The sequence below is a fragment of the Streptomyces sp. NPDC032721 genome (genome assembly GCF_055579625.1).
Map to the genome: position 1 here is coordinate 16076 of NZ_JBVIMX010000024.1, position 53707 is coordinate 69782.

General features: G+C 71.0%; 62 protein-coding genes. 37 read left to right on the top strand and 25 right to left on the bottom strand.

What is annotated here, in order from left to right; translation table 11 throughout:
- Positions 1-134 precede the first annotated feature (134 nt).
- Positions 135-1745 (bottom strand): ATP-binding cassette domain-containing protein, encoded by a 1611-nt coding sequence (locus ACZ5PB_RS36450; RefSeq protein WP_468697256.1) that lies wholly within the window; start codon positions 1743-1745, stop codon positions 135-137.
- Positions 1746-1973: 228 nt separating this feature from the next.
- On the opposite strand from ACZ5PB_RS36450, the gene ACZ5PB_RS36455 reads away from it, so the two are divergent.
- Positions 1974-2432: a hypothetical protein gene (locus ACZ5PB_RS36455; RefSeq protein ID WP_468697257.1), complete on the top strand. Its 459-nt coding sequence runs from the start codon at positions 1974-1976 to the stop codon at positions 2430-2432.
- Between the two features lie 21 nt (positions 2433-2453).
- Here ACZ5PB_RS36455 and ACZ5PB_RS36460 read toward each other — a convergent pair whose 3' ends face one another.
- Positions 2454-4274, bottom strand: a complete 1821-nt coding sequence (locus ACZ5PB_RS36460) for a helix-turn-helix domain-containing protein (RefSeq protein ID WP_468697258.1) — start codon at positions 4272-4274, stop codon at positions 2454-2456.
- A gap of 168 nt (positions 4275-4442) precedes the next feature.
- Between ACZ5PB_RS36460 and ACZ5PB_RS36465 the strand changes: the two genes are divergently transcribed.
- Positions 4443-5048, top strand: a complete 606-nt coding sequence (locus tag ACZ5PB_RS36465) for a hypothetical protein (protein WP_468697259.1) — start codon at positions 4443-4445, stop codon at positions 5046-5048.
- Between the two features lie 69 nt (positions 5049-5117).
- Here the strand turns inward: ACZ5PB_RS36465 and ACZ5PB_RS36470 are convergent, their stop codons facing one another.
- Together ACZ5PB_RS36470 and ACZ5PB_RS36475 are read right to left on the bottom strand one after the other, a co-directional pair.
- Positions 5118-5303: a DUF397 domain-containing protein gene (locus ACZ5PB_RS36470; protein WP_468697260.1), complete on the bottom strand. Its 186-nt coding sequence runs from the start codon at positions 5301-5303 to the stop codon at positions 5118-5120.
- On the bottom strand, positions 5300-6118 hold the full coding sequence (locus tag ACZ5PB_RS36475; protein WP_468697261.1) for a helix-turn-helix domain-containing protein: 819 nt from the start codon (positions 6116-6118) through the stop codon (positions 5300-5302). The genes ACZ5PB_RS36470 and ACZ5PB_RS36475 overlap by 4 nt, the downstream gene beginning before the upstream one ends.
- A gap of 113 nt (positions 6119-6231) precedes the next feature.
- On the opposite strand from ACZ5PB_RS36475, the gene ACZ5PB_RS36480 reads away from it, so the two are divergent.
- Together ACZ5PB_RS36480 and ACZ5PB_RS36485 are read left to right on the top strand one after the other, a co-directional pair.
- Positions 6232-6486, top strand: a complete 255-nt coding sequence (locus ACZ5PB_RS36480; RefSeq protein WP_468697262.1) for a hypothetical protein — start codon at positions 6232-6234, stop codon at positions 6484-6486.
- 245 nt (positions 6487-6731) lie between these two features.
- Positions 6732-8135 carry an erythromycin esterase family protein gene (locus tag ACZ5PB_RS36485; protein WP_468697263.1) on the top strand — a complete coding sequence of 468 codons (1404 nt, stop codon included), beginning with the start codon at positions 6732-6734 and terminating at the stop codon, positions 8133-8135.
- A 4-nt stretch (positions 8136-8139) separates the two neighbouring features.
- On the opposite strand, the gene ACZ5PB_RS36490 is transcribed toward ACZ5PB_RS36485, so the two are convergent.
- From ACZ5PB_RS36490 to ACZ5PB_RS36510, 5 genes are all read right to left on the bottom strand, one after another.
- Entirely contained in the window at positions 8140-9558 is a 1419-nt protein-coding gene (locus ACZ5PB_RS36490; protein ID WP_468697264.1) for a sensor histidine kinase, read from the bottom strand.
- Positions 9555-10379 carry a response regulator transcription factor gene (locus ACZ5PB_RS36495; protein ID WP_468697265.1) on the bottom strand — a complete coding sequence of 275 codons (825 nt, stop codon included), beginning with the start codon at positions 10377-10379 and terminating at the stop codon, positions 9555-9557. The genes ACZ5PB_RS36490 and ACZ5PB_RS36495 overlap by 4 nt, the downstream gene beginning before the upstream one ends.
- A gap of 50 nt (positions 10380-10429) precedes the next feature.
- Positions 10430-11554 (bottom strand): S1C family serine protease, encoded by a 1125-nt coding sequence (locus tag ACZ5PB_RS36500; RefSeq protein ID WP_468697266.1) that lies wholly within the window; start codon positions 11552-11554, stop codon positions 10430-10432.
- A 107-nt stretch (positions 11555-11661) separates the two neighbouring features.
- Complete coding sequence (locus ACZ5PB_RS36505) at positions 11662-12684, bottom strand: LacI family DNA-binding transcriptional regulator (RefSeq protein ID WP_468697267.1); 1023 nt, start codon at positions 12682-12684, stop codon at positions 11662-11664.
- A 364-nt stretch (positions 12685-13048) separates the two neighbouring features.
- Positions 13049-13843 (bottom strand): winged helix-turn-helix transcriptional regulator, encoded by a 795-nt coding sequence (locus ACZ5PB_RS36510; RefSeq protein WP_468697268.1) that lies wholly within the window; start codon positions 13841-13843, stop codon positions 13049-13051.
- Between the two features lie 552 nt (positions 13844-14395).
- Here ACZ5PB_RS36510 and ACZ5PB_RS36515 point away from each other — a divergent pair.
- The 7 genes from ACZ5PB_RS36515 to ACZ5PB_RS36545 all read left to right on the top strand — a co-directional run bounded on the left by ACZ5PB_RS36515 (position 14396) and on the right by ACZ5PB_RS36545 (position 18765).
- A complete protein-coding gene (locus ACZ5PB_RS36515) occupies positions 14396-14650 on the top strand; it encodes a MoaD/ThiS family protein (protein WP_468697269.1) in 255 nt (84 codons plus the stop codon).
- Between the two features lie 7 nt (positions 14651-14657).
- Positions 14658-15956 carry a hypothetical protein gene (locus ACZ5PB_RS36520; protein ID WP_468697270.1) on the top strand — a complete coding sequence of 433 codons (1299 nt, stop codon included), beginning with the start codon at positions 14658-14660 and terminating at the stop codon, positions 15954-15956.
- 109 nt (positions 15957-16065) lie between these two features.
- Positions 16066-16761 carry an LmeA family phospholipid-binding protein gene (locus tag ACZ5PB_RS36525; RefSeq protein ID WP_468697271.1) on the top strand — a complete coding sequence of 232 codons (696 nt, stop codon included), beginning with the start codon at positions 16066-16068 and terminating at the stop codon, positions 16759-16761.
- Positions 16762-16925: 164 nt separating this feature from the next.
- Positions 16926-17012: a putative leader peptide gene (locus ACZ5PB_RS36530; protein WP_468697460.1), complete on the top strand. Its 87-nt coding sequence runs from the start codon at positions 16926-16928 to the stop codon at positions 17010-17012.
- Between the two features lie 212 nt (positions 17013-17224).
- Positions 17225-18064, top strand: coding sequence for a sulfurtransferase (locus ACZ5PB_RS36535; RefSeq protein ID WP_468697272.1), 840 nt, complete (start codon positions 17225-17227; stop codon positions 18062-18064).
- A gap of 32 nt (positions 18065-18096) precedes the next feature.
- Positions 18097-18384, top strand: a complete 288-nt coding sequence (locus ACZ5PB_RS36540; protein WP_362423220.1) for a DUF1416 domain-containing protein — start codon at positions 18097-18099, stop codon at positions 18382-18384.
- A 117-nt stretch (positions 18385-18501) separates the two neighbouring features.
- Positions 18502-18765 carry a DUF3099 domain-containing protein gene (locus ACZ5PB_RS36545; protein ID WP_468697273.1) on the top strand — a complete coding sequence of 88 codons (264 nt, stop codon included), beginning with the start codon at positions 18502-18504 and terminating at the stop codon, positions 18763-18765.
- A gap of 24 nt (positions 18766-18789) precedes the next feature.
- Here the strand turns inward: ACZ5PB_RS36545 and ACZ5PB_RS36550 are convergent, their stop codons facing one another.
- Complete coding sequence (locus ACZ5PB_RS36550) at positions 18790-19152, bottom strand: DsrE family protein (protein ID WP_468697274.1); 363 nt, start codon at positions 19150-19152, stop codon at positions 18790-18792.
- Positions 19153-19449: 297 nt separating this feature from the next.
- On the opposite strand from ACZ5PB_RS36550, the gene ACZ5PB_RS36555 reads away from it, so the two are divergent.
- From ACZ5PB_RS36555 to ygfZ, 3 genes are read left to right on the top strand one after another with little or no spacing between them, the layout of a single operon-like run.
- Entirely contained in the window at positions 19450-20022 is a 573-nt protein-coding gene (locus ACZ5PB_RS36555) for a heme-binding beta-barrel domain-containing protein (RefSeq protein ID WP_468697275.1), read from the top strand.
- A 56-nt stretch (positions 20023-20078) separates the two neighbouring features.
- On the top strand, positions 20079-20516 hold the full coding sequence (locus ACZ5PB_RS36560) for a Fur family transcriptional regulator (RefSeq protein ID WP_468697276.1): 438 nt from the start codon (positions 20079-20081) through the stop codon (positions 20514-20516).
- Between the two features lie 23 nt (positions 20517-20539).
- On the top strand, positions 20540-21505 hold the full coding sequence (gene ygfZ / locus ACZ5PB_RS36565; RefSeq protein ID WP_468697277.1) for a CAF17-like 4Fe-4S cluster assembly/insertion protein YgfZ: 966 nt from the start codon (positions 20540-20542) through the stop codon (positions 21503-21505).
- Between the two features lie 23 nt (positions 21506-21528).
- Here ygfZ and ACZ5PB_RS36570 read toward each other — a convergent pair whose 3' ends face one another.
- Both ACZ5PB_RS36570 and dtd read right to left on the bottom strand, forming a co-directional pair.
- On the bottom strand, positions 21529-22242 hold the full coding sequence (locus ACZ5PB_RS36570; protein ID WP_468697279.1) for a hypothetical protein: 714 nt from the start codon (positions 22240-22242) through the stop codon (positions 21529-21531).
- Between the two features lie 42 nt (positions 22243-22284).
- Entirely contained in the window at positions 22285-22710 is a 426-nt protein-coding gene (gene dtd, locus ACZ5PB_RS36575) for a D-aminoacyl-tRNA deacylase (protein ID WP_468697280.1), read from the bottom strand.
- A 138-nt stretch (positions 22711-22848) separates the two neighbouring features.
- Here dtd and ACZ5PB_RS36580 point away from each other — a divergent pair, with 138 nt between their 5' ends.
- The 3 genes from ACZ5PB_RS36580 to ACZ5PB_RS36590 all read left to right on the top strand — a co-directional run bounded on the left by ACZ5PB_RS36580 (position 22849) and on the right by ACZ5PB_RS36590 (position 25903).
- On the top strand, positions 22849-23499 hold the full coding sequence (locus ACZ5PB_RS36580; RefSeq protein ID WP_468697282.1) for an RsiG family protein: 651 nt from the start codon (positions 22849-22851) through the stop codon (positions 23497-23499).
- Between the two features lie 79 nt (positions 23500-23578).
- A complete protein-coding gene (locus ACZ5PB_RS36585; protein WP_468697283.1) occupies positions 23579-24550 on the top strand; it encodes an asparaginase in 972 nt (323 codons plus the stop codon).
- Positions 24551-24574: 24 nt separating this feature from the next.
- Positions 24575-25903, top strand: coding sequence for a GNAT family N-acetyltransferase (locus ACZ5PB_RS36590; protein WP_468697285.1), 1329 nt, complete (start codon positions 24575-24577; stop codon positions 25901-25903).
- Between the two features lie 50 nt (positions 25904-25953).
- Here the strand turns inward: ACZ5PB_RS36590 and ACZ5PB_RS36595 are convergent, their stop codons facing one another.
- The gene (locus tag ACZ5PB_RS36595) at positions 25954-26139 is read right to left on the bottom strand and encodes a hypothetical protein (RefSeq protein WP_468697287.1); all 186 of its coding nucleotides are present in this window, start codon (positions 26137-26139) and stop codon (positions 25954-25956) included.
- 187 nt (positions 26140-26326) lie between these two features.
- Between ACZ5PB_RS36595 and ACZ5PB_RS36600 the strand changes: the two genes are divergently transcribed.
- A complete protein-coding gene (locus ACZ5PB_RS36600; RefSeq protein ID WP_468697289.1) occupies positions 26327-27223 on the top strand; it encodes a winged helix-turn-helix domain-containing protein in 897 nt (298 codons plus the stop codon).
- Between the two features lie 13 nt (positions 27224-27236).
- Here the strand turns inward: ACZ5PB_RS36600 and ACZ5PB_RS36605 are convergent, their stop codons facing one another.
- Positions 27237-27437: a hypothetical protein gene (locus tag ACZ5PB_RS36605; RefSeq protein WP_468697290.1), complete on the bottom strand. Its 201-nt coding sequence runs from the start codon at positions 27435-27437 to the stop codon at positions 27237-27239.
- 221 nt (positions 27438-27658) lie between these two features.
- Here ACZ5PB_RS36605 and ACZ5PB_RS36610 point away from each other — a divergent pair, with 221 nt between their 5' ends.
- The 6 genes from ACZ5PB_RS36610 (at position 27659) to ACZ5PB_RS36635 (ending at position 32700) form a co-directional block, all read left to right on the top strand.
- Positions 27659-28531, top strand: a complete 873-nt coding sequence (locus ACZ5PB_RS36610) for a winged helix-turn-helix domain-containing protein (RefSeq protein ID WP_468697291.1) — start codon at positions 27659-27661, stop codon at positions 28529-28531.
- A 38-nt stretch (positions 28532-28569) separates the two neighbouring features.
- Entirely contained in the window at positions 28570-29271 is a 702-nt protein-coding gene (locus tag ACZ5PB_RS36615; RefSeq protein ID WP_468697293.1) for an HAD family hydrolase, read from the top strand.
- 75 nt (positions 29272-29346) lie between these two features.
- Entirely contained in the window at positions 29347-29628 is a 282-nt protein-coding gene (locus tag ACZ5PB_RS36620) for a GntR family transcriptional regulator (RefSeq protein WP_468697295.1), read from the top strand.
- A 391-nt stretch (positions 29629-30019) separates the two neighbouring features.
- Positions 30020-31825 carry an aminoglycoside phosphotransferase family protein gene (locus ACZ5PB_RS36625; RefSeq protein ID WP_468697297.1) on the top strand — a complete coding sequence of 602 codons (1806 nt, stop codon included), beginning with the start codon at positions 30020-30022 and terminating at the stop codon, positions 31823-31825.
- An 18-nt stretch (positions 31826-31843) separates the two neighbouring features.
- The gene (locus ACZ5PB_RS36630) at positions 31844-32557 is read left to right on the top strand and encodes a TetR family transcriptional regulator (protein WP_468697299.1); all 714 of its coding nucleotides are present in this window, start codon (positions 31844-31846) and stop codon (positions 32555-32557) included.
- On the top strand, positions 32554-32700 hold the full coding sequence (locus ACZ5PB_RS36635; protein ID WP_468697301.1) for a hypothetical protein: 147 nt from the start codon (positions 32554-32556) through the stop codon (positions 32698-32700). The genes ACZ5PB_RS36630 and ACZ5PB_RS36635 overlap by 4 nt, the downstream gene beginning before the upstream one ends.
- On the opposite strand, the gene ACZ5PB_RS36640 is transcribed toward ACZ5PB_RS36635, so the two are convergent.
- Entirely contained in the window at positions 32689-33975 is a 1287-nt protein-coding gene (locus ACZ5PB_RS36640; RefSeq protein WP_468697303.1) for an MFS transporter, read from the bottom strand. The two genes, ACZ5PB_RS36635 and ACZ5PB_RS36640, sit on opposite strands and share 12 nt — an antisense overlap.
- A 64-nt stretch (positions 33976-34039) precedes the next feature.
- Between ACZ5PB_RS36640 and ACZ5PB_RS36645 the strand changes: the two genes are divergently transcribed.
- Positions 34040-34417 (top strand): MerR family transcriptional regulator, encoded by a 378-nt coding sequence (locus tag ACZ5PB_RS36645; RefSeq protein ID WP_468697305.1) that lies wholly within the window; start codon positions 34040-34042, stop codon positions 34415-34417.
- A gap of 113 nt (positions 34418-34530) precedes the next feature.
- Positions 34531-35061 carry a cupin domain-containing protein gene (locus tag ACZ5PB_RS36650; protein WP_468697307.1) on the top strand — a complete coding sequence of 177 codons (531 nt, stop codon included), beginning with the start codon at positions 34531-34533 and terminating at the stop codon, positions 35059-35061.
- A 42-nt stretch (positions 35062-35103) separates the two neighbouring features.
- Here the strand turns inward: ACZ5PB_RS36650 and ACZ5PB_RS36655 are convergent, their stop codons facing one another.
- From ACZ5PB_RS36655 to ACZ5PB_RS36665, 3 genes are all read right to left on the bottom strand, one after another.
- Positions 35104-35553: a VOC family protein gene (locus ACZ5PB_RS36655; RefSeq protein WP_468697308.1), complete on the bottom strand. Its 450-nt coding sequence runs from the start codon at positions 35551-35553 to the stop codon at positions 35104-35106.
- Positions 35554-35563: 10 nt separating this feature from the next.
- Positions 35564-35938 carry a helix-turn-helix transcriptional regulator gene (locus tag ACZ5PB_RS36660; RefSeq protein ID WP_468697310.1) on the bottom strand — a complete coding sequence of 125 codons (375 nt, stop codon included), beginning with the start codon at positions 35936-35938 and terminating at the stop codon, positions 35564-35566.
- A gap of 580 nt (positions 35939-36518) precedes the next feature.
- Positions 36519-36929, bottom strand: coding sequence for a VOC family protein (locus tag ACZ5PB_RS36665; RefSeq protein WP_468697312.1), 411 nt, complete (start codon positions 36927-36929; stop codon positions 36519-36521).
- Between the two features lie 165 nt (positions 36930-37094).
- On the opposite strand from ACZ5PB_RS36665, the gene ACZ5PB_RS36670 reads away from it, so the two are divergent.
- The 5 genes from ACZ5PB_RS36670 (at position 37095) to ACZ5PB_RS36690 (ending at position 40102) form a co-directional block, all read left to right on the top strand.
- Positions 37095-37880: a thioesterase family protein gene (locus ACZ5PB_RS36670; protein ID WP_468697313.1), complete on the top strand. Its 786-nt coding sequence runs from the start codon at positions 37095-37097 to the stop codon at positions 37878-37880.
- A 42-nt stretch (positions 37881-37922) separates the two neighbouring features.
- A complete protein-coding gene (locus tag ACZ5PB_RS36675; RefSeq protein ID WP_468697315.1) occupies positions 37923-38513 on the top strand; it encodes a hypothetical protein in 591 nt (196 codons plus the stop codon).
- A gap of 71 nt (positions 38514-38584) precedes the next feature.
- Complete coding sequence (locus ACZ5PB_RS36680) at positions 38585-39055, top strand: helix-turn-helix domain-containing protein (RefSeq protein ID WP_468697316.1); 471 nt, start codon at positions 38585-38587, stop codon at positions 39053-39055.
- A 23-nt stretch (positions 39056-39078) separates the two neighbouring features.
- Positions 39079-39639 (top strand): hypothetical protein, encoded by a 561-nt coding sequence (locus ACZ5PB_RS36685; RefSeq protein WP_468697318.1) that lies wholly within the window; start codon positions 39079-39081, stop codon positions 39637-39639.
- A gap of 124 nt (positions 39640-39763) precedes the next feature.
- Positions 39764-40102 (top strand): DUF2516 family protein, encoded by a 339-nt coding sequence (locus ACZ5PB_RS36690; protein WP_468697319.1) that lies wholly within the window; start codon positions 39764-39766, stop codon positions 40100-40102.
- A 43-nt stretch (positions 40103-40145) separates the two neighbouring features.
- Here the strand turns inward: ACZ5PB_RS36690 and ACZ5PB_RS36695 are convergent, their stop codons facing one another.
- From ACZ5PB_RS36695 to ACZ5PB_RS36705, 3 genes are all read right to left on the bottom strand, one after another.
- Complete coding sequence (locus tag ACZ5PB_RS36695; protein ID WP_468697320.1) at positions 40146-41573, bottom strand: PP2C family protein-serine/threonine phosphatase; 1428 nt, start codon at positions 41571-41573, stop codon at positions 40146-40148.
- A gap of 304 nt (positions 41574-41877) precedes the next feature.
- Positions 41878-42945 (bottom strand): C40 family peptidase, encoded by a 1068-nt coding sequence (locus ACZ5PB_RS36700; protein ID WP_468697321.1) that lies wholly within the window; start codon positions 42943-42945, stop codon positions 41878-41880.
- Positions 42946-43212: 267 nt separating this feature from the next.
- Positions 43213-44061: a class I SAM-dependent methyltransferase gene (locus ACZ5PB_RS36705; protein WP_468697323.1), complete on the bottom strand. Its 849-nt coding sequence runs from the start codon at positions 44059-44061 to the stop codon at positions 43213-43215.
- Positions 44062-44292: 231 nt separating this feature from the next.
- Here ACZ5PB_RS36705 and mshA point away from each other — a divergent pair, with 231 nt between their 5' ends.
- Together mshA and ACZ5PB_RS36715 are read left to right on the top strand one after the other, a co-directional pair.
- Positions 44293-45645, top strand: coding sequence for a D-inositol-3-phosphate glycosyltransferase (gene mshA, locus ACZ5PB_RS36710; RefSeq protein WP_468697324.1), 1353 nt, complete (start codon positions 44293-44295; stop codon positions 45643-45645).
- Positions 45638-46138 carry a type III secretion system chaperone family protein gene (locus ACZ5PB_RS36715; protein WP_468697326.1) on the top strand — a complete coding sequence of 167 codons (501 nt, stop codon included), beginning with the start codon at positions 45638-45640 and terminating at the stop codon, positions 46136-46138. The genes mshA and ACZ5PB_RS36715 overlap by 8 nt, the downstream gene beginning before the upstream one ends.
- An 8-nt stretch (positions 46139-46146) precedes the next feature.
- Here the strand turns inward: ACZ5PB_RS36715 and ACZ5PB_RS36720 are convergent, their stop codons facing one another.
- Positions 46147-47469: an MDR family MFS transporter gene (locus tag ACZ5PB_RS36720; protein WP_468697328.1), complete on the bottom strand. Its 1323-nt coding sequence runs from the start codon at positions 47467-47469 to the stop codon at positions 46147-46149.
- A 175-nt stretch (positions 47470-47644) separates the two neighbouring features.
- On the opposite strand from ACZ5PB_RS36720, the gene ACZ5PB_RS36725 reads away from it, so the two are divergent.
- On the top strand, positions 47645-48406 hold the full coding sequence (locus ACZ5PB_RS36725; protein WP_468697330.1) for a phosphoglyceromutase: 762 nt from the start codon (positions 47645-47647) through the stop codon (positions 48404-48406).
- A 96-nt stretch (positions 48407-48502) separates the two neighbouring features.
- Here ACZ5PB_RS36725 and ACZ5PB_RS36730 read toward each other — a convergent pair whose 3' ends face one another.
- A complete protein-coding gene (locus tag ACZ5PB_RS36730; protein WP_468697332.1) occupies positions 48503-48637 on the bottom strand; it encodes a hypothetical protein in 135 nt (44 codons plus the stop codon).
- 151 nt (positions 48638-48788) lie between these two features.
- The gene (phoU, locus tag ACZ5PB_RS36735; protein ID WP_468697333.1) at positions 48789-49469 is read right to left on the bottom strand and encodes a phosphate signaling complex protein PhoU; all 681 of its coding nucleotides are present in this window, start codon (positions 49467-49469) and stop codon (positions 48789-48791) included.
- A 214-nt stretch (positions 49470-49683) separates the two neighbouring features.
- Here phoU and phoR point away from each other — a divergent pair, with 214 nt between their 5' ends.
- Both phoR and phoP read left to right on the top strand, forming a co-directional pair.
- On the top strand, positions 49684-50994 hold the full coding sequence (gene phoR, locus ACZ5PB_RS36740; protein ID WP_468697462.1) for a two-component system sensor histidine kinase PhoR: 1311 nt from the start codon (positions 49684-49686) through the stop codon (positions 50992-50994).
- Positions 50991-51671 carry a two-component system response regulator PhoP gene (phoP, locus tag ACZ5PB_RS36745; RefSeq protein ID WP_266652519.1) on the top strand — a complete coding sequence of 227 codons (681 nt, stop codon included), beginning with the start codon at positions 50991-50993 and terminating at the stop codon, positions 51669-51671. Before phoR ends, phoP begins: the two co-directional genes overlap by 4 nt.
- Positions 51672-51756: 85 nt before the next feature.
- Here the strand turns inward: phoP and ACZ5PB_RS36750 are convergent, their stop codons facing one another.
- A complete protein-coding gene (locus ACZ5PB_RS36750) occupies positions 51757-52449 on the bottom strand; it encodes a copper chaperone PCu(A)C domain-containing protein (protein ID WP_468697335.1) in 693 nt (230 codons plus the stop codon).
- A gap of 569 nt (positions 52450-53018) precedes the next feature.
- On the opposite strand from ACZ5PB_RS36750, the gene ACZ5PB_RS36755 reads away from it, so the two are divergent.
- Complete coding sequence (locus ACZ5PB_RS36755) at positions 53019-53501, top strand: CarD family transcriptional regulator (RefSeq protein WP_003953493.1); 483 nt, start codon at positions 53019-53021, stop codon at positions 53499-53501.
- Positions 53502-53707: the final 206 nt, after the last annotated feature.

Consider the following 53707-nt stretch of genomic DNA (forward strand, 5'->3'; position numbering starts at 1 on the left):
CCCCACCCCCCCCTCCCCCTCCCCCCCCCCCCCCCCCCTCCCCCCCCCCCCCCCCTCCCCCCCCCCCCCCCCCCCCCCCCCCCCCCCCCCCCCCCCCCCCCCACGGGCGTTCAGTCTGCCGTGCCCCACTCACGTCACAGGGAAGCAGGGCGCAGCTCCAGCCTCTCCCCGCCGAACCGCTCCCTCAGCAGCCGGTCGTGCGAGGCGATGACGAGTGTGCCGGGGTAGGTGGCGAGCGCGGCCTCCAGTTCCTCCACCAGGGCGGGGGAGTAGTGGTTGGTCGGCTCGTCGAGGAGCAGCAGGTCGACGGGGGCGGCGATCAGCGCCCCGAGCGCCAGCTTCCGCCGCTGACCCACGGAGAGCGCGGCGAGCGGCCTGGACAGGTCCGACTCCCTCAACAGGCCGTGCTGTACGAGGAGTTCGGCGCGCTCCGCCCCCAGGGCGGCGTGCACCTGACGGCCGTCCCCCGGCGGGGTGTCCTGGCGCAGGTGCCCGATGCGGGCGGGGGCGGGGCGGACGACGCTGCCGGAGTCGGGCGCGAGACGCCCGGCCAGCACATCCAACAACGTTGACTTCCCTGCCCCGTTGGGCCCGGTGAGCAGGAGCCGCGCACCGGGCTCCAGGGTGACGGTGCCGGGCAGCGCGAGCCGCCCGTCCACCCGTACGTCGGTCATCTCGACCGCCGCACCACCCGCACCACCCGCACCGTCGAACCTTCCGGTGAACCGCAGCGGCTCCGGCGGTGGCGGTACGGGGTGCGTGGTCAGCCGGTGCACCTGCTCGCGGGCATTGCGGATGCGGCCCGCCGACCCGTGCGCCCGGGACCGCGCCCGGAAGGCCCCGGCCCCGCTGAACCCCCGGGCCATCTTCCGGGGAATGGCGGCCAGCGCCCCGGCGTTGCTCTCGGCCAGCGCGCGGTGCCGCGCCAACTCGGCCTTCCACTCCTCGTGTTCACGCGCCCAGCGAGCCCGCGCGGCAGCCTTGGCGGCAAGGAACCCCCGATAGCCGTCCCCGTACCGCCGCACGGTGTGCGCTTCCCCGTCCACCTCGATGACGGTCTCGGTGACCCGCTCCAGGAACGCCCGGTCGTGCGTCACGGCGACGACGGTTCCGCGATGCGCCCGCAGCCGCTCCTCCAGCCAGCGGACGGCCGCGTCGTCGAGGTCGTTGGTCGGCTCGTCGAGGAGCAGCAGCTCGGCCCCGGAGGCGAGGGCGGCGGCCAGGGCGAGCCGCGAACGCTGCCCGCCGGACAGCGTGCCGAGCGCCCGCCCGCGCTCCAGAGCCTCAACCTCGCCCAGATCGCGCAGAGTTACGTCGACGAGCCGGTCGGCATCGGCCCCGCCGCGCGCCGTGTAGGCGGCGAGCAGCGCGTCGTAGGCGTCGAGGCTGTCCTCAGTGAGCTGGGCCTCGGCGGCGGCGATCCGCCGCTCCAGCTCCCGCACCTCTGCCAGTGCGAGGTCGATCGCGTCGCCGACGGTGGCGGTGGGCGGCAGGTCGAGGGTCTGCGCGAGGTGCGCGATGCCGCCGGGGGCGAGGACGGTGAGGGTCCCGTTGTCGGGCCGCTCCTGCCCGGCGAGGAGGCGCAGGAGCGTGGACTTGCCGGACCCGTTCTCCCCGACGACACCGACCTTCTCGCCGGGACGGACGCTGAACGAGGCGCGGTCCAGGACCAGTTGGTCGTCGTAGCGCTTGGTGAGCTCGACGGCGGCGAGCTGGGAGGCGGTTCGGGCGGCTGCTGGGAACAAGTGGAGGACCTTCCGTAGGGGACACCGAGGAGGAAGCCTTGCGAGACGAACCGTCTCGACTCGTACGACGATAGGGGATCCTCGCCGCCATGGCAAGACGTTGCGTCTCGTTGGGTTGGCGTACAGCACCCGTACCCGTGACGGGTGATGTTTCGCGATCTCCGGGCGGCCGGGCGTCCGCCCGGGATACGTTCCGTGACCGCACCCACACGGAACGGAGCAACGGCCATGGCAGGCACGTACGCAGAGGACGACACGGACACGGACCTGGACCCGGACCCGTTCATGGACGAGCAATCGCCGCGCATGGCCCCACCTGGCTTCGGGAAGCGCTCCGTCCCGGACCAATCACCGCCCAGCGAGGCGGACTTCGCGAAGCTCCGCAAGCGCGAGGCGATCATCGCGCGCTATATCGACGGCCTTCCCGAAGGTGCCGCGATCAGCATCGAGATCCTCGCCAAGCAACTGGACGACTACGGCCCGTGCGCCATCAAGACCGCCCTGAGGCGCCTGATCGCCGCAGGGCACCTGTACCGCCGCCGCAGGACCGTGAAGGGCCCGACCGGCAGGGCCTTCCTGGTCACGGAGTCCTACTTCAGCCGTACGGCCAGGCCGGAGGAGTGGTGGCAGGAGACCTTGGCATCGATGCCGGAAGTGGTGCCGACGGACCCTTGGGGGCGGTGGTAGCCACCGGCCCGGCGCATTTCGTTACCCGGTCTGTCCGGAGTCCGAGTCCGTGATCCAGCGCCCTTCGGTGGAGTCGTGCACGTACGCCGGCCTCCCCTTGGTCCCGCTCGTGCGGAACGGCTTCCCGCCGTCCGTGATCCGCACCGTCCCCTTACGGCCCCCGGCGCTCCACTCCAGCTCCAGGTACCAGCGGCAGTCGCAGCCCGCCGTCCGCGCGGAGACCAGCAGCTCCTCGGGGTCGGAGGAGGTGACCTTGTACGGGAAGGAGACGGCCGGGATCTTCCGGACCTCGGCGCCGGATGCGTCGAGGCCGTCGACGGGCCTCGCGAGCGGGCGCGGTCGGTCGAGGTCCACGGCGAAGTGGCGCGGGGTGACGGCGCCGCCGCAGCCGTTGTCCATCCGGTACGCGTTCCACGGCAGCGGCGCGGCGCGGTCGACCACGCGCACGTGCAGGGCATGGAGGACGACGGCGTCGGACGGCGACCGGCCCTGGACCGTGAGCCGCACCAGCGCCTCCCCGCCGTGCACGGCACCGTGCGTCCCGGCCCACGCCCCGGAGTCGGCCGCGACCGGCGGCGGGGCGACCGCGCGGGGGGCCCGGTCCACGAGGTAGGTGTGCCCGCAACCGCCCTCCCAGAGCTGGGAACCGATGCTCCAGGTAAAGGGGAGGGGCGCCACGGTCCGCCCTGGAGCGGTGGAAGCGGAAGCGGGGGCGGGGGCGGGGCCGGAAGCCGTACGGGTGGGGCGGCCGAGCAGGGCGGCAGCGAGGGCGAACACGACGAGGGCGACGGCAGCGGCGACGAGGAGGGGAACGAGGGCGCCCCGACGGCGGCGGGCACGGGGCGCCTCCGGCGCGGTCGGGTTCGGGGCGGACGGGCTCGGGGCGATCGGGTCCAGGGCGGTCAGGTGCGGCGCGGTCGGATGCGCGGCGGTCGGGCCCGGGGCGGACGGATCCGCGGCGGTCCGGTTCGGGGCGGTCAGGTGCGGCGCGGTCGGATGCGCGGCGGTCGGGCCCGGGGCGGACGGATCCGGGGCGGTCGGGTGCGGGGCGGTCGGGCCCGGGGCGGACGGATCCGGGGCGGTCGGGTGCGGGGCGGTCGGGCCCGGGGCGGACGGGTGCGGGGTGGTCGGGTGCGGGGCGGTCGGATCCGCGGCGGACGGGTCCGGCGCGGTCGGGTGCGGGGCGGTCGGGCCCGCGGCGGTCCGGTGCGGGGTGGTCGGGTGCGGGGCGGTCGGATCCGCGGCGGACGGGTCCAGCGCGGACGGGTGCGGGGCGGTCGGGCCCGGGGCGGTCCGGTCCGGGGCGGTCGGGTGCGGGGTGGTCGGGTTCGGGGCGGTTGGGTGCGGGGCGGTCGGGTCCGAGGCGGTTGGGCTCGGGGCGGTTGGGTGCGGGGCGGTTGGGTGCGGGGCGGACGGGCCCGAGGCGGTCGGGTGCGGGGTAGTCGGGTGCGGGGCGGTTGGGGCCGGGGCGGACGGGCTCGCGGCGGTCGGGGCCGGGGCGGGGCCGGGGCCTGGTTCCGGTGCGGACGGGGCCGCGTTCGGGTTCGGCGCGGCTGACACGGGCGGCACAGGCGTGGGCGAGGCTGCTCGGCGGCGGGCGCGGTCCGCCTCCGTCCAGGCCGCCTCCAGGGCCCGCCGTTCCTCCTCGTCCGCTCCGCACAGCAGGGCCAGGCGTTCGACCACGGCGAACTCCTCCGGGACAGTCGCGCCCGAGCAGTAGCGGTGGAGGGTGGACGCGCTGACGCTCAGCCGCCGGCCCAGCGCCTCGTAACTCCTCCCGTCCCGCGCCTTCAGCGCGCGCACGAGCCCCGCGAACTCCTCGACAGCGGCGTCCTTCGGCATTCCATCCCCCTCGACCCCTGCGTCCCATCCTTCACGTCATTGCACGTCAGCGGGGGTGGAATGGTTCCGGGACGGCTGGTGGGCGCGTGATCGTTGCAGCCGGCGGGCGCCGGCCCCACGCTGGTTGAGCACTGACCGAACGAACGACCCGACGGGGGAACCACCACCGTGAACAAGCTCCGCACCGCACTCGCCACCGCAGCCGCTGCCGCACTCGGCCTCGCGGCCCTCGCCGCAGCCCCGGCGCAGGCCGCTGCCCAGCCCGCCTTCCTCGCCGCCTCCCAGATGCCGCCGTCGTCGACGCCGTGGACCGCCACCCAGGTCTTCACCGGCGTCCCGGAGAACGGCGGCGTCCTCTGCACCCCGTACAAGATCCCGGCGCAGAACACCCGCTACCGCGAGTTCAGCACCGAGCTCGACACCAACGGCGTCCAGGTCACCACCGTCGCCCGTACCGAGGCCGACGCCGTGAAGCTGGTCGACACCCTCCGCGGGGCCCTCGCCGGCTGCGGCTCCCTGCTGGAGCAGCAGAACCCGGGCCTGCGGGCCGTCAGCGCCTCCCACGGCAAGCTCGCCGTCGAGGAGGGCGCCTGGGTCTACAGCCTGGACACCGCCGACCCGCAGATCGGCAACTCCGACATCCACCTGTTCTCCGTCGGCCGCGACGGCCGCACCGTCACCCTCGTCCGCTGGGGCCAGATGGGCGACCTCAAGGACGCCCCGCTGACCGCCTTCCGCACCACGACGAAGACCGCCGTCAACAAGCTCCACTGACCCGGGGGCTGACCACAGCTCGACAGCGGCGCGGCCGGAACACGGGCGCGCCGCTGTCGAGCTGGTCTCCTACTTGACCAAGGTCAGGAAGGTGTTCCAGGCGTGGTCGGTGACGGTGATGACGGGGCTGTGGGCGGCGAGTTTGGTGTCGCGGAAGAGGGTGAGGCCCGGGGCGTTGTCGGCGACCTCGACGCAGTCGTTGCCGTCTCCACCGCTGTAGGTGGACTTGCGCCAGTTCAGGGCCTCGCCGCTCAATGGAACCTCTTCAGTACGTCGTGGATTGCCGCTGTGGACGCATCGACGGCCAACGCATGGGCGGCGAGCCAATCGTAGACCTTTTGGAGGTACATGACTTGGTCAGGTTCTTCGCTGTAGTGACCGGTGTTGAAGCCTTCGTGGTAGGCCCCTCGAATGCCTCCGGGGAGCGTGAGGATGGTCATTGTCCCGAGGACTTGCGCTGCTCTGCTCGGGAGCACCCGGATACTGATGTTGGGCGTTTCCTGCGCATCGATAAGTCGGCGGAGCTGTAGCTCAGTTGACCCGTGCAAGGCCGCTTCTGCCAGGACGCAGGACATCCACGGGGGGTTCTCCCGCTCCCAGACGGCTTGCCGCGCCATACGGTGCTCCACCAGCGCGTCAATGTTGCTCGGATCGGCCGCCCGTCCGGTACGCATCAACTCGCGTGCGTAGTCCGCAGTCTGAAGCAAGCCGGGCACCAGAAAGCCCGAGGTATGCATCATCTCCGCCACTGCCTGGCGCCGCAGGAACGTCTTCGCGTAGTCCCGGATGATGTTCTGATCCAGAATCCTGACCAGGTTCACCAGTTGGCCCGTCGCCAACCCCAGTACGGATTCGAGCTTTCGCGCCAGATCGGAGTCCGGTGGCGCGTCGCCCGTTTCCACCTCCGAGATTCGGGACTGGCTGGCGAACACCCTTCCCGCCAGGCCCTTCTGCGACCAGTCCTCGCCCGCCACCTTCGCCCGCGCCCTGCTCAGCCGGGCTTCCTGCACCACATTGCCGATGTACTTCTCGATGTTCTCGCTGGGGTCAGGCTCCCGCGCTTTTGGCATATGCCGAATACCTCGATCGCGCTCCGATAGCGAACTCCTACCGATCGTAACCGTGAGTGTTCAACCTGGAGGTGGAACAACGGAGTTCGGCCGATGGAGTTGGAAGAAGACCCATGTCCCCCCAGACCGGAATGCGCACCGCACACCCGCGCGACACCGCACAAGAGCGCCAGAACCACACGGCGACCGTCGCCTTCAACGAGCTCTTCGCCGCCCTGGTGAAAGCGGGTACCACCCTCCCGCATCTGAGCCTGTGTCTCGACGAGCCGGGGGTGCCGCTCGACCTCGGCCGGCTGGGCTCGGCGGAGTGCCTGAACCTGGCCCGTCGGCTCAACTTCCTGCTGTCACTTGAGGCGGGCCAGAGGTGAGCGCCGAGGACGGGGGTTCGGCGGCCCTCTGCCCGGGGTGCAAGAAGATCGTCCTGTGGACCGACGGGAAGAGCCGGTGCGTGGCCTGCCGTACCCCCTTGCCCAGTCCTCACGGCGCGAGCTCCGAATGGCCACAGGGGGTCCAGCACCCCCCTGCAAACGGTGTCTGGTCCCACTGCGTGGCCGCACCGCACATTCGATGATCTTCACGAAAGGCCGGAAGCACGCAACGAGGAGCTCAGTACATGGCAAGGCGAATGCAGCACACCACGCGGCGCGGACTGCTGGCCACGGCGGTGGTCGTGGCAGGGGCGGTGGTCGTGACGGGGGTGTCCCCGGCTTCCGCGAGCACCGTGTCCCCGGCCGGGTGCGGGGCGGAGTGTTCACCCGCTGAGCGGGCCACGGTCCGCGCCCTGGAGCGGGCGGCTCATCCGCTGCGTTCGACCGAGCCCGGTGGCAGTACCGCGGACCTGCGGGCGCTGGGCAGGATGGTGGGGGACGCCGAGGTGGTCGGGCTCGGCGAGGCCACGCACGGTTCGCACGAGTTCTTCGCCATGAAGGAGCGGGTGTTCCGCCATCTCGTCGAGACGAAGGGGTTCACCACCTTCGCCCTCGAACTGAGCTGGTCGGCGGGGCTGCGTATCGACGAGTTCCTCCAGACCGGCAAGGGCGGTGACGCCCGCCGGGTCGTCGAGGAGAACCTCGCCAACTCACCCTGGGACCGCGAGGAGTTCGTCAGCCTCATCAAGTGGATGCGCGACTACAACCGCAGTCACCCGGGACGCACCCTGCACTTCATCGGTGACGACCTGGGCGCGCCCACCCTGGGCGACGAGTTCTTCGCCAGGGTGAGCGGATACGTGCGCAAGCACCACCCCGCGGCGTTGTCCCGGCTCAATGAGCTCTACACAGGGCTGCGTCCGATCGACGACGTCCTCGCGTACCTGGGCAAGCCCGTCGCCGAACGGAAGCGGCTCGCGGTCCGCGCGCAACAGGCCCTGGACCTGATCAACGGACTCAGGGGAAGCGGTGCCGGTCCGGGCCGCGCCGACTTCGATCTGACCGTGCAGAACGCCCGGTCCATCGCCCAGACCGCCCACTTCCTGACCGTCGACACCAGCAGCCTCGACCCCGGCAACTGGGACTCGCTCGCCGACTTCCAGCGGTTCCGCGACCGCGTGATGGCACAGAACGTCATGTGGTGGCAGCGTCGTACCGGCGACAAGATCCTGGTGTCGGCCCACAACGACCACATCGGCTACGTCTCCGGCGACCCCAAGCTGTACCCCAAGACCCAGGGAGCCTTCCTGCGGGAGGAGCTCGGCAAGGACTACGTCGCCGCGGGGTTCACCTTCAACCAGGGCTCCTTCCTCTCCAAGGACACCGCTCTCGGCGGCGCCTGGAAGAAGTTCTCCGTGGGGGCCGCCGAGCCCGGCCGCAGCGAGCACACCCTCGACAAGGTCCGCCACCGCGACTTCTACCTCGACCTGCGGACCCCTCCCGCTCCCGCCCGTGAGTGGCTGGGCGTCCCGCGGCCCATGCTGAACCTCGGCACCCAGTTCCCCGTAAAGCCCCAGGACATCGCACTGAGCAAGTCGTACGACGTCCTGGTGCACCTGAACACGGTCAGCGAGGCCGTCCCACGCTGAGGTGCTAAGGGACCTCGCTCGGCGGCAGCGTCGGCGCGCCCGGCAGCCGGACCACCGCCTCCGTGCCCGGGCCGCCGTCGGCGGGGGCCCTCAGCTCGATCTCGCCGCCCGATTCGGGGATCGTACGGGCGACGATCGACAGGCCGAGCCCCGAGCCCGGCAGCGCGCGGGCGGACTCCGAGCGCCAGAAGCGTTCGAAGACGTGCGGCAGGTCGGCGGAGGGGATGCCGGGTCCGTGGTCGCGGACGGTCAGTTCGCCCAGGTGAAGGCGGACCGTGATGGTGCCGGCGGGCGGGCTGAACTTGACCGCGTTGTCGAGGATGTTGACCAGCGCGCGTTCGAGGGCGGCCGGTTCGGCGCGTACGTACCAGGGGGCGAGGGAGGTCTCGAAGGTCAGCTCCGGGCCGCGCAGGCGGGCGCGGTCCAGGGCGGTGCGGGTGAGGTCGTGCCAGGAGACGACCTGGGGGGTGGAGTGGCTGGTAGTGGGCTTCTCCGGTCGGGCGAGTTCCTGCAAGTCGCCGATGAGGGCGGCCAGTTCGGTCATCTGGGCCTTGACCGAGTCCAGGAGGGCCTTGCGGTCGGCAGGGGGGATCGGACGGCCCGTCTGGTCGCTGCGGGCCAGGAGTTCGATGTTGGTGCGCAGGGAGGTCAGGGGGGTGCGGAGTTCGTGGCCCGCGTCGGCGATCAGCTGGGACTGGAGGTCGCGGGAGGAGGCCAGGGCCGCGGTCATCGCGTTGAAGGAGGAGGAGAGGCGGGCGATCTCGTCGTCGCCCTCGACCGGGATACGTACCGTCAGGTCCTCGGTACGGGCGACGTGTTCGACGGCGTCGGTGAGGCGGTCCACCGGGCGCAGGCCGGTGCGGGCCACCCACAGGCCCGCCGCGCCCGCGCCGATCACGCCGAGGCCGGTGACCGCGAGCAGGACCAGGGCCAGCCGGTTGAGGGAGTTGTCGATCTCGTTGAGGGAGCGGGAGAGCGAGTAGGCCAGGCCGGTGGTCTCGTCCCGCTGGGTGAGGACGCGTACCGGCTGGCCCTGGCTGTCCGTGCCGTCGTGCAGGGCGTCCGGCGCCAGGTGCAGGGCCACCTTCACGTCCGAGGCCTGGACGCCCACCGGGGTCGAACCCCGGGCCACGCAGCGGCTGCCGTCCGCCTGGACGAGCTGGAGGTACGCGGTGCCGGGCAGCGCGCCCGGGTCCGGCGGCGGTCCTGTGGGCAGGCACTCCTGGTAGGTGGACTGGAGGAGGTAGACCGGGGCGCGCATGTTCCGCAGCGAGTTGTCGAGCTCGCCGCGCAGTTGTTCGCGGGTCAGCAGCCAGCAGGCCGCCGCCACCGCGGCGACCGCCACCGCGACGGCCGTCGCCACCAGCAGGGCGAGCCGCGAGCGGATGGGGAGGGTGCGCAGCCGGCGGACGAACGAGGTCACGCGGCGCCGCCGGGCTGCGTTCCGGGCTGCGTACTGGGGGGCGTTCCGGGCTGTGCGGCCGAGTCCGTGCGCAGGACGTAGCCCACGCCCCGGACCGTGTGCACGAGACGCGGCTCGCCGCCCGCCTCCGTCTTGCGGCGCAGGTACATCACGTACACGTCCAGGGAGTTGGACGACGGCTCGAAGTCGAAGCCCCAGACCGACTTGAGGATCTGCTCGCGGGTGAGCACCTGGCGGGGGTGCGCGAGGAACATCTCCAGCAGGGTGAACTCGGTCCGGGTCAGGTCCACTTGGCGCTCGCCCCGGGTCACCTCGCGGGTGACCATGTCCATCCGGAGGTCCTCGAAGGTGAGTACGTCACCGGGGGTGGCGGGCAGTCCGGCCTGCGCCGCGTAGGAGCTGCGGCGCAGCAACGCCCGTACGCGCGCGAAGAGTTCGTCGAGCTCGAAGGGCTTGACCAGGTAGTCGTCCGCGCCCGCGTCCAGGCCCGAGACGCGGTCGCCGACCGTGTCGCGCGCGGTCAGCATCAGGATCGGGGTGGTGTCCCCGGCGTGCCGGAGCCTGCGGGCGGCGGTCAGGCCGTCCATGCGGGGCATCTGGATGTCCAGGACGATCAGGTCGGGTGCGTAGGCGGCCGTCTTCGTCAGGGCCTCCATGCCGTCGGCCGCCGTCTCCGTCCCGTACCCCTCGAAGGCCAGGCTGCGCTGGAGGGCCTCCCGTACCGCAGGCTCGTCGTCGACGATGAGGATGCGCTCGGCGCCGTGCGGCGGCCGGTCCTCGGGGGGAGGGGTGGCGGAGTTCGCGGAGGTGGCGGGGGTCATCGGGGCTTCCTGGTGTTCTCCGGCGGCGGTTTCTGCCCAGCTTTACATGGCTAGCCGCCGAAGCCGCTGAACAGGCCGTCCGACGGGGAGGTGCTGCCGTCGGAGCTGTCCGAGCCGCCCTGGTTGTCCGAGGAGCCGTTGTTGCTGCCGCCCTTGCGGAGGCTGTCCAGGTCCGACTTCACCGAGTCGACCGGGATGGCGAAGCCGAGGCCGACGCTGCCCGAGCTGCTTCCGCTGCCCGAACTCGGGGCGTACATCGCGGAGTTGATGCCGATGACCTCGCCGCGCATGTTGATCAGCGCACCGCCGGAGTTGCCGGGGTTGAGGGAGGCGTCGGTCTGGATCGCCTTGTACGTGGTTTTGGAGGAGCCGGTGTCGCCGTTGAAGCGCTCGCCGCCGAACTCGAACGGCCAGCCGCCCTGGCCGCCCTGACCGCCCTGGCCCTGGCTCTTGTCCTGGTCCTTGGAGACCGTGACGTCACGGTCGAGCGCGGAGACGATGCCGCTGGTGACCGTGCCGGACAGGCCCTCGGGGGAGCCGATCGCCACGACCTGCTCGCCGACCTTGACGTCCTTGCTGCTGCCCAGCTTGGCGGTCGGCAGCTTGCTCGCGCCCTGGACCTTGAGCAGGGCGAGGTCCTTGTCGGGGTCGGTGCCGACGACCTTCGCGGTGTACGACTTGCCCGTGGACAGGGTGACCTTCACGGTGTCCGCGCCCGCCACCACGTGGTTGTTGGTGACGATCTCACCGTCCCCGGTGATGATCACGCCGGAGCCGGTCGAGGAGCCCGCGCTCGACTGCGCGCTGATCTCGACGATGGCGGGGCCGACGGACTGGGCGACGCCCGCGACCGTACCCAGGTTGGACTGCGAGACGTTCGTGCCGGCCGCGCCCGTGTTGGTGCCGGTGCCGTCACCTCCGCCGACGTACCGCTCGGTGAGGTAGGCGGCGCCGCCCCCGACCGTGGCCGCGATGATCGCCACGGCGGCCAGCAGGGCCACCGGGCGCCGGGCGCGGGAGCGGTGCGCGGTGGGCGCGTGCTCCGGCGGCGGCGGGAATCCCGCGTACGAGGGCGCGGGCTCGTGGAATCCGGCGTACGACGGCGAAGGCTGCGGCTGGGGCTGCGGGGCGGGCTGCTCGCCACTGGGGCGCGGGGTCTCGTTCGTCATGTTCATGAGCTTGCGCCCGGTGGATGAGAACTGTCTGAGGGCAGGTTAAGAAGCCCGGCAGATTCCCGTTTGCCCGACATAAGGACCGGGGCGCCACTGCGCGCCCCCGAGGGCTACTCGCAGCCGCAGGACCTGCGCACGATCAGCGCCGACGGGAACTGCTTCACCCGCTCGCGCCGCGAACCGGCCACCCGCAGCCCGTCGTCCAGCACCAGGTCCACCGCGGCCCGCGCCATCGCGGGGCGGTCCGAGGAGATCGTGGTCAGCGGCGGATCGGTCAGGGCCGCTTCCTTGACGTCGTCGAAGCCCGCCACCGCCAGCTCACCCGGCACGTCGATGCGCAGTTCGCGGGCGGCCCGCAGGACACCGATCGCCTGGTCGTCCGTGGAGCAGAAGATGGCCGGGGGGCGGTCAGGCCCCGCGAGCAGTCCCAGTGCCACCTGGTACGCCGAGTACCTGTCGTACGGGGCCTGGAAGAGCCGGCCCTCCGTCGAACGGCCCGACTCGCGCATGGCACGGCGCCAGCCCTCCACGTGGTCGGCGACCGGGTCGCCGACGGACGGGGTGGACTCGACGCCGCCGAGGCACGCCACGTACGCGTAGCCGTGTTCGAGCAGGTGCCGGGTGGCGAGCTGGGCGCCGCCCACGTCGTCCGTGACGACCGCGACGTCGTCGATGGCCTCGGGCCGCTCGTGCAGCAGCACCACCCGGGCGTCCCACGCGTCGATCTCGGCCGCCGCGCTCTCGCTCATGCCCTGGCTGACCAGGATCAGGCCCGAGACGCGCATGCCGAGGAAGGCGCGGAGGTAGTGCACCTCGCGCTCGTTGCGGTAGTCGGAGTTGCCGACGAGGACCATTTTCCCGCGCTCGGCGGCGGCCTGTTCGACCGCGTGCGCCATCTCAGCGAAGAACGGCTGCCGGGCGTCCGGCACGATCATTCCTATGAGGTCCGTACGGCGGGAAGCCATCGCCTGCGCGACCCGGTCGGGGCGATAGCCCAGCTCCTTGATCGCGGCGAGGACACGCTCGCGCGTGGCCGGGGCGACCGGCCTCGGTCCGTTGTTGATGACGTAACTGACGACCGCGGTCGAAGTACCCGCCAGTCGTGCCACATCGTCCCGCGTCACCTTGGCCACGCGCAGGAGTCTACGCGGATGGACCAGGTCACAGGCCGGTCGTCCCAAGGATCGGGGCCGACTTGAGACCTGATCCTCCGGTTGCGTCCGATTCGACCGACGAAGGACTTTCCGATTCCGCCACCCGGAACGATTCGGTTCCGGCCACCCCGCCCGATCCCGATCGGATCGGGCGGGGTGGTTCGGTTCCGGCCGTCCGCAGTGGTCCCGTTCCGATCGGGCGGGGTGGTCCCGTTCCGGCTGTCCGCGGCGATCCCGATCCGCCCGTCCGGGCGATCCCAATCCCGCCGGGAGAGGGGGTCCCGCTCCGGCCGGGCCGGGCGGGGGGAGCCCCTTTCGCCCGGCCGGGGCGGTTGGGGTGTGGTCAGCCGGAGGGGGTGGTGTCCTCCGCTCGGGCGACCGTCGCCGAGGCGCGGGCCCTCGCCTTTTCGGCTTCTCGGCTGCCGGACTGCTTCTCCGCCTTGGCCTCCTCCGCCGCCCGTTCCACCTTCTCCGGGACCACGAAGCGGTACCCGACGTTCCGGACGGTTCCGATCAGTGACTCGTTCTCCACGCCCAGCTTCGCCCGCAGGCGGCGTACGTGGACGTCGACCGTTCGCGTACCGCCGAAGTAGTCGTACCCCCACACCTCCTGGAGCAGCTGCGCCCGCGTGAAGACCCGGCCGGGGTGCTGCGCCAGGTACTTCAGCAGCTCGAACTCCTTGAAGGTCAGGTCCAGGACCCGCCCCTTGAGCTTGGCGCTGTACGTCGCCTCGTCGACCGACAGGTCGCCGTTGCGGATCTCGGTGGGGATGTCGTCGGCGGCCAGGTTCTGCCGACCGGTCGCCAGCCGCAGCCGCGCCTCGACCTCCGCCGGACCCGCCGTGTCCAGGAGTACGTCGTCCACGCCCCAGTCCGCGGTGACGGCGGCGAGCCCGCCCTCCGTCACCACCAGGATCAGCGGACAGCCGGGCCCGGTGGACCGCAGCAGCTGGCACAGCGACCGCACCTGGGGCAGGTCGCGGCGGCCGTCGATCAGGATGGTGTCCGCACCGGGGGTGTCCACGAGTGCCGGGCCTTCGGCGGGGGCGACCCGCACGCTGTGCAGCAGAAGGCCGAGGGCGGGAAGCACCTCCGTCGACGGCTGGAGGGCATTGGTGAGGAGCAGGAGAGAGCTCATCGCGCCCCACCTGCCTGCCGGGTCGTCGTTTTCGGTTGGTGCACGGTTCGCTCGCCCATAACGTCGGTTCCTCCTCGGTCCCTGCGAGGACGTTTACGGCACTGCTTCGTACTGCGTACTGCTCCATTGCTTAGGCGGCCGACCCCCGCGCCCCGGGGTCCGACCTGCCCCTTTTCCCGCTCTCTTGCCCTGTTCTTTCCGAGACCTTTAGGTCTTCCGGAAAGCACAAAAGGACCCGGGGGCAACGCTGCCCGAGTCCTCTGCCCAGCAGAATAGCCCAACCGGCGCACGGCCCGGCCGTGCGCTTGATCACTCCCGCCAACCGGCGCATCACCCTCCGTTCACCCTCCATACGGACAAACCGACGGGCCGAGGGGGGTGACCACCGGCGATGCGGGGGCCTTCCCACGGGGGTCCTGGGGGGCGCACAACACGGGGGCGCACTGAAGCACACCCGGGCGTGAGCCCGGACCACTGGCCGGGCGGGCGCCGGTACGCCCGGGCGGGGGGCCGGATGGCCCATCATGGGCAGCTGACGAAAGGAGCGCCGCTATGGCAGCGGGCACCATCCGCTTTTGGGCGGCGGCCAAGGCCGCCGCCGGTACCGGCGAGGAGCCGTACGCGGCCGACACCCTCGCCGAGGCGCTGGACGCGGTCCGCGCACAGCACCCCGGGGAGCTGGTGCGGGTGCTCCAGCGGTGCTCGTTCCTGATCGACGGCGACCCCGTCGGGACCCGTGACCATGGGACGGTACGGCTGGCCGAGGGCGGCACGGTCGAGGTGCTCCCGCCCTTCGCAGGAGGATGACCGGACCATGAGCCACAGCGACAACCACGGCAACGGCAGCAGCCACGGCAACGGCGGCAGCTACGGCGACGGCCGGTACCCGTACGGGGAAGCGCCGTACGGGGACCCCTCGTACGGTCAGCAGCCCTACCCGGAGCAGCAGCAGTACCAGGACCCGGCGGCAGGCGCGGTGCCGCCCGCGCAGGATCCGTACGTCACGCAGAGCTGGCAGGGGCAGACCTGGGACACCCAGTACCAGCCGGTCCAGCAGCCGCAGGGCCAATACCCTCAGCAGCAGGCCGCCCAGCCCGGTTACTCCCAGGCCGCCGCCGACACCGCCTACCTCCCGCCGCAGAACGGGGCCGGGCCCTCCGGTTCCTACCCGCTGCCCCCCGAGGTCCCGATGCCGCAGGAGCCCTCGTACACCGACTCCTCGGCCACCCACGTCCGGCAGGCAGCGCAGGCACCCCAGCCCTCGCAGGCACCACAGCCACCGCAGACCGCCCAGGCCCCGTACGACATGCCCCCGGCCCCCGCCTACACCTCCCCCTCCACCCGTGGCAACGCCCGCGTCACCGACGCCCAGCGCGCCCGTGCCGAGGGCCGGTCGCCGATCATCGACCCGGGGATGAAGCCCGCGCTGCTGACCGCCGTGCTCGCCTCCCTGGTCGCGCTGGCGGCGCTCTTCGGGCCGTTCGCGGTGGTCGTGCCGGTGGTGCTGCTCCAGGCGGTCACCGCCGCCGGCTGGTTCCGGCTGAACGGGATGTGGCCCGCCCGGCAGGGCATCGCGCTCGCCTTCCTCGGCGGGCTGGTCGCGGACATCGCGATCCTCGCCGTCGACACCGTGTACGCGCCCGCCGCGATCATCGGCACGCTCGGGGTGTGGGTGCTGCTCACCCTCGTGCTGCACCTGCGCAACGGGATGCCCGCCGACGAGCGGATGTACGCCCTGACGGCGGGCGTCACCACGGCCGCCCTCACCGTGGTCGCCGCCGGGCTGCTGGCGGCCGACAGCAAGGCGGCAGCGGTCGGCGCCGCGGCCGTCGCCGCGGCCGTCGTGGCGCGCGCACTGCCGCTGCCCACCCCGGCGTCCCTGGCTGTCGCCCTGCTCGCCGCCGCGGGCGCGGGCATCGCGGCCGGCGGTGCCAACGGGCTCGGCCCGGGCGGAGCGGTGATCGGACTCGGGGCGGGGGTGTGCGCGCTGATCGGCCTGCGGGTGGCGGCGTACGACTACCCGTCGAAGTTCGTGCACATGACGGCCGGGGTCGCCCTGCCGCTCGCGGCCGCGGCACCCGCCGTCTACATGCTGGGGCGGGCCTTCGCCTGACCGGGCGCGCGGGTGGCCCGGAAGGAGCTCCCGGGATTGGTGTGGACCTCACCGGTTAGGCTCACCGTCAGTACGGGGCCAACGATCGCGGGTGGGGGACACACCGACAATGCGCGCACTTCGCATACTTCTGATCCTGGGCGTGATCCTCGGCGGCATCTTCGTCGCCGTGGACCGGCTCGCGGTGAACTACGCCGAGTCCGAGGTGGCCTCCAAGGTCCGCAGCAGCCAGGGCCTGTCGGCCGAGCCGCAGATAGACATCAAGGGCTTCCCCTTCCTCACCCAGATCGTCTCCAAGGAGCTCGACCAGGTCGACGTCACCATCGACGGGGTGGAGGCCGGCGCCGAGGGCAAGAAGCTCAAGCTGGGCCGGATGACCGCCGAGCTCCACGACGTGGTCCTCTCCAACAACTTCTCCTCCGCCACCGCGAGCAGCGCCACCGGTACCGCGGTCATCAGCTACGCGGACCTGACGCGCGCCGCGGGCGACAAGGACGTCAAGGTCGGCTACGGCGGGAACGGCAAGGTCAAGGTCACCGGCACCGCCTCGGTCCTCGGCCGGGAGATCTCCCGCAGCGTGCTGTCCACGGTGTCCCTCAAGGACGGCGGCAAGTCCATCGCGGTGCACGCCGACGAGGTGCCCGGCGCGGGCATCCCGGGCGTCGAGGAGATGATCCGCAAGAAGACCGACTTCGTCCGCCAGATCGGCGGCCTGCCGAACGGCCTCAAGCTGGACAAGGTCACCCCGCTCGCCTCCGGCGTGGAGATCGGCGTGACGGGTACGAACGTCCGCCTGGCCGGATAGCGAGACGGAGCCGTCCAGTCCGCAGGACAGGGCGACGTACGAGCGGGACGAGGGGCCGGGAACACCATCCCGGCCCCTCTTCGCGTCCCACCCACCGGACGATCTCGTCTCAGCATCCGACACGCCGGTGACATGTCCGCCCGTACGTCCCTACGATCGGACCCATGCAGGAGCGACAGGCGGACCTCACGAAGCGGCGGGCAGTAGACCTGTGCCGCGTCGCCGCCATGCTCTGTCGCCGTACCGCCTGAGCGGGACCCCTGTCGGGCCGACTGCCCGGCTGCTGCCAACTCCCGCTTGACCAGGGCGATTTGCGCCCTCGCTCCGCATTTCGTGCCGCGCACTTCCGCAACCGCCGTACCCGCCGTACCCGCGGCTCCACCGCCGTACCCGGAAATCCCCGCGCACCGCACCACCTCACCACCGCACCGCCCCGCCGTAACTGCCCCGGAGGAGAAACACCATGAGCCGCAGCGACGTACTGGTAGACGCAGACTGGGTCGAGGCCCACCTGGACGACCCGGAGGTGGCCGTCGTCGAGGTCGACGAGGACACCTCGGCCTACGAGAAGAACCACATCCGCAACGCCATCCGGATCGACTGGACCAAGGACCTCCAGGACCCGGTCCGCCGCGACTTCATCGACCAGGCCGGCTTCGAGAAGCTGCTCTCCGAGAAGGGCATCGGCAACGACACCACCGTCGTCCTCTACGGCGGCAACAACAACTGGTTCGCCTCGTACGCCTTCTGGTACTTCAAGCTCTACGGCCACGGCGACGTCCGCCTCCTCGACGGCGGCCGCAAGAAGTGGGAGCTGGACTCCCGCGACCTGGTCGCCGAGGTCCCGGCCCGCCCGGCCACCACGTACAAGGCCCAGCCGCAGGACGAGTCGATCCGCGCCTACCGCGACGACGTCATCAAGGCGATCGGCAGCCAGAACCTGGTCGACGTCCGCTCGCCCGACGAGTTCAGCGGCAAGCTCCTGGCCCCCGCGCACCTCCCGCAGGAGCAGTCGCAGCGCCCCGGCCACGTCCCCTCGGCCCGCAACATCCCGTGGTCGAAGAACGCCAACGACGACGGCACCTTCAAGTCCGACGACGAGCTCAAGGCCCTCTACGAGGCCGAGCAGGTCGATCTGGCGAAGGACACCATCGCGTACTGCCGCATCGGCGAGCGCTCGGCCCTGACCTGGTTCGTGCTGCACGAGCTGCTCGGTGTCGAGAACGTCAAGAACTACGACGGCTCCTGGACCGAGTACGGCTCGCTGGTCGGCGTGCCGATCGAGCTCGGCGCCAACAAGTAATCCCTCCCCTTCACCCCTCAAGGAGTACGCACATGTGTGGAGCGAAGGCCGGCGGCCCCGACGCCTCGACCATCAAGCCCGGTGAGACCACCATCCAAGGCAGCATCACCAAGAACGGCGAGCCGGTGACGGGCTACGTCCGCCTCCTCGACTCGACCGGCGAGTTCACGGCCGAGGTCCCCACCTCCGCCACCGGCCAGTTCCGCTTCTACGCGGCCGAGGGCACCTGGACGCTGCGCGCCCTGGTCCCCGGCGGCACGGCGGACCGCACGGTCGTCGCCCAGACGGGCGGCCTGGCAGAGGTCGCCATCGCGGTCTGACCGCATCGCACCGATACCGGCCGGAGGGCCGCACCCACAGGGGGTTGGACGCTTACCTGTGACGAAGGGTGCGGCCCTCCGGTCACCTGCTTCACGCGCCGGTCGTACCGTGGAGGTATGTACGCGCGTCGCCGCCGCGGCTACTTCCTCATGATGGGGACGTGCCTGGTCCTCTTCGTGGGTGCGTGTGCCCTGGTCAGGCTGTGGTCCGTGCCGGTGGCGGTGGGGATGTGCGTGGTCGCCGCCCTGATCCCGCCCTTCGCGGCGATGGTCGCCAACCGCAGAGGCCCCGGTGACCGCTGGTGGGACGAGACCACGGGCGACGACCGCTCGGACGACTGGTGGGACGAGCTGGACGGCCGAGGCAAACGGGACCGCTAGTACGGGGTGGCCAGTACGGGGCCGCTAGTAGACGAGCGCCTGGACGTCGTCGGCCATGATCTCGCTCACGAACACCTGCGCCCCCGCGATCCGTACGCCCTCCAGCACGTCCTTCTCGCCGATGTCCCGCCGTACGGCGCACTGCGTGCACAGGGTGATCGTCCCGGCCGCGAGGACCGACTCGATCAGGTCCGGCAGCGGCGCCGAGTGCGGCAGTTCGAACTCCGCGGCCCTCCCCGGCAGTGCGAACCACGCCGACTCCCCGGTCAGCCACAGCGACACCTCGACCCCGCTGGCCACCGCCACCGCCGCCACGGTGAACGCCTGCGAACACCGCTCCGGCGCATCGGCCCCGGCAGTCACCTTGATCACGAGCTTCTTCGACATACCGCGAACCCTAGTCCCGGGGCACCGCACCCCACGCTCGGCCCAGCGCGACGAACCTCACCGAGAGCGTCCGGGCCCGGCCGACTAAGCTGAGGGCCGGCCCGTACAACTCACACCTCGATCGTCGCAAGGAGCACATCGTGCTTGAGGCTTTCTTCTCCGCCCTGCTGGTCCTGGTCTGCGTCGGCGTCCTCGCCTTCGCCGGTCTGACCGTGAAGAAGCTCTACCAGGGCCAGCGCTAGCCACTCGGGTAGCCGTCCGCCCCGCCGCCCCCTACACAGATCGCCTGAGCCCCTCATGATCGAGATCCCGTCCGACCTGCACCCGGACCTCGTCCCCCTCGTCTTCCTCCTCGGGAACTGGACGGGCGCGGGCGTCACCGACTTCCCCGGCGAGGAGAAGGCCAACTTCGGCCAGGAAGTCACCTTCAGCCACGACGGCCGCGACTTCCTGGAGTACGTCTCGCACTCCTGGATCCTCGACGCCGAGGGCAACAAGGTGAAGCCGCTGGAGACCGAGTCCGGCTTCTGGCGCATCGACAAGGACCGCAAGGTCGAGGTCGTCATGACCCGCGACACCGGCGTCGTCGAGATCTGGTACGGCGAGCTGGCCCACCAGAAGCCGCAGATCGACCTGGTGACCGACGCCGTGGCGCGGACCGCCGCCTCGGGTCCGTACACCGGCGGCAAGCGTCTGTACGGGTACGTGAAGAGCGACCTGATGTGGGTCGGCGAGAAGGCCACCCCCGAGGTCGAGCTGCGCCCGTACATGTCGGCGCACCTCAAGAAGACCGTCACCCCGGAGGAGGTCGAGGCCATGGCGAAGAACCTGCCCGACCTGCCGGACGACGGCATCGCGTTCTTCCGGTAGGCCGGTAGAAGGCGTTAGTACGGCCGGATGTTTGCCACGCTGCCTAGACTGGTGGCGTGGTGAGCACCGATTGGAAAAGTGATCTGCGGCAGCGTGGGTACCGGCTGACGCCGCAGCGGCAGCTTGTGCTTGAGGCGGTCGATGCCCTGGAGCACGGGACGCCCGACGAGATCCTCGTCGAGGTGCGCAGGACCGCGTCCGGGGTGAATATCTCGACGGTGTACAGGACCCTTGAGCTGCTGGAAGAGCTCGGGCTGGTCAGCCACGCCCATCTCGGGCACGGCGCGCCGACCTATCACCTCGCGGACCGGCACCACCATCTGCACCTGGTGTGCCGCCACTGCTCCGAGGTCATCGAGGCGGACGTCGCCGTGGCCGGGGAGTTCATCGCCAAGCTGCGGGGCGAATTCGGGTTCGAGACCGATATGAAGCACTTCGCGATCTTCGGTGTGTGCGCTTCCTGTACGGCGGAGAAGAGCGCGGACGGCGAGTAGCGGGCGAGTCGTACGCTGGGGGCATGACGAGCCCTCTCCTTTCCCTGCCCGGTGCCGTTCCCGCCGAGGGGCGCGACGAAGGCGTCGCCGCGCACTACGGCGATCTCTTCCGTGAGCAACGCGCGCTGGCCGACGGGTCGGGTCTCGTCGATCTGTCGCACCGGGGCGTGCTCAGCGTGACCGGCGCGGACCGGCTGAGCTGGCTGCACCTGCTGATCACCCAGCACGTGACCGAGCTGCCCGCCGGGCAGGCGACCGAGGCGCTGGTGCTGACCGCCAACGGGCACGTCGAGCACGCGCTCTACCTCGTGGACGACGGCGAGACCACCTGGGTGCACGTCGAGCCGGGCACGCAGGGCGAGTTGATCGCGTACCTGGAAAGCATGAAGTTCTTCTACCGGGTGGAAGTGGCCGACCGCACCGAGGAGTTCGCGGTCGTCTGGCTGCCCGCCGGGTCCATCGCCGAGGTGCCCGAGGGTGCCGTCGTACGGGAGACCCCGTACGGGCGGGACCTCTTCCTGCCGCGCGAGCAGTTGGAGAAGTACGCCGCCGCCCACGGCCCCGCGATCGGGGTGCTCGCGTACGAGGCGCTGCGCGTGGAGGGGCACCGGCCCCGGCTGGGCTTCGAGACGGACCACCGGACCATCCCGCACGAGCTGGGCTGGATCGGCAGCGCCGTGCACCTGCAGAAGGGCTGCTACCGGGGTCAGGAGACCGTCGCCCGCGTGCAGAACCTCGGGAAGCCGCCGCGCCGGCTGGTCTTCCTGCACCTGGACGGCAGCGAGGTGCACCTGCCGCCGACGGGCACCCCGCTGCGGCTGGCCTCCGACGGCCCCGAGGGGCGGCAGATCGGGTTCATCACCACCTCCGCCCGCCACCACGAGCTCGGGCCCATCGCCCTCGCCCTGGTCAAGCGGAACGTTGCCGTCGATGCCGAGCTGCTGGCCGGGGACACGGCGGCGGCGCAGGAAGTGGTCGTCGAGCCGTAAGTGCCGTCAGCACTGCCGGTGGATCAGCTCCCGTCGACGGGCCGCTTCAGCTTCGCCACCTGCTGGTCGAGGATCGACCTCACCTGGTCCGCGGCCAGCACGGGCGGCGAACCCGGCAGCGCCGAGAGCGTGTTGTCCACGGTGGCGACCGAGGTCAGGCTGCCGGTGCGTACGGCGTGCACCTCGTGCCGGACGGGCCCGTTGCGGGTGTCCACGGGCCGCGCGTCCAGGACGTAGGTGGTCCCCGCGTCGCTCCCCGGTCCCGAGGGGAGCTCGACGCGCACCCGGTAGGCGCGGTTCAGCGGGCCCGTGAGGTCGAAGCCGCGGCACGAGCCGAGGGCGCCGGAAAGCTTGTCCATGGCCCGCCGGGCGCCGTCGCTGTCGTACGTCCCCAGCTTCAGGCCCATGGGCTGCGCGCCGCCGGTCCGCGGGCCGACCGTGGCGTACACCGAGCGGACCGCGCCCAGGGTGCCGGGGCCCAGCGCGTCGAGCAGCGGCGCGCACTTGGCGTCCCCGGTGCGCCAGGCGGGCAGGCCGGCGTGCTCGGTGCGCCGGGGGACGGACACCGTGTAGCGGGGCACGTCCTTGTCCCGCAGCATCGCGTCATCCAGGTCCCGTTCGGTCATCGCCTGCGTCGCCTCGGAGTACGACTCGGGTCCCTCGGAGCCGCAGGCGCTCAGGCCGGCGGTCACGCCGGCAGCTATCAGTACGTACGAGAAAAGCGCGCGCGTGCGCATGGAACGGATCCCCCCGCTGGTGCTCTGGGACAGGTGTCAGTGTCAGACGTCGATCAATACCGTGAACGGGCCCTGGTTCGTCAGGGAAACCCGCATGTCCGCACCGAACCTGCCCGTCTCCACCGCCGCTCCGAGCTTCCGCAGCTGCGCCACCACCTCGTCGACCAGTGGTTCGGCGACCTCGCCGGGGGCCGCGGCGTTCCAGGTGGGGCGGCGGCCCTTGCGGGCGTCCCCGTACAGGGTGAATTGCGAAATGACGAGAAGGGGCGCATTTACGTCGGAGCAGGACTTCTCGCCTTCGAGGATCCGCACCGACCACAGCTTGCGCGCCAGCTGCGCCGCCTTCTCGGGGGTGTCCTCATGGGTCACTCCCACCAGGACACACAGGCCCTCGCCGACCACTTCGCCGACCACTTCGCCACCGACGACGACACTCGCGCCGTCCACTCTCTGCACCACAGCTCGCATGGCGACCATGATGCCTTCCCCCGATGTCCTCCCTCCTGCAAGGGCCATACGGGTGCAGTGTTCCTGCGTCGATACGGGAAGGAGTGGCACGATGCGGGGCAAGGCGGTGCGCCGCACCGTTCGAGGGGACGGAAATACATGAGCACTTCTGGCGCCGGGCGCGGGTCCGGTCCCGTACCGATGCAAATGGCACCCATGGCGGAGGCGTTCCGGGCACCCGCTCCACGTACCGCGCACGGCTCCCCCGACGGGGAGTCCCCGGAGTTCCCGGAGTCCCCGGCGGCCGGGACCCCCGTACTCCCTGCGCACCCGCAGCCCGATCTGTCCGCCCTCGGCCTGCCGCAGCTGCGCATCCTGCGCAAGGACGCGCAGCGCGACGAAGCCGATCTGAGCTACGTACGGCGGCTGCTGCACGGCCGCATCGACATCCTGCGCGCCGAGCTGGGGCGGCGGGGCGGCCCGCAGACGCCGGTGGTGGAGCGGCTCTCCGAGATCCTCGCCGACACTCCCTCGCGGCACCGGTCGTCGGCCCGGCACGTGACGCTGTCGACGCCGCGCACCGAGGAGTACCGGCAGCTGGCCGGGGAGATGCTCGCGGAGGTCGAGCTGTCCGACCTCGACGCCCGGACGGACGAAGAGCTGCACGCGGGAATGGCCCGCCTGATCGGCTACGAGCAGCAGGTTTCCCGGCAGCGGCAGCAGCTCCAGCGGACCGCCGACGATTGCAGTGCGGAGATCGCCCGCAGGTACCGTGAGGGCGAAGCACAAGTAGACGATCTGCTCCACTGAGGTCCCTTCCCGGCATTCCGGGCCGGCCCCCGGTACGGGCGGATCCCCGTTCGCGTCCGTCCGGAAGGCCAAGTCGACGATGACCTCCTCCAGCACCACCGCAGCCCCCGTCATACCCCCGGTTCTCGCCGAAGTCGTCCGATCCGGCTTCGTCGAGGGCCATCATCGGGGCTCGCTGGTGATCCTGGCGGCGGACGGCAGTGTGGAGCTGGCCGTGGGCGACGTGAGTTCTCCCGTCTTCCCCCGCTCCAGCAACAAGCCGATGCAGGCCGCCGCCCTGCTGCGGGCCGGTCTCGACCTCTCGGGGGAGCGGCTGGCGCTGGCCGCCGCGAGCCACTCGGGCGAGGGCTTCCACCTGGACCTCGTACGCAAGATCCTCAGCGAGCACGGGCTGAGCGAGTCCGACCTCCAGACCCCGCCCGATCTGCCGCTGGACCCGGTCGAGGCCGAGGCGTACCTGGCGGCGGGCAAGGTCCGCGAGCGGGTCACCATGAACTGCTCCGGCAAGCACGCCGCGATGATCGCCGCCTGCCGGGCCAACGGCTGGGACACCGCCGACTACCTGGACCCGGCGCACCCGCTCCAGCAGCTGGTGCTTCAGTGCGTGGAGCTGGCGGCCGGGGAGCGGGTCACGGCGATCGGTACGGACGGCTGCGGCGCCCCGCTGATGGCGATCGGCCTCACCGGTCTCGCGCGTGCCTTCCGGTACTTCGTGCTCGCCGAGCCGGGCTCCCCGGAGCGCCGGGTGGCGGACGCGATGCGGGCGCACCCGGAGTACGTGGCGGGCACCCGCCGTCCCGACACCTGGCTGATGACGGCGGTGCCCGGCGTGCTGTCGAAGATGGGCGCGGAGGCGGTGCAGGCGGTGGCGCTGCCGGACGGGCGGGCACTTGCCTTCAAGATCGACGACGGGGGCGGGCGGGCGCTGGGGCCGGTGCTGGCCAGGGCGCTTTCGCTGCTGGGCGTGGCGGGCGAGGTGGTGGACCGGATCGGGGACGCCCCGCTGCTCGGGGGGCCGGTCAGGGTCGGCGAAATACGGGCGACTTTCTGAGGGGGGTGTGCTTAGCGTGGGCGCATGAGTGCCCACGCTGAGCCTTCCGTTCCTGCCGTTCCGTCCGCTCCCTCTGCTTCCGATGCCGTTGACGCCCTCGACGTACGGACCATCACCGAGGCCGACTTCGAGGCCTGGTCGCGTGCCAACAACACCGGTTTCCTGGTGGCCGCCCCGTACAGCGACGCGGATCGCGCGCTGCGGCTGCCGCGCACCGACCTCGGCAGGGCGCGGGGCGCCTTCGACGAGGGCCGGTGCGTGGCGACGTACCGCTCCTTCGGGCAGGAACTCACCGTGCCCGGCGGGCAGTCCGTGCGGGCGAACGCGATCTCCAGTGTGTCGGTGACGGCCACGCACCGGCGGCGCGGACTGCTCAGCCGGATGATCCGCGAGGACCTGACGGCGGCCAAGGAGCGCGGTGACGCGGTCGCGACGCTGATCGCGGCCGAGTACCCGATCTACGGGCGGTACGGCTTCGGGCACGCGACCTCGCTCACCAACTGGGAGATCGACGTCCACCGCACCGGTCTCGACCGAAAGCTGGCGGCCCCCGAGTGCGGCGGCAGGATCGACCTGGTCGACGCGGCCGAGGTGCGCAAGATCGGCCCCGAGCTGCACGAGCGGTTCCGGGCCGGCCAGCACGGCGCGATCGACCGGAGCACGGCCTGGTGGGAGAACAACACGGGCCTCACGGAGTACTCGTTCGACCCGTACAAGCCGTCCTTCTTCGCGGTCTACCGGGCCCCCGGGTCGGCCGGTGGCGAGGTCGAGGGCCTGGTCACGTACCGCGTCGACGAGAAGTGGGGCGACGCCAAGCAGCCGCAGAACACGCTGGCGGTGAGCGACCTGATCGCGGCCTCCCCGGCCGCCGAGCGGGCGCTGTGGCAGTTCCTGTGCACGATGGACTGGGTGGCGACGCTACGGACCGGCTACCGGGCGCCGGACGACCTGCTGCCCGATCTGCTGCCGGACTCGCGTGCGGCGCGGGTGGTCACTGCGGTGGACTGGCTGTGGGTGCGGGTGCTGGATGTCGTACGGGCGCTGGAGGCGCGGACGTACGGGACGGGTGGTGACATCGACGTGGTGCTTGAGGTGCGGGACCGGCTGGAGCTGGCCGGGGGCCGGTATCGGCTGACGGTGGCGGCGGACGGTACGGCGCGCTGCGTGCCCACCGAGGAGGATGCGGAACTGACTCTCGACGTACGGGAGTTGGGGGCTCTTTACCTGGGTGGGCGGTCGGCGGTGCGGCTGGCGGCGCTGGGTCTGCTGACGGAGGCGCGGCCGGGGGTGGCGGCACGGGTGGACGCGCTGTTCCGGACGGCGCGCGAACCGTGGTGCCCGGACATCTTCTGATTCCCGGGCCAGACTTTCTTGGGGCCTGATGTTCTTGGGTCGCCGTGCGCTCAGTTGAAGGCCGACTGGCCGAGGATCACGAGGGCGACGGAGCCGATGCCGAGGCAGGCCTTGTTGTTGGTCTTGACGCCGACGGTCAGGAACCCGACGGCGGCGACGCCGAGAATGCCGAAGCGGCCCTCGATCATTTCGCCGACGAAGTAGGCGCCAAGAGTGAGGAGTGCGATGAGCGGCATGGTGATCACTCCCTGGAGATGAGGATGATGGTGGATCTGATGCCAACTAGCTCTCAGTTCTTCTAAGTTGAGCCATCTGCTCCGACTTGGCAGCCAACTCTCCAATGTTGTCCCCGCAGTCCAAGAACTTTTAACCAGGTTCGTCAACAACTCCCGCTAGATGGCGTGAAGTTGTAGTGTTGCGGTTGTGAGCACTGCTGGCGCTGCCGTGAACGGCAGGAAAAGGTCGCACCGTGAGGTGGCCGACGCGCTGCGGGCCCGGATCAGGGCCAGGCAGCTGCGGCCGGGCGACCGGATGCCCACCCAGGCACAGCTGGCGGAGGAGTTCGGGGTCGAGCGGGGCGCCGTACGGCAGGCGCTGCGCATCCTCCAGGAGGAGCGGCTGCTGGTGAACGTGACCAAGGGATCGCCCGCGACGGTCGCCGACGGCGCGCCCGCCGCGCTCGCTCCGCACGCCGCGCCGCCGCAGCCGACGATGGTCGCGCTGGGGGCGCGCATCAAGGAGGCATTCACGGCTCCGCACGTGGAGATCGACGCGCTGTGCCTGACGGCGGGGTCGCTGACCCTGGCCTTCGGGGAGGCGCTGCGGCTGGTGCACGAGGGGCACGCCAGGCCGGAGAAGGTGACGGTGCGGGTGATGCTGCCGAGCACGGACATCCCCCTGGCCTTCCCGACGCCGGTGGCGGACGGCGACGACGACCGGCTGCACAGGCGGTGGCGGGCGCAGCGCAACGCCCAGGGCCAGGTCCTGCGGCACAACCTCCGCAGCCTGCGCCACTCGCACAAGATCGACGTCGATGTCACCTTCCGCGCGCTGCCGTTCACGCCGCCGGTCAAGCTCTACCTGCTCAACGGCAACGAGGCGCTCTTCGCGTACTACATGATCACCAAGCAGCAGGAGCAGTTCGAGGATCACGAGCCGCTGGAGATGTACGACACCGTGGGCACGCAGTCGATGCTGTTCCCGTTCGTCGAGGGGGCGGGCGGCCGGCGCGACGCGACGTTCGTGGAGCAGTCGCAGCTGTGGTTCGACTCGATCTGGAACACGATCAGCCAGGACCTGACGCTGGCGGCCGGCGTCTGAGCGTGCGCGGGCCTTACGGGCTGGCGTCGTTGTACGGCGCGAGCACCTGGACGGCCAGCACGGCGGCCCCGACCCCGGCACACCCGGGGCTCTTCGTTTTGGCGCCCAGGGCGATGAGCAGGATGGCGATGCCACCAGGGGTTCCGTACCGCCATTCCACGAACTTCTCGAATCCCAGAACGCATACGGCGGAGATCAGCAGCAGGACAGGCACGGGTCCCTCCCTCGGGAAGCTGTGGTGGCACAGGGGCGCGGTGGCACCGGAGTGGTGACGCACGACCGGGAGGCGACGCTGCCTCGACCAGGTTGGCCGATGGCCAACCAACTACACCCAAGTTGTCCCCACTTGGTCGCGATCAATAAACAACTTCCAAACAACTCCCGCTAGATGGCTACGAGTTGTAGCGTTGAGACGTGAGTGAGGAGAGCAACGCAATGAACGGCAGAAGGCGCTCGCACGACGAAGTGGCTGATGCTCTGCGCGAGCGCATCCGAAAAGGGGAGCTGAAGGTCGGCGACCACATGCCGACCCAGTCGAAGCTGGCCGAAGAGTTCTGTGTGGAGCGGGGCGTCGTCCGGCAGGCCCTGCGGATCCTCCACGAGGAGGGCCTGCTCACCGAGGCGAAGCGGGGTGCCCCGGCCCGTATCGCCGAGACGTCCCCGCAGGCGGCGGCCGGGGACCCGGTGGGCGCCCGCCCGCAGCCGACGCTGAGCGTGCTGGGCCCGAGGATCGCGGAGGCGTTCGCGGCCGACGACGTAAGCATCGACGCGCTGAGCCTGACGGCCGAGTCCCTGATACTGGCCCTGGCCCAGCCGGTGCAGCTGATCCACGAGAACCGTGTGAGCCCCCGCAGCATCAGGGCCCGCATCCTCCTGCCCGCCCGCAACATCGAGCTGGCCTTCCCGACGGGAACGGGCGAGGACGTCAAGGAGGACAGGCTCATCCACAGCCGCTGGCTGACCCAGCGCAACACCCAGGCCCATGTTCTGCGGCACACCCTCCACAGCCTCCGCCGCTCGCACGGCATCGACGTGGAAATCACCTTCCGCGCCCTGCCGTTCACCCCGCCGGTCAAGCTGTACGTACTCAACGGCACCGAGGCTCTGTTCGCGTACTACCAGGTCACCAAGCGGGCGGAGGAGATCGAGGAAACCAGCCTGGAGATGTACGACGCCATGGGCAGCGAATCCGTCCTCTTTCCCTTCGAGAGCAAGGCGGGCCCGCGCGACGAGGCGTTCGTGGAGCAATCAGCACAATGGTTCGACGCGCTCTGGAACACGATCACCTCGGACTTCACACTCGCCTAGTGACCTCCCACACGACTGACCTCGGGCAGGCGGTATCCGTGATCGAGCACGCAGCGGGCTTGATCACGGGCGCCACCTGCATACTCTTCGACTTCGACGGCCCGATCTGCGGCCTGTTCGCGGGTTACGGTGCACCCGACGTCGCTGGCCGGCTCGTGGCCTGGCTGGCGAGACGTGGCCTCGAAGTCCCTCCGGGTGACTTCGATGTGAGGGATCCGCACGCCGTGCTCGGGGCGACCCGGGCCGCGTATCCCGACCGGAAGCTGGTCCGGGAGCTCGAACGTGCGCTGACGGAGGAAGAGGTGCGGGCCACCGCCTCCGCCGAGCCGACCCCGTACGTCGACGACCTGATACGGGAATGGTCGGCACGCGGCAAATCGATGGCGATCGCGACCAACAACTCCCCGAAGGCGGCGGAACGTTACCTCGCCCGACGCGGCCTGGGCGACTGCTTCGCGGGCCACGTCTACGGCCGCACCCCGGACCTGGAGCGCATGAAGCCCCATCCGGACTGCCTCAACCGGGCGCTGGGCGCACTGGGGGCGGAGCCGGCCAAGTCCCTGATGATCGGCGACACTCCACCGGACCTGTACGCGGCGCAGCGGGCCGGAGTGGCGTTCCTCGGCTACGCGAAGGACGAACGCCGACAGCGGCGGCTGCGGTCGGCTGGGGCCTATGCCGTCGTGGACTCGCTGGAGAGCGTGCTCGACCTGGTGAAGGACATCGATCCTCGGGCCTGAGCCGTCACCGCCCCAACCACCGGTTGGTCGCGCGCAATTGGGATGCCATGAGAGCCGGAGAGGTAACGTCACCCTGTGGGGACAGCAGCCGGCAGTGACGGCGGCAGCCAGGCGTACCGACGGGTCGCCCGGTTGCTGCGTACAGCGATGTCTGACGGCACCTACGCGGTCGGTTCGCGGCTTCCGCCGCAACGCGAACTGGCGGAGCGGTTCGACGTCTCCCGGGACACCATTCAGCGCGCGCTGCGCGAACTGGTCAGCGAGGGCTGGGTGGAGGCCCGGCAGGGCAGCGGGACCAGGGTGGTCAGGGTCCAGCGGATTCACTCCGAGCGGTGCACCACCTGCAGACGGTCATAGCCGAGGCGTTCGAGGCGGAAGAGGTGACGCTCGACGTCTTCAGCCTCACCACCGAGACCCTGAGCGAGCTGCTCACCGGGCAGGCTGAGCGGATCAAGATCTGGGACTGCGCGCAGACCTCTTGCTGTACACGAAGGACGACGAACGGAATGCGCAGGGCACGCTCTTCGTCGAGTCCGCCCAGGGCTGGTTCGACTCGCTCTGGGACCTGCTGGCCGGCTGAACCGGCCTGGAGATCCGCTCCGGCGCGGAACGTCGGGAGCGTGTCGGGTGCTCGGGCACCAGTACACCCCGGGGTGTCTTTGTTTCACCTGAATGTCCCACGGCGCAGCCATAAAACGGGGCCGCTCCAGCGGAGGACTAGTGGAGGTGGCTAGTGTGACTCACTCCCATGAATCCCCTCGCGAATCTCCCCGGACGCACCCTCGGTCCACCGCTGGCCGAGGAGTTGGCGGGCATGCTGGCCCGGCGGGCCGAGACGCGGTCGGAGCGGGTGCCCCCGCTGTCGGCGGACTGGCCGCGCACCGGCCAGAGCAAGGCCTTCCTGTGCAGGCTGGTCGCCCTCGCGGACCAGGGCTTACGGGAGGCCAACTGGGCTGAGTTCGGCGGGCTGTTCGTCGCGCTGGGTGTTCCCGAGGGTGCGCTGCTTCGATTCGCCGACCGGCTGCCGGCCATGGCGCGGCGACCGTTCGTTCCGATGCTCGACCGCTACAGACGGGGGCCCGTCTCCTTCGGTGACCCGCTGTACGACCTGGCCAAGCACCTGGTGCGGCTGAACTACCCCCAGGAGCAGCAGGAGGAGGTCAAGCAGGCGTGGCTGCGCGCCATGGGCAGGGTCCGCCCGGAGGCGGCCAACGGGATGGACGCCGACCTCGGCCACTACCTCGACTTCGAGCGGGCGCAGGCGGTCTACCCGGTTGTCATGGGGGTGGCGAGGGCCCTGGCGAGGCCCTCCGCGCCGTTGGGGCTGGCGGAGGCTGCCGAGGCCGTGCACGAGGCATTGCGGGCCGCCAGTGGGCCGCTCCGGCTGGACGGCGTACCGGACAGGCCCGAGATCGGGCGGATCCTTCGGCGGTGGCAGGCGGCCAGGGCCGGTGGTGGTCCGGGGCCGGAGATCGCGTTGTTCCCCCGTTACTGGGTGGCCGACGCGGACTTCGGCGTCCGGCCGGAGTTCCCCGGCCGCGCGGTGACGGAAGCCCTCTCGGCCGAGGGTGCGGCGCCCTCGAACCGGGTGTTCAAGGGCACCGGGAACCTCAACACGGTCGTACGGGTGCGCAGCACGCGGGCCACCGTCGTGGTCCGCCGCAAGCTGCCCTCGGTCACCCGCCGCGAGGTCTGCTTCCTGGAGGAGCACAAGGTGCTGCTCGCCCTGGAGCACATGGCTCAGAAGGTCAGGGCGCCCCGCATCCTCGCCCTCGGCGTCAGCGGGTCGGGGGACGGGTTCGCCGTGCACTCGTACGAAGGACCGGCCGGCGGCCCTCCGGTGCACCCGGTGAACGGGCTGCTGCCCGCCGAGGCGGACGACCTGACCGACCAGCTCTGTGCACTCGCGGGCGTCGAGACGGCGGGCCTCGACCCGACCATGACGGCCGGCCGCTTCTACCCCTGGCTGAGCGAGCAGCTCGTACAGCTCGTCGCGTCGATGCCGGGCGAGTCGCTGCGGCTCGCCGAGACCCTCGGTCTTCCGTCGCCCAAGCTCCTCGGGGACATCCTGCGCACCCGGTCGGTCGCCCCGCGCCCCCCGGTCCTGCTGCACGGCGACCTCAACCCGTGGAACCTGGTCCGGTGCGGGACCCCCGGTCAACTCGCCGTCATCGACTGGGAGATGGCGATGATCGGCGACCCGCTGTACGACCTGGTCCGGCACTTCCACCTGACCCCGCAGCGCCCCGAGATCCGCCAGCGCATGCTGACCCGCTGGCGCCGGAGGCTGGAGGAGCGGGGGAGTGAGTACGTGGTCGGGTGGGAGCGGGACGTGCACACGTACCGGTGGATCGAGATCGTCCGCTCCGCCTACATCGACCTCGACCGGCTCGTCACCGGCGCGAGCCTGGATGCCCCGAACGTGGCGCGTGCGGTCGACTCGTACGCCATGACCCTCCAGTCGGCCACCGCCTCGCTCGGCCTGCGCGGCACCAGGGGGAGCAACCCCCGGCTCGCGCTGTCGCTGCCCCGGGACGAGCGCGGAACTCCGTGACCGGCGCGGCTGCCTAGGATGACGGTTCAGCCAGGTGGAGCCGGGTGGAGCCAGGTGGAACCAGGCGGAACAGGACACAGTGGGCGCCAGGAACGTCAGGGAGGGAGAGCCGTGGCCGGACCGGAGGGGCCAGGTCTGCGGGAGCTGAAGAAGCGGCGGACCTTCGCCGCGATCTCGGACGCGGCCATCGCGCTCTTTTTGGAGCGGGGGTTCGACGCGGTCTCCGTGGCCGAGGTGGCGGCGGCGGCCGAGGTGTCGAAGCCGACGCTGTTCCGGTACTTCCCGGCCAAGGAGGACCTGGCGCTGCACCGCTTCGCCGACCACGAGGACGAGTCGGCCCGGGTCGTGGCGGGCGCGAAGCGGGCGGGCGTCGGGGCGCTGGACGCCCTGGAGGCGCACCTGCTGGCGGGGCTGGAGCGGCGGGATCCGATCACGGGGCTGTGCGACGACCCCCGGGTGCTGGCGTACCAGCGGCTGCTGTACGGGACGCCGAGCCTGGTGGCGCGGTTGTTCGTCTATACGCGGCGGTCGGAGGCGGCGTTGGGCGAAGCGCTCGGGGGAGACCTGGGGGCACGGCTCGCCGCCGGGCAGATCGTGGTCGTACTGCGGACCCTCGCCGAGGAGAACTGGCGGCGGATCGAGGCCGGTGAGAGTGCCGACGCGGTGGAGGCGGGGGCCGTGGCGGCGGTGGGGCTGGCGTTCGGGCAGTTGCGGGGCGGGCTGGGGCTGTGAGCGGGCCCGCTCGCACGCGGACCGACGCCGAGCGCGTCCGGGTGGAGACGCTCGACGTCGGGGACGACAGCGGGAGGTACTTCCCGCAGGTGGGGGCCGAGTTCGCGAGGGCGCGGTTCGCCGAGGCGCTCTCAACCGGCTGACTCCGTACGGCGCTCGGGGAAGCCGTGGCTCCGGGCGGCGAACACCAGCAGGAGTACGGGGACGAGCAGGGCCAGCACGCTCCACGGGAAGGAGGCGGAGCCCAGCGCCCCGAGCAGGATGCCGCCGACGACCCCGCCGCCCGCCATGGCCACGTTCCAGAGGGTGACCAGCATGGCCTGCGCGGCGTCGCCGTGCTCCTCGCCGCCCGCGTCGCCCGCCGCGGTCTGGAGCAGGGTGGGGGCGCCGCCCCAGCCGAGACCCCACAGGACCACTGCGGCGTACACCATCGCCGTACTGTCCGAGAGCAGTGCGAGGAGGGCGGCGGCGACCGCGATCAGGAGCGTCGCGCCGATCATCAGGGCGCGCAGCCGGCGGTTGATCTGCGCGCCGACGATCCAGATGCTCAGCAGCGAGGCGCCGCCGAAGACGAGGAGCACGAGGTCGATGGAGTCGCCCATGCCGAGCTCGGTGAGGAACGTGGCGATGAAGGTGTAGAGGACGGTGTGCGCGAGGACGAAGACGAGGGTGACGGCGAGGACGGGGGCGACGCCGGGGACGCGGAGGGCGGTGAGCATGCCGGGGGTTCTGGTCTTCGAGCCACTGCCCTTACTGGTGCTGGTGCCGGTGTGTGAGTGACTGCCGGTACGCGGCTGACCGGGGAAGTCCGGTACCACCGCCGCGATCCAGCCCAGCAGTACGAGCGTGAGCGCCGTCATCGCGAGGAACGCCGTCTGCCAGTCGGTCGCTCTGCCCAGGAAGGTGCCCGCCGGGACGCCCAGCGACAGGGCGACCGGGATGCCCGCCATGGCGATGGCGATCGCCTTGCCCTGGAGGTGTACGGGGGCCATCCGGCGGGCGTACCCGGCGAGCAGCGCCCAGGCCAGCCCGGCCGCGACACCGGCGACGAAACGGGCCGCCATGGTGAGGGTGTAGTCGGTGGAGAGCGCGGTCACCGTGTTGGCGGCGGCGAAGCCCGCCATCGAGGTCAGCAGCAGGCGCTTGCGGCGCCAGGCGGCGGTGGCGGCGGTCAGCGGGATGGCGGTGAGCGCGGTGCCGATGGCGTAGACGGTGATGGTCTGCCCGGTGGCCGACTCGCTGACCCCGAGGTCGCCGCCCATCGCGGGCAGCAGCCCGGCGGGGAGGGTCTCGGTGAGGCTGGTGATGAAGACGGCAGTGGCGAGGGCGAGGAGGGCGCCGAGGGGAAGCGACTGACGCGGGGCGGGAGTTGAGGATGCGGACTTCTGAACGCCGTGGGCGGCGTGTGTCGTTGACATGCCGGTATGGTCGAACCCTCACATCGGTGTGAGGGTCAACGCGAGAGGCTGTGAGGTGGGTCACATGAGGATCGGCGAGCTGTCGGAGGCGACCAACACGCCCCGGAGGATGCTGCGTTACTACGAGGAGCAGGGTCTCATCGCCGCCGAGCGCGCCGCCAACGGCTACCGGGAGTACGACGAACGCTTCGTCGACCGCGTCGCACAGATCCGCGGACTGCTCGACGCGGGGCTGCCCACCCGCATCATCAAGCAGATCCTGCCCTGCCTGGACAAGCCCCGCACCATCCATTTCCCCGACGCGACCCCGGAGATGCTGTCCACGCTGGAGGCGGAACTGGAGCGGATGACGGCGAGGGTGGAGTGCCTGCGGCGGAACAGGGACGCGATTGCGGAGTATCTGGAGGCGGTACGTCCGACGCCAGCCCGAACGGCAAATTGACCCAACAGCTACGCCATGGAATGCACCCTGTGGTGGGTCTATCGGCTCTCTAAAGTAGAGATCACAAGGCAACGAACGGCCGCTGAAACGGCCCACCACCTGGGAGTTACCCAATGAACGCCACCACGAACGCCACCGCCACCGCCACCAAGGCCGCCACCACCCCCCGCGCCGTCCTCACCCGCGCCGCCACCGCCGAGACCACCAGCGACCCGAGCAGCGTGATGACCCTGCTCGTCGACTGCGGCACGGACGGCTCCACGGTCACCAGCTACCGCTCCACCTTCGCCGCCGGCGCGGTCGGCGCCCCCGCCCACTTCCACACCCGTGCCTCGGAGCTCTTCTTCGTCATCGACGGCACCCTCCAGGTCCTCATCGACGACGAGGTCCAGACCCTGAACAAGGGCGACTTCCTCCTCGTCCCGCCGCACACCCCGCACGCCTTCGCCGCCGCCCCCGGCGCCACGGCGGACGTCCTGTTCGTCTTCACCCCGGGCATGCCCCGCTTCGACTACCTGCGCCTGCTGGGCCGGGTGATGCGGGGCGAGGCAAGCCCGCAGGAGATCAAGGACTCCTCGGAGCTGTACGACAACCACTACGTCGACAGCCCGGTGTGGCGCGAGGCGCTGGCAACTGGCCGCTGAGGCCCGGGACTTGCATCCCGGGCCCGCGTCGAGGGAACTCCGTCACTGCTTCCGGGACTGGCTGAACCGGATCATGTTCCCGGCCGGGTCGCGGAAGGCGCAGTCGCGGACGCCGTAGTGCTGGTCCATCGGCTCCTGGAGGACCTCGCCACCGGCGGACCGGATCCGCTCGAAGGTGGCGTCGACATCGTCGGTACGGAAGATGACGCCGCGGAGCATCCCCTTGGCCATGAGTTCGGTGACCGCCTTGCGGTCGGCGTCGGAGGCGTTCGGATCGGCGAGCGGGGGCTCAAGAACGACCTCGACGTCCGGCTGGGCAGGGGAGCCGAGGGTCAGCCAGCGCATCCCCTCGTACCCGACGTCATTGCGCACTTCGAGGCCGAGGGCGTCGCGGTAGAAGGTGAGCGCCTGCTCGGGGTCGTCGACGGCGATGAAGCACTGCGCGAGGGTGACAGGGCTCGTGTTCGTGCTCGTGTTCTCGTTGGTTTCCATGCACTCCACGCTAGGAGCCGGTGGACTTCTTCGCTTCTCCGTTCCTGACCGGCCGGGTGTGGATCTTGGCCACGCAGGCGGGGACGGCGGCGCCGTCCGAGTGATCGCGGGCCCGGTACGCGCTCGGGCTCTCGCCGACGAGCTCGGTGAAGCGGGAGCTGAAGGAGCCGAGCGAGGTACACCCGACGGCCATGCAGACGTCCGTCACGGACATCTCCCCGAGCCGCAGGAGAGCTTTGGCGCGCTCGATCCGGCGGGTCATGAGATAGCTGTACGGGGTCTCCCCGAACGCGGTACGGAAGCTGCGCTGGAAGTGCCCGACGGACATGAGGGCGTCCTGCGCGAGGGCCGGGACGTCGAGGGGCTGCGCGTAATCCCGATCCATCCGGTCACGCGCCCGACGAAGACGAACGAGGTCGGCCAGAAGAAGAGCTGCCACCCCAAAAACCTAACAGCGCCACCCCCCAAACACAGCCCCGTTCCCCCGCCGAACCCCTCGGGCGACGAAGCCGCCTACGCCCCCACGGCCCGAGGCCGCCTACGCCCCCACCCCTCGGGCGCGGGGCTACGCCCCCGCCCCCTTGGGCGGCGGGGCCGCCCCCCCGGGGGCGGGACGGGCGGGCAAGGGGGCGGCCCCCGGCGGAGCCGAACCCTCCGGCCCCGCCCCACCTCTGCCACGGCCCCCCTACCTCTCCCCCCGCTCCCCCCTCCGCCTCACCACAAACGCATACAACGACTCCCCATACGCCCCCCGAAACTCCCGCACCAGACACCCCACCGGCATCCCCGCCCCCCGAGCCAACGCCACCACATCCAGCGGCCGCGCCCACTCCCTGTCGACCCGGTCACGAACCCTGCGCAGCCGCACAAGATCCTCCAGCCGCTGCGCCGCGATCCGCGCACTGGCCCACCCTGGCTTGCACATCCCTGCCCCCTCCTGTCCCGGCCGCGTCAGCCGCGCCGCCTCAGCCCACTTCCTGGATCCGAATCAGATTCCCCGCCGGATCCCGAAAGGCACAGTCCCGGATCCCGTACGGCTGATCCGTCGGCTCCTGAACGACCTCCGCCCCCGTCGCCCGCACCTTCGCGAACGTGCCGTCGAGGTCAGGAGTCGCCAGCAGGATCCACCCGTACGTCCCCTTGGCCATCATCTCGGCGATGGTGCGCCGCTCGTCCTCGCTGATGCCGGGATCGACGGCCGGCGGCGCCAGCAGGATGGAGGTGCCGGGTTGCCCGACGGGCCCGACCGTGATCCACCGCATCTTGCCCTGGCCGACGTCGTTGCGTACCTCGAACCCCAACGCCTCCCGGTAGAACGCGACGGACGCGTCCGGGTCGTCGTGGGGCAGGGCGCTGGTGTGAATGGTGATGTCCATGCCGGTCAGGCTAAGCAGGTACGGCCCTCCGCGCTTCTTGAATCCTGACCTTTAGCGGGAAGCGAGTTACTAGCAAGGACCCGCACGCCGCGCCCGGACACCCCGCTGGCACGCTGTCACGTACCCACTCACTCGTACGGCCGCCCAGCCAGAGGGAAGTCCCCGTTGAACGCCGGAAGTTACTACCACCACATCGACGAGCACCACTACAAGCCCACGGCCCACGCCGGCGGCGCGTGGGACCCGGACGAGCAGCACTTCAGCCCGTTCGGCGGCCTCATGGTGCACGCCATCGACTGCCACCTGGCCGCACGACCGGACGCCGAACGCATGGTCATGTCCCGGATCAGCTTCGACATCCTCGGCCGCCTGGCACTGGACGAGTGCGAGATCCACGTCGAGACCCTCCGCCCCGGCCGCACCATCGAACTCGTGGAAGCCGTCGCCCTGATCGGTGACCGCCCCGTCGTACGGGCACGGGCCTGGCTCCTGGCCGCGACCGACACCACCGGGGTCGCGGGCGGCGGCGCCGACCCGCTCACCGGGCCCGACCACCTCGCGTCCTGGCCGATGGGCGCGGAATGGCCCGGCGGGTTCGTCGCCTCGCTGGACGTCCGCCCCCTCGCACCCCCGCAGCCGGGCCGCGCCACCGCCTGGCTCTCCACCGCCCTGGACCTCGTCGCGGGCGAGCAGGTCAGCCCGCTCGCCTCCTACGTGGCCCTGGTCGACACCGCCAACGGCATCGCCGTACGCCGGCCGCCCACCGCCTGGATGTTCCCCAACGTCGACCTGACCATCCACCTCCACCGAACCCCCGAAGGCCCGTGGACCGGCCTGGACACCACCGTCACCTTCGGCCCCACGGGCCAGGGCATCACCAGCACGGTCCTGCACGACCTGACGGGCCCGGTCGGCCACGCACAGCAGATACTCACGGTCCGCCCCCTGTAAGCCGAGCCAAGCCAAGCCGAGCCGAGACGAGTTGACGACCAAGTGATCACCGAGTACCAGCAGAAACTGCGCGAGCACTACCTCGCCGCCCCCGTCATGCCGGCCCCGCAGCCGTGGCAGCAGGTACTGGACCGCCGGCCCGTCGGAGGCCTCCTCGGCATCGGCTTCGCCGTCCATCCCGACACCGGGCACGACCTGGTCATGGTCGTCTCCGGCGACGGCCACGGACTCTTCGACGCGGTGACGGGCGAGAAGATCGCCCGCGACCGTGACCCGGACCCCGAGACCAGCACCCCGGACGATTCACCGGACCTCACCTGCCCCGGCCTGGGCCCGGTCGAAGGCACCCCGGTGCACATCGCCGGTCTCTTCGGCGGCGGCCTGCCCCGCACCACCCCGGACGGCTGGACCCTGGACGTCGTCAGCCCGGACTGGCCCCACGACCGAGTCATCCTCTCCGCCGACGGCGGCTCCAACAAGGGCCCGGCGGGAGGGACCTGGTGGCACGTCCTGCACGCCGATTACTCGGAATTCCGCGCGGCCGGCTTCTCCCCCTCCGGCCTGACCCTGGCGGTCGCCACCAGCAGCGACCTCACCCTCTGGACCCGCCCCGAGCTCCGCTTCGACAGCTGAGCGATGTGCCATGGGACACTTTTGCAAGCGGCTGCTTGCAAAAGTTAGCAAGGTGGGTGCACCATCGGGGCATGGCAACACTGAACGTCGGCAACCTCGGGGACTACCTGCGCGAGCAGCGGCGCAACGCGCAGCTGTCGTTGCGGCAGCTCGCCGATGCCGCCGGGGTGTCCAATCCGTACCTCAGCCAGATCGAACGCGGTCTGCGCAAGCCGAGCGCGGACATCCTGCAGCAGCTCGCGAAGGCGCTGCGGATCTCTGCCGAGACGCTGTACGTGCAGGCCGGAATCCTCGACGAGAAGGAGCGGGACGAGCTGGAGACGCGAGCCGTCATCCTGGCCGACCCCTCGATCAGCGAGCGGCAGAAGCAGGTGCTGCTCCAGATCTACGAGTCCTTCCGCAAGGAGAACGCCGCAGAGGCCGCACAGGCCGCACAGAGCGCCGAGGATGCCGGGGCCGCCGAGGCCGCACAGGCCCGAGGTGCTGCGGACGATCACGACGCTGCCGGTGCCGACAGTGCTGCCGACCCACCCTCACACTGATGCGATCCGGGAGGACCACAGTTATGGCCATCAGCGATGACCTGCGCAAGACCCTCGCCGACCCGACCCCCCTCTACTTCGTCGCCGGTACGGCCGACCTCGCCGTGCAGCAGGCCAAGAAGCTCGCCGACGAGGCGCCGGAGCGCTTCGAGAAGGTGCGGCAGGCCGACCCCAAGGCCGTACAGGAGAAGGTGACTTCGCAGGCCAAGGAGGCTCAGGCCACCCTGACGGCGAAGTTCTCCGAGGTGGTCGGTTCGTTCGACACGGATCTGAAGAAGCTGGGCGAGACCGCCCAGGACCTGGCCCTGCGGGGCGTGGGCGTGGCCGCCGAGTACGCGGTCAAGGCCCGGGAGACGTACGAGAAGGTCGCCGAGCACGGTGAGCAGGCCGTGAAGCAGTGGCGCGGCGAGGCGGCCGAGGAGATCAACGAGATCGCGGTCGCGGTCGAGCCCGACCCGGAGCCGGAGCCCGCGAAGCCGGTGGCGGTGAAGGAGGAGCCGAAGGCCGCTGCGGCGCCCAAGAAGGCCCCGGCGCGCAAGACCGCCGCGAAGAAGGCAGAGCCGGCTGCTGCCGACGACCAGTAGGACAAGAAAGCTGCAAGTGGTCTGACGTGACGGGCCGGATCGCCCGAGGGTGTCCGGTCCGTCGTTTCGGTACCTTGGGCGAGACGGTCAAGTGGCGGTCAAACCTGATGAGGCGGTGCTCGGCATGTTGCGTGATGGATTCGATATCGGGCTTTGGTTCGTGGTCGGCCTGGTCTTCACCGTGACCGCGGTGGCGGCGCTGGTGCTGGCGGCGATGGCCCGCGCCGACGCCTACCGCGCGGCCGACAAGCAGTCCAAGAACTTCTGGCTGATCATGCTGGCCATCACGGTGCTGGTGAACTTCCTGGGGATCTTCTTCCTGCAGATCGCGGGCCTGGTCGCGTCGATCGTCTTCCTCGTCGACGTACGGCCCGCGCTGCGGCAGGTCTCCGGTGGCGGCGGTGGGCGCCGCGGAGGCAGCAGCAGCGACGGACCGTACGGCCCCTACAACGGCGGGCGTTGAGCCCGGGCGAACCGGGACGCACACCGGACCGGGAGCAGGTCGACTACCAGGACGGGCGTTGAGTCGCGGCCGGGTGCCCCTTGGCGGGTGCCCGGCCGTTGCTCGTTGCGGAGAGCCCGCCGGATACGCCGGGTCCGCCGGAACCGCCGGGTCCGCCCGGTTCGGGCCGGTCGCGGTCGCGGTCCAGGAGGAGGACGGCCACGTCGTCCGTGAGTTCGCCGCCGTTCAGCTCGCGGACCCGGGTGACCGCCGCGTCGAGGAGGTCCTCGCCGCGCAGCCCCTCGGACAGCTGGCGGTTGATCATGTCGACCATGCCGTCCTGGCCGAGGCGTCCGGTGTCGCTGCCTTCGACGCGCCCCTCGATCAGGCCGTCCGTGTACATCAACAGGCTCCAGGCGCCGCCCAGTTCGACCTGCTGGCGCGGCCAGCGGGCACGCGGCAGCAGCCCGAGGGCCGGGCCTCCGTCGTCGTACGGCATCAGCTGCGCCGGCCGGCCCTGGCGGGTGATCAGCGGCGCCGGGTGGCCGGCCAGGCACAGGCCGGCCCGGCGGCCGTCGGGGGCGATGTCGACGGTGCACAGCGTCGCGAAGATCTCCTCGCTCTCGCGCTCGTGCTCCAGCACCTTCTGGAGGGTGGACAGGAGCTCGTCGCCGCACAGGCCCGCGAAGGTCAACGCCCGCCAGGCGATGCGCAGTTCGACGCCGAGTGCCGCCTCGTCGGGGCCGTGGCCGCAGACGTCGCCGATCATCGCGTGCACGGTGCCGTCCGGGGTGCGGACGGTGTCGTAGAAGTCGCCGCCGAGCAGCGCGCGGGAGCGGCCGGGCCGGTAGCGGGCCGCGAAGCGCAGGTCGGAGCCGTCCAGGAGCGGGGTCGGCAGCAGGCCGCGCTCCAGCCGGGCGTTCTCCTGGGCGTGCAGCCTCGACTCGGCCAGCTTGTACGAGGCGGTGTCGGCGCGCTTGCGCTCCACCGCGTACCGGATGGCACGGCTCAGCAGCCGCCCGTCCAGCTCGTCGCGGAAGAGGTAGTCCTGCGCTCCGGCCCGTACGGCGGCCGCCGCGTGCTCCGGCCGGTCCGGCGGGGTCAGCGCCAGTACGGCATGGCCGGGGGCCATCCGCAGTACGTCGCCGAGCGCGCCCAGCAAGGGCCCCTCGCCGTCGGTGGCGGCTTCCTGGCGGCAGTCGGCGCAGTGGCCGCAGCCGGGCAGGTCCAGGTCGAGCAGGACGCAGTGGACGTCGTCGGTGAGCAGCCGCTCGGCCTCGGTGAGGTTACGGGCGGTGCGCACGCGCACCTTGGTGCCGTTCGCCGCGTCGATCAGGTCGGGCACGGCGAAGGCGTCCGCCGGGTCGTTCTCGATCACCAGCAGCGTGAGGTCGGTCGGCTGCTGGCCGGTGGTGTGCTGGTCGCTGTACTCGCCGGCCTGACCGCTTTCCGCGGCAGGCACTGCTCGTTGCCGCGGTATGGGTACGGGCATCGGTTCGGTTCCTTCCCTCCCCCCGAGGGCGCGGTGGGACGCCGAGCGACGCCCCGCCAAACGGGGACCATAGCGGTACCCGGGGCCGCAACGGAATGCCGTTCACGAATCCGCCCCGGTCATATGCCGGGGTTTTCACCCGCCGCTGCCCAGGCATAAGCCGCTTCCCGCCACGCATCCGACGCCGCTCAGACCCCCGGGCGCTCATGACAAAGATCACGCCACGGACCGGTGCGCGGCGGGCGCCGCGAAGACGCTTCCCGCCCCGGTCCCAGCCCGGTCCCGCCCCGGCCCCGGCCCGGTCCTAGCCCGGGCGGACCACCCCGAGTATCGGCATCGAGCCCGCTCCCGCGATCGTCACGTTCCGCCCCGGCCGGGGCGCGTGGACGATCGCTCCGTCGCCCACGTACATCCCGATGTGGCTCGCGTCGGAGAAGTACACGATCAGGTCGCCGGGACGCATCTGCGAGACCGGCACCTTCGGCAGCAGCCGCCACTGCTCCTGCGAGGTGCGCGGTATGTCGCGGCCCGCCGACGCCCACGCCTGCTGGGTGAGGCCGGAGCAGTCGAAGCCGCCGGGGCCTTCCGCTCCCCAGATGTACGGCTTGCCGATCTGGTCCGTGGCGTACCCGATCGCCTGCCGGCCCTGTGCCGTCGCCGCCCCGCCCTTGCCGCCCTTGAGCGCCCCCGAGCCCAGCCAGGCCGACTGCGCGCGGTACTGCTCGTCCTGCTCCAGCTGGAGCATCCGGTCCCGCTCCTTCACCTCAAGGCGGGACTCCAGCTTCTCGGCGGCGTCGATCTGCTTCTTGACCTCTTTCTGCGCCTTCTCCTTGCGCTTGCGGTTGGCCTCCAGCTTCTCCCACTGGCTGGAAGCGTCCTTGGAGTACGTCCGCAAGTCCTCCTGGGTGCGGGTCAGTTCGTCCAGCATCCGCTTGACCGCCTGCTGCCCCTGCTTCATCTGGCCCGCGCCGCGCAGGAAGTAGTCCGGGTTGCCGCTCAGCATCAGCTGGGCGCTCTTGGGCACCCCGCCCGTCCGGTACTGGGCGCGGGCCTGCGCGCCGAGCCGGTCCTTGAGCTTCTCGATCCGCTGCTCGCCCGCCACGATCGACCGGGCCAGCTTCACGATCTCGCCGGACTGGCTCTGCGCCTGGTCCTCGGCCAGGTTGTACGAGTCGGTGGCTACGGCCGCCTTCCGGTACAGCTCCGCTATCTCTCTTCGCACCTGGTCCAGGCTCTTGTCCCCGTCGCCCCCGGCCGCGGGCGGCGGCGGAGCGGGGTCGGCGGACGCCTGCCCCGGCGCGACGAGCACGCTCAGGGCGCAGACCAGCGCGAGCGCGGCGGCGGCACGGTGGCGTCGGGTCGGTCGGTTCATGAGCTCCCCCCGGAACAGGTCGTAAGTCGAAGGCCGGGCCGGAAGACCGACCCATATCTGATTTACCGTCAGTAACTTGGCGACGCTCCGGCGATGCTGCCACGCCTCCCGCAAAAGCGACAGAGGCGGCAACGACATCCCCTCACGACCCCCAGGAACCTTCCGGCCCTTCCGTGCACACCCGCACTCCCGTGCACACTCGTCCGACGAACGAGATCGACATCCCGTTCCCCGAATTCCCCCGCCGCCCCGAAAGACGTCAGTTATTCACCGGTACGTGGCATTCCGGGGCGCCAGCGCCTCCCAGCGCACCGTCACCTCGCCCTGCCGCCACCGCCGTTCCCCGTCCGCCGGGGCATGCCCGGTGGGGGAGTGCGGCCCGGTCACCGGCCAGTCCGCCGACAGGTCCCGCACCGCCCTGATCCACCGCTGCCGCGCCCCCAGCGACGAGAACGGCGCCGACGCCGCCCACGCCCGGTCGAAGTCCCGCAGGAACGCGTGCACCGGCTCCCCCGGCACGTTCCGGTGGATCAGCGCCTTCGGCAGCCGCTCCGCCAGGTCCGAGGGGCGCCCGAGCGACCCCAGCCGCGTCGCGAACGTCACCGTCCTCGGCCCGGCGGGACCCAGCGCCACCCACACGTGCCGCCGCCCGATCTCGTCGCAGGTCCCCTCCACCAGCAGCCCGCCCGGGGCCAGCCGGTCGCAGAGCCGCCGCCAGACGGCGGCCACCTGTTCCTCGTCGTACTGTCGAAGGACGTTCGCCGCGCGGATCAGCACCGGCCGCCGGTCACCGTCCAGCGGCACCTCGAAGCCGCCGTGCCGGAAGGTCAGCCCCTCCCGCTCGTACGGCTTCGCGCCACTCACCCGCGCGGGCTCGATCTCGATGCCGACCACCTCGACGCCGGGCGCCGCCCCCCGCAGCCGCCCCAGCAGCTCCACCGCTGTCCACGGCGCGGCCCCGTAACCGAGGTCCACCGCCACCGCTCCCGGCGTACGCAGCAGCTCGGGGCCGTGCACGGCGGCGATCCAGCGGTCCATCCGGCGCAGCCGGTTCGGGTTGGTGGTCCCGCGGGTGACGGCGCCGACCGGGCGCGAGGGGGACGTGCGGGAAACCATGGAAGGAGCCTAAGCGGAACGCGCGCACCGGGAGCGCAACGTAATGATTTGGCAAAACGGAAATGGACCGGGGAATTCCGCTGTTCACCCCGTTGGAAAGGGCCACGCGCCCCGCTGAGCCCTGCCCACAGCACTTCCCCAGCACCGTCCAAGCACCGCCCGAGCACCCCGCCCGAGCACCCCGCCCGAGCCTGGCCCCGAGCCCGCCCCCTGTCGAGGAGGACCGTCGACGTGAGCCAGTACGTCTCCCGACTCACCGGCACACTGGCCGCGGCGGCCCCGCCCCGCCTGCGCCTCCCCGGCAGCGCCCCGCGCAAGCCGCGCCGGATAGCCATGCTCAGCGTGCACACCTCACCCCTGCACCAGCCGGGAACCGGCGACGCGGGCGGCATGAACGTCTACATCGTCGAGCTCGCCAAGCGCCTCGCGGCGATCAACATCGAGGTCGAGATCTTCACCAGGGCCACCACCGGCGGCCTCCCGCCCAGCGTGGAACTGGCCCCCGGCGTCCTCGTACGGCACGTGGACGCCGGCCCCTACGAAGGACTCGCCAAGGAAGAGCTGCCCGCCCAGCTCTGCGCCTTCACCCACGGCGTGATGCAGGCCTGGGCAGGCCAGCGCCCCGGCTACTACGACCTCGTGCACTCCCACTACTGGCTCTCCGGCCACGTCGGCTGGCTCGCCGCCGAACGCTGGGGCGTCCCCCTCGTGCACGCCATGCACACCATGGCCAAGGTCAAGAACGCCTCGCTCGCCGAGGGCGACACCCCCGAGCCCGCCGCCCGCGTCATCGGCGAGACCCAGATCGTCCGCGCCGCCGACCGCCTCATCGCGAACACCGCGGAGGAGGCCGACGAACTGGTCCGCCACTACGAGGCCGACCCCGGCCACGTCGCCGTCGTCCACCCCGGCGTGAACCTGGACCGCTTCCGCCCCGCCGACGGCCGCGCCGCCGCCCGGGCCCGCCTCGGCCTCCCGCAGGACGCCTTCGTCCCCCTCTTCGCGGGCCGCATCCAGCCCCTCAAGGCCCCCGACATCCTGCTCCGCGCCGTCGCCGTGCTCCTCGCCGAGGACCCCTCGCTGCGTACGAAGCTGGTGGTGCCGGTCGTCGGCGGCCCCAGCGGCAGCGGCATGGCCAAGCCGGAGAAGCTCCAGAAGCTGGCGGCCCGCCTGGGCATCGCCGACGTGGTCCGCTTCCGCCCGCCGGTCGGCCAGGACCGCCTCGCGGACTGGTTCAGGGCCGCCTCCGTCCTCGTCATGCCCTCGTACAGCGAGTCCTTCGGCCTGGTCGCGATCGAGGCCCAGGCCGCCGGGACGCCGGTGGTCGCCGCCGCGGTCGGCGGCCTGCCCGTCGCCGTACGGGACGACCTGACCGGAATCCTCGTCGAGGGCCACGACCCGGCGGCCTACGCACGCGCCCTGCGCCGCCTCATCGACCACCCCGAGCTCACCTCCCGGATGGGCGACGCCGCCGCCCGGCACGCCCAGGCCTTCGGCTGGGACACCGCCGCGTCGGCCACCGCCGACGTCTACACCGCGGCGATGCACGAACACCGCCGCCACGTACGCTCGCACCATGGCTGAGACACCGGACGCGACACGGGAAACGCTCGAAACGACCCTCAAAGAGGCCGGGCTGGAGTGGGAGAGCCCCCGGCCTGGCTCCTACGTCGTCACCCTCCCCGGCACCCGCAAGCTCTCCACGACGGTCTCGCTGATCATCGGGAAGCACTCCCTCTCGCTCAACGCCTTCGTCATCCGCCACCCCGACGAGAACGACGCGGCCGTCCACCGCTGGCTCCTGGAGCGGAACCTGAAGCTGTACGGGGTGAGTTACGCGATCGACTCCCTCGGCGACATCTACCTCGCGGGCAAGCTCCCGCTCTCGGCCGTCACCCCCGACGAGATCGACCGCCTCCTGGGCTCGGTGCTCGAAGCCGCCGACGGCAGCTTCAACACCCTCCTGGAACTCGGTTTCGCGTCCGCGATCCGCAAGGAGTACGCGTGGCGGGTCTCGCGGGGCGAGTCCACCCGCAACCTGGATGCCTTCACCCACCTCACCCGCCCCCGCGACTGACCCGGCCGTCACGCCCCCGGCATGACCCCCGCAGCCGGCCCCTTGTCCTTGGCCTGCTGTCCCTCCGCGGGGGAGGCATGCTCGCCCGGCGCCCCCTCCGGCAGCCCCCGCATCAACAGCCAGTAGCCGGCCGCCGCGAGCGTCCCGATCACCGCGCAGGCCCCCCACAGCCACTCGGACCCGAACCGGTCGATCACGTACCCGCCCATCAGCGGGGCGGCCAGCGCCGCCACCGACCAGGACAGCGTGTACATCCCCTGGTAGCGGCCGCGCCCGTGGACGGGCGAGAGCCGTACCACCAGGCCCATCTGGACGGGCGAGTTGATGATCTCGGCGAGCGTCCACACGCACACCGTCAGGACGTACACCCCGAGCGATCCGGCGAACGCCGTGAGCCCGAAGCCGTACCCCGCCAGCAGCGACGAGAGGACCATCAGCCGGCGCGGGTCGCGGTGCTCGATGAAGCGGGTGACCGGGATCTGGAGCACCACGATCAGCACCCCGTTGGCCGCGATGGCCGTGCCGAAGTCCACGCTGCTGAAGCCGTCGGCCCCCATGGCGACGGGCAGCGCCACGTACCCCTGCTGGAAGATCAGGGCGACCAGGAACGACAGCCCCACCACACTCATGAAGCGCCCGTCCCGCAGCACCGTCCCCAGCCCGGTCCGGGGTTCGGCGGCCTTCTCGGCGACCGTCCGCACGGGCCGGGTCTCCGGCAGCTTCACGAAGACGACGACCGCGCAGAACAGCGTCATCGCGGCCTCGATGAGGAAGCCCGCCAGGTAGCTGTACTCGGCCAGGAAACCGGCGCCCGCCGACGAGACCGCGAACCCGAGGTTGATCGCCCAGTAGTTGAGCGAGAACGCCCGCACCCGGTCCTCGGGCTTCACGATGTCCGCCATCATCGCCTGCACGGCCGGCCGCGAGGCGTTGGACGCCATGCCCACCAGGAAGGCCACCCCCGCGATCGCCACCGGGTGCTCCATGAAGCCGAGCAGCGCGACGGAGAAGGCCGTCGACAGCTGCGCGATCAGCATCGTGGGCCGCCGGCCCAGCCGGTCGGTCATCACCCCGGCGCCCAGCGACGAGACGACGCCGCCGAGCCCGTGCAGGGCGGCGACCAGGCCCGCGTACGTCGCCGAGTAGCCGCGCTCCAGCGTCAGGTAGAGCGCCATGAAGGTGGCGACGAACGCCCCCAGCCGGTTGACCAGCGTGCTCGTCCACAGCCACCAGAACGCCCGGGGCAGCCCCGAGACGCTCTCGCGCAGCGCACGTACCGGACGCAGCGGACGCATCGGTCCGCCGGACCTGGACATCCCTGTGACGGACATCGGACTCCTCCAGGGATGTAAGTGGCTCTGGCAGCAAGCGCAAATTACTGACGCGGCCGCCCGGCCCGCCACTCAATTGACGAAGGTCCTCAATCCACGGTCCGGCCGTCCCTTACCGCACGATCCGTCCCCGCGGGCGCGCAGGGTGGCCGAAATGTCGATTACGCTCGTACGCATGGCCGACGCACCGTACAAGCTGATCCTCCTCCGCCACGGCGAGAGCGAATGGAACGCGAAGAACCTGTTCACCGGCTGGGTGGACGTCAACCTCACCGAGAAGGGCGAGAAGGAAGCCGTACGGGGCGGTGAGCTGCTGACCGCCGCCGGTCTGCTCCCCGACGTACTGCACACCTCGCTCCAGAAGCGCGCCATCCGCACCGCCCAGCTCGCGCTGGAGTCCGCGGACCGCCACTGGATCCCGGTCCACCGCAGCTGGCGCCTGAACGAGCGTCACTACGGCGCCCTCCAGGGCAAGGACAAGGCGCAGACCCTCGCCGAGTTCGGCGAGGAGCAGTTCATGCTCTGGCGCCGCTCGTACGACACCCCGCCGCCGGCCCTTGAGGACGGCACCGAGTTCTCGCAGTCGGACGACGCCCGCTACGCCACGATCCCCTCTGAGCTGCGCCCGCGCACCGAGTGCCTCAAGGACGTCGTCGAGCGCATGCTGCCGTACTGGTACGACGGCATCGTCCCGGACCTCCTCGACGGCAAGACCGTCCTGGTCGCCGCCCACGGCAACAGCCTGCGCGGCCTGGTCAAGCACCTCGACGGCATCTCCGACGAGGACATCTCCGGCCTGAACATCCCGACCGGCATCCCGCTCTACTACGAGCTCGACGCCGACTTCCGCCCGGTCACCAAGGGCGGCAAGTACCTCGACCCGGACGCGGCGGCCGCGGCCATCGAGGCCGTCAAGAACCAGGGCAAGAAGAAGTAACGCCCACAAGCCACGCGAAAGGCCCCCGGCAGCGGATCTCCGCCGTCGGGGGCCTTTTCGTCGATGCCGGCGGCCGTCGATGCCGTCGGCCGGTGGTCAGCCGCAGCTGCCGCCGCACTGGCAGCCGCCGCCCGACTGGCAGCCGCACTGGCAGCTCGGGCCGCAGCCGCAGGAGAGCGTCCCGCCCGGGGGAGCCGTCACCGCGGGGACGGTGGGGGTGAGCAGAGCCATGGGTCCTCCTCGTAGGCAAGGCAGGGGGTGCAGCCGTACGGCCGCCCCCATCCCTATCCATTGCATGCCCAGCCCGAGGGCGCATCAACAGCGCGCGGAAGCACACGAGTCGATGCGCCCTGCACGGGAGTGGTGCTCTCGCGCCCGCTTTCTAGGCCTGCGCGGTCTCGCCCTGGGCCGCCTGGATCTCGTCCGCGTGCTCGCCCGTCACCAGGTACACCACGCGCTTGGCCACCGAGACCGCGTGGTCCGCGAAGCGCTCGTAGTAGCGGCCGAGGAGGGTGACGTCGACGGCGGTCTCGATGCCGTGCTTCCAGCGGTCGTCCATCAGGTGCTGGAAGAGGGTGCGGTGCAGGCTGTCCATCTCGTCGTCGTCCTGCTCCAGCTGGAGGGCCAGGTCGACGTCCTTGGTGATGATGACCTCCGCCGACTTCGCCATCAGGCGCTGTGCCAGCTGCCCCATCTCCAGGATGGTCGCGTGCAGGTCGTTCGGTACGGCGGTGGCCGGGAAGCGCAGCCGGGCCAGCTTCGCCACGTGCTGCGCGAGGTCGCCGGAGCGCTCCAGGTCGGCGCTCATCCGCAGCGAGGTGACGACGATGCGCAGGTCGGTGGCGACCGGCTGCTGGCGGGCGAGGAGGGCGATGGCGCGCGCCTCCAGGTCGTGCTGGAGGTCGTCCACCTTCTGGTCGGCGGCGATGACGCTCTCCGCCAGCTTCAGGTCCGCGTCGAGCATGGCCGTGGTGGCCCGCCCTATCGCGGACCCGACGAGGCGGGCCATCTCGACCAGGTCCTCGCCGATGGAGTCCAGTTCCTCGTGGTACGCGTCCCGCATGGGTGTCCCTACTTCCTGACTTCTCTGCAGTGGTGATTTCCGGGGTCTGGCGGGGCTCCGGCCCCCACATTCCCACCATCTGTCCGGTACGCGTCCGGTTACGGCCGACCAAGTGAACCAGCACCATCCCCTTGGTGAACTCTGGGCGACGAACGTTCGAGCTGACACCCATTCGCTTGGGGCCATGTCAGTGACCAGGCATAACCTGGTGCACATGGACGTGAACGCGGCAGTGGCCGCAGCAGCAGCGATAGCCGGACTGTGCACCGGCATCATCGCCATGCTCGCGTTCCGCTGGAGCGAGCGCGAGCAGAAGCGGCCCACCCGCTCCTCCGCCCTGCGCCCCGAGGCGAACGGCACCCTGCCCCCGGGCGTGGACACGGTCCTCTCCGTGCTGCGCTCCTCCGCCGTCGTGCTCGACGAGAGCGACAACGTGGTGAAGGCCAGCTCCGCCGCGTACGCCCTGGGCCTGGTCCGGGGCGGGAAGCTGGCGGTCGAGCCGATGATGCACATGGCCAGGGACACCAGGAGGGACGGCGAGATACGCCAGGTCGAGCTGGACCTGCCCCGCCGGGGGACCGGCCGCGGCGAGGCCCTGGCGGTGTCCGCGCGGGTCGCCCCGCTCGGCTCCCGCCTCGTACTCCTGCTGGTCGAGGACCTCACCGAGGCCCGTCGCATCGAAGCGGTACGACGCGACTTCGTCGCCAACGTCAGCCACGAGCTCAAGACCCCGGTCGGCGCGCTCTCGCTGCTCTCCGAGGCCGTCATGGACGCCTCGGACGACCCGGAGGCGGTCACCCGTTTCGCGGGCCGGATGCAGATCGAGGCGACCCGGCTCACCTCACTGGTCCAGGAGCTCATCGACCTCTCCCGGGTGCAGAACGACGACCCGCTGGAGGACTCGGAGCCGGTACGGGTGGACGAGCTGGTCGCCGAGGCCATCGACCGCAGCCGCCACACCGCCTCCACCAAACAGATCACCATGCAGGCCGGCGGCACCTCCGGACTCCACGTCTGGGGCAACCGCGGCCAGCTCGCCGCCGCCCTCGGCAACCTCGTCGAGAACGCCGTGAACTACAGCTCCGCCCGCACCCGCGTTGGCATCGCCGCCCGCCGGGTGTCCGCCCCCGGCGGCGACCTCATAGAGATAGCCGTCACCGACCAGGGCATAGGCATCTCCGAGCGCGACCGCGAGCGGGTCTTCGAGCGGTTCTACCGCGTCGACCCGGCCCGCTCCCGCGCCACCGGAGGTACGGGCCTGGGCCTGGCCATCGTCAAGCACGTGGCCGCCTCGCACGGCGGGGAGGTCACCGTGTGGAGCTCCGAGGGACAGGGCTCCACCTTCACCCTGCGGCTGCCCGAAGCGGGCTCCGTCAGGGAGGCCAGGGTGGAACACACCCCGGGCCGCCCCCTCGTCGGACCCGACGACGTCGAGGAGTTCGACGACGAACCCGCCGACGGCCCCGATGACACCACCGAGACTCCCATCCGCGCTCACACCCCTGCCCCGGAGGTCCTTCCGTGACCCGAGTGCTCGTCGTCGAGGACGAGGAATCCTTCAGCGACGCCCTGTCCTACATGCTCCGCAAGGAGGGCTTCGAGGTCGCCGTGGCGGCCACCGGCCCCGACGGCCTCGACGAGTTCGAGCGCAACGGCGCCGACCTCGTCCTGCTCGACCTGATGCTGCCCGGCCTGCCCGGCACGGAGGTCTGCCGCCAGCTGCGCGTGCGCTCCAACGTGCCCGTCATCATGGTCACCGCCAAGGACAGCGAGATCGACAAGGTCGTCGGCCTGGAAATAGGAGCCGACGACTACGTCACCAAGCCCTTCTCCTCCCGCGAGCTGATCGCCCGCATCCGCGCCGTCCTGCGCCGCAGGGGAGAGCCGGAGGAGGTCACTCCGGCCGCCCTGGAGGCCGGCCCGGTCCGGATGGACGTGGACCGTCACGTCGTCACGGTCGGCGGCGCCAAGATCGACCTCCCGCTGAAGGAGTTCGACCTCCTGGAGATGCTGCTGCGCAACGCGGGCCGCGTGCTGACCCGTATGCAGCTCATCGACCGGGTCTGGGGCGCGGACTACGTCGGCGACACCAAGACCCTCGACGTCCACGTCAAGCGCCTGCGCGCCAAGATCGAGCCGGACCCGGGCGCCCCGCGCTACCTGGTCACGGTGCGCGGCCTGGGCTACAAGTTCGAGCCGTAAACCGCCCCGCTCCTCCTGAGCCTGTACGGGGAAGGGCCCCGCCGGATCGCTCCGGCGGGGCCCTTCCTCATGTCGTACGGGTACGTCAGCGGGCCGGGGTGCCGCTCGGGGTGCCGGACGGGGAGCCGGTCGCGCCGGCCGCGGGCTTGGTCGGCTTCGTGCCCGGGGCGCCGGTCGCCGTGGCGGACGGCGAGCCGCTCGCGGGGGCCGACGGCGTGCCCGAGGGGGCGGCCGGGACCTTCTCGGGGCCGTAGCCCTCGAAGTGGCCGACGGCGGGGACGACGAAGGCGCGCAGCGTCACGTTGCCGGTCTCGCTGAAGCTGAAGGTGACGGGCTGGGCGTTGCCGTTCTGCGCGGCCTCGCGGCCGTTCTGGACGACGGCGGACGCGTTGTCCTTGCCGCCGATGACGACGGAGCCGCCGGCCGGCACGGTGATCTTGCCGGTGAGGCCCTTGGCCGGGGTCAGCTTCACCTCGGCGCTGCTGCCGCCGAGCTTGACCGCGTCCAGGGTCTGCGGCTTGTCACCGTTGTTGAAGAGCGTCGCGGCGACGACCGCGGGGCCCTCGCCGACGGCGTGACCCTTGGCCTTCTCGCGGGGCTGCGTGATCACCGTGACGTTCTGGAGCTTGATCTTGCCGTCGTCGACGGAGGTCGCGGCGTTGTCCGGCTTGATGGCCAGCGTCTGTGCGTCGTTGCCAGCACCGCATGCGGCGAGCGAGGCGATCGAGAACGCGAGGGCGGTAGCGGCGAGAGTGCCGCGTCGAAGGCTGCGGCTCACGGCGGCGGCAACTCCTAGGACGTTACGGGCGGTGGACGTGATGCGCGCTTAGGTTACCGAGCCGGTGACCGGCCGACGCACCCGACCCGCCCCTCCCCGCCGGGCACCCCCGAGAGGTGCGCGGAGCGACGGCCCCGGCATTGCCCCGGCCTCCCCCGAGTACGACCGGGGGGTGTGCGCGGTGGCCGTATTTTGTGCAGGGTTCCATGGCTTGAATTCGAGGGGAATGCGGGACGGCGGGAATTGATCAAGACGGTGCGTTGATCAATTCGGGATTGCCGCCGTACGGGTGATCGATCTCCGAACGGAGTAGACGAAGTTCACCTTGTGGAACCCGGCAAACCGGGACGTTCAGCCCCTCTGTGAGCCTCTGCGGTGCGTGTAACGTGCGCGTTTCTCGTCGCCCGCAGAGCCGCTCCCACCTGCGAATACCGTCTTCCGGAAGCCTGCCGCAGCACGTTCCTGTTGTAGTTGTCAAGCCCCGAGATATGCCCTGACCTGCGGAAACGCCATTCAGAACAAGCAGTTTCCGTGTTACTCTGGATAGCCACGGAAGGGGTACCTGTCACATGACGTTCAAGGTTGGCGACACCGTGGTCTATCCCCATCACGGGGCCGCGCTGATCGAGGCCATTGAGACTCGCCAGATCAAAGGCGTGGACAAGACCTACTTGGTGCTCAAGGTCGCCCAGGGCGACTTGACGGTTCGTGTACCGGCGGACAATGCGGAGTTCGTCGGCGTTCGCGATGTGGTTGGGCAGGACGGGCTGGACCGGGTCTTCGAGGTGCTGCGCGCACCGTACGCAGAAGAGCCGACGAACTGGTCCCGTCGTTACAAGGCAAATCTGGAGAAGCTCGCTTCTGGCGATGTCATCAAGGTCGCCGAAGTGGTGCGTGACCTGTGGCGTCGTGAGCGCGAGCGTGGTCTCTCCGCCGGCGAGAAGCGCATGCTCGCGAAGGCGCGCCAGATTCTGGTGAGCGAGCTGGCCCTCGCGGAGAACACCAATGAGGACAAGGCCGAGGCCCTGCTGGACGAGGTTCTCGCGTCGTAACTCTCGCGTGTGCGCCGTGAGGCGTGCGCGCGTTTGATTTGTTGTGATGCCGCGATGTCCGCCGGTTGACTGTGTCCGCAGTCCGCCGACGGACATCGCGGCATCATTTTTCTCTTCAAAGATCGTTTCCGCATGCGGTGCGTTGCGGTGTTGATGAAGTGCCGGTGCGGCTCCCTGGACGGCTGTCACGGAAGGGGCCGGTCAGA

Coding starts and splice junctions, on each gene's coding strand:
- ACZ5PB_RS36455 (WP_468697257.1), top strand. CDS start 1,974: ATGGCAGGCACGTACGCAGAGGACGACACGGACACGGACCTGGACCCG.
- ACZ5PB_RS36460 (WP_468697258.1), bottom strand. CDS start 4,274: ATGCCGAAGGACGCCGCTGTCGAGGAGTTCGCGGGGCTCGTGCGCGCG.
- ACZ5PB_RS36475 (WP_468697261.1), bottom strand. CDS start 6,118: ATGCCAAAAGCGCGGGAGCCTGACCCCAGCGAGAACATCGAGAAGTAC.
- ACZ5PB_RS36480 (WP_468697262.1), top strand. CDS start 6,232: ATGTCCCCCCAGACCGGAATGCGCACCGCACACCCGCGCGACACCGCA.
- ACZ5PB_RS36485 (WP_468697263.1), top strand. CDS start 6,732: ATGGCAAGGCGAATGCAGCACACCACGCGGCGCGGACTGCTGGCCACG.
- ACZ5PB_RS36495 (WP_468697265.1), bottom strand. CDS start 10,379: ATGACCCCCGCCACCTCCGCGAACTCCGCCACCCCTCCCCCCGAGGAC.
- ACZ5PB_RS36500 (WP_468697266.1), bottom strand. CDS start 11,554: ATGAACATGACGAACGAGACCCCGCGCCCCAGTGGCGAGCAGCCCGCC.
- ACZ5PB_RS36510 (WP_468697268.1), bottom strand. CDS start 13,843: ATGAGCTCTCTCCTGCTCCTCACCAATGCCCTCCAGCCGTCGACGGAG.
- ACZ5PB_RS36515 (WP_468697269.1), top strand. CDS start 14,396: ATGGCAGCGGGCACCATCCGCTTTTGGGCGGCGGCCAAGGCCGCCGCC.
- ACZ5PB_RS36520 (WP_468697270.1), top strand. CDS start 14,658: ATGAGCCACAGCGACAACCACGGCAACGGCAGCAGCCACGGCAACGGC.
- ACZ5PB_RS36525 (WP_468697271.1), top strand. CDS start 16,066: ATGCGCGCACTTCGCATACTTCTGATCCTGGGCGTGATCCTCGGCGGC.
- ACZ5PB_RS36530 (WP_468697460.1), top strand. CDS start 16,926: ATGCAGGAGCGACAGGCGGACCTCACGAAGCGGCGGGCAGTAGACCTG.
- ACZ5PB_RS36535 (WP_468697272.1), top strand. CDS start 17,225: ATGAGCCGCAGCGACGTACTGGTAGACGCAGACTGGGTCGAGGCCCAC.
- ACZ5PB_RS36540 (WP_362423220.1), top strand. CDS start 18,097: ATGTGTGGAGCGAAGGCCGGCGGCCCCGACGCCTCGACCATCAAGCCC.
- ACZ5PB_RS36545 (WP_468697273.1), top strand. CDS start 18,502: ATGTACGCGCGTCGCCGCCGCGGCTACTTCCTCATGATGGGGACGTGC.
- ACZ5PB_RS36550 (WP_468697274.1), bottom strand. CDS start 19,152: ATGTCGAAGAAGCTCGTGATCAAGGTGACTGCCGGGGCCGATGCGCCG.
- ACZ5PB_RS36555 (WP_468697275.1), top strand. CDS start 19,450: ATGATCGAGATCCCGTCCGACCTGCACCCGGACCTCGTCCCCCTCGTC.
- ygfZ (WP_468697277.1), top strand. CDS start 20,540: ATGACGAGCCCTCTCCTTTCCCTGCCCGGTGCCGTTCCCGCCGAGGGG.
- ACZ5PB_RS36570 (WP_468697279.1), bottom strand. CDS start 22,242: ATGCGCACGCGCGCGCTTTTCTCGTACGTACTGATAGCTGCCGGCGTG.
- dtd (WP_468697280.1), bottom strand. CDS start 22,710: ATGCGAGCTGTGGTGCAGAGAGTGGACGGCGCGAGTGTCGTCGTCGGT.
- ACZ5PB_RS36580 (WP_468697282.1), top strand. CDS start 22,849: ATGAGCACTTCTGGCGCCGGGCGCGGGTCCGGTCCCGTACCGATGCAA.
- ACZ5PB_RS36585 (WP_468697283.1), top strand. CDS start 23,579: ATGACCTCCTCCAGCACCACCGCAGCCCCCGTCATACCCCCGGTTCTC.
- ACZ5PB_RS36590 (WP_468697285.1), top strand. CDS start 24,575: ATGAGTGCCCACGCTGAGCCTTCCGTTCCTGCCGTTCCGTCCGCTCCC.
- ACZ5PB_RS36595 (WP_468697287.1), bottom strand. CDS start 26,139: ATGCCGCTCATCGCACTCCTCACTCTTGGCGCCTACTTCGTCGGCGAA.
- ACZ5PB_RS36610 (WP_468697291.1), top strand. CDS start 27,659: ATGAACGGCAGAAGGCGCTCGCACGACGAAGTGGCTGATGCTCTGCGC.
- ACZ5PB_RS36625 (WP_468697297.1), top strand. CDS start 30,020: ATGAATCCCCTCGCGAATCTCCCCGGACGCACCCTCGGTCCACCGCTG.
- ACZ5PB_RS36630 (WP_468697299.1), top strand. CDS start 31,844: ATGACGGTTCAGCCAGGTGGAGCCGGGTGGAGCCAGGTGGAACCAGGC.
- ACZ5PB_RS36640 (WP_468697303.1), bottom strand. CDS start 33,975: ATGTCAACGACACACGCCGCCCACGGCGTTCAGAAGTCCGCATCCTCA.
- ACZ5PB_RS36645 (WP_468697305.1), top strand. CDS start 34,040: ATGAGGATCGGCGAGCTGTCGGAGGCGACCAACACGCCCCGGAGGATG.
- ACZ5PB_RS36650 (WP_468697307.1), top strand. CDS start 34,531: ATGAACGCCACCACGAACGCCACCGCCACCGCCACCAAGGCCGCCACC.
- ACZ5PB_RS36655 (WP_468697308.1), bottom strand. CDS start 35,553: ATGGAAACCAACGAGAACACGAGCACGAACACGAGCCCTGTCACCCTC.
- ACZ5PB_RS36660 (WP_468697310.1), bottom strand. CDS start 35,938: ATGGATCGGGATTACGCGCAGCCCCTCGACGTCCCGGCCCTCGCGCAG.
- ACZ5PB_RS36665 (WP_468697312.1), bottom strand. CDS start 36,929: ATGGACATCACCATTCACACCAGCGCCCTGCCCCACGACGACCCGGAC.
- ACZ5PB_RS36680 (WP_468697316.1), top strand. CDS start 38,585: ATGGCAACACTGAACGTCGGCAACCTCGGGGACTACCTGCGCGAGCAG.
- ACZ5PB_RS36685 (WP_468697318.1), top strand. CDS start 39,079: ATGGCCATCAGCGATGACCTGCGCAAGACCCTCGCCGACCCGACCCCC.
- ACZ5PB_RS36690 (WP_468697319.1), top strand. CDS start 39,764: ATGTTGCGTGATGGATTCGATATCGGGCTTTGGTTCGTGGTCGGCCTG.
- ACZ5PB_RS36695 (WP_468697320.1), bottom strand. CDS start 41,573: ATGCCCGTACCCATACCGCGGCAACGAGCAGTGCCTGCCGCGGAAAGC.
- ACZ5PB_RS36700 (WP_468697321.1), bottom strand. CDS start 42,945: ATGAACCGACCGACCCGACGCCACCGTGCCGCCGCCGCGCTCGCGCTG.
- ACZ5PB_RS36705 (WP_468697323.1), bottom strand. CDS start 44,061: ATGGTTTCCCGCACGTCCCCCTCGCGCCCGGTCGGCGCCGTCACCCGC.
- ACZ5PB_RS36715 (WP_468697326.1), top strand. CDS start 45,638: ATGGCTGAGACACCGGACGCGACACGGGAAACGCTCGAAACGACCCTC.
- ACZ5PB_RS36720 (WP_468697328.1), bottom strand. CDS start 47,469: ATGTCCGTCACAGGGATGTCCAGGTCCGGCGGACCGATGCGTCCGCTG.
- ACZ5PB_RS36725 (WP_468697330.1), top strand. CDS start 47,645: ATGGCCGACGCACCGTACAAGCTGATCCTCCTCCGCCACGGCGAGAGC.
- ACZ5PB_RS36730 (WP_468697332.1), bottom strand. CDS start 48,637: ATGGCTCTGCTCACCCCCACCGTCCCCGCGGTGACGGCTCCCCCGGGC.
- phoU (WP_468697333.1), bottom strand. CDS start 49,469: ATGCGGGACGCGTACCACGAGGAACTGGACTCCATCGGCGAGGACCTG.
- phoR (WP_468697462.1), top strand. CDS start 49,684: ATGGACGTGAACGCGGCAGTGGCCGCAGCAGCAGCGATAGCCGGACTG.
- ACZ5PB_RS36755 (WP_003953493.1), top strand. CDS start 53,019: ATGACGTTCAAGGTTGGCGACACCGTGGTCTATCCCCATCACGGGGCC.